46 protein-coding genes, 3 pseudogenes and 3 riboswitches (2 of these 52 running past the window's edge) are annotated in these 57,444 nt (G+C 69.9%); of the genes and pseudogenes, 31 read left to right on the top strand and 18 right to left on the bottom strand.

Annotated elements, in window-relative coordinates:
* The 3 genes from StrepF001_RS24495 to StrepF001_RS24485 all read right to left on the bottom strand — a co-directional run.
* Nucleotides 1-190, bottom strand: the 5' end (the start) of a protein-coding gene (locus StrepF001_RS24495; RefSeq protein ID WP_129800402.1) for an ABC transporter permease. 779 nt of this gene lie to the left of the window's left edge; the window shows 190 of its 969 coding nt (coding positions 1-190); it begins with the start codon at nt 188-190; the stop codon falls past the left edge of the window.
* Between the two features lie 26 nt (nt 191-216).
* A complete protein-coding gene (locus StrepF001_RS24490) occupies nt 217-1,806 on the bottom strand; it encodes an ABC transporter substrate-binding protein (RefSeq protein ID WP_129800359.1) in 1,590 nt (529 codons plus the stop codon).
* A 144-nt stretch (nt 1,807-1,950) separates the two neighbouring features.
* Nucleotides 1,951-2,523 (bottom strand): GNAT family N-acetyltransferase, encoded by a 573-nt coding sequence (locus tag StrepF001_RS24485; RefSeq protein WP_129800401.1) that lies wholly within the window; start codon nt 2,521-2,523, stop codon nt 1,951-1,953.
* 177 nt (nt 2,524-2,700) lie between these two features.
* On the opposite strand from StrepF001_RS24485, the pseudogene StrepF001_RS48230 reads away from it, so the two are divergent.
* The 12 genes and pseudogenes from StrepF001_RS48230 to StrepF001_RS24435 all read left to right on the top strand — a co-directional run.
* Nucleotides 2,701-2,853 (top strand): annotated as a pseudogene (locus tag StrepF001_RS48230) (GNAT family N-acetyltransferase); the annotation flags it as partial.
* A 345-nt stretch (nt 2,854-3,198) separates the two neighbouring features.
* On the top strand, nt 3,199-3,840 hold the full coding sequence (locus StrepF001_RS24475; protein WP_129800357.1) for a superoxide dismutase: 642 nt from the start codon (nt 3,199-3,201) through the stop codon (nt 3,838-3,840).
* Between the two features lie 190 nt (nt 3,841-4,030).
* Nucleotides 4,031-4,162 (top strand): hypothetical protein, encoded by a 132-nt coding sequence (locus StrepF001_RS49590; protein ID WP_276322838.1) that lies wholly within the window; start codon nt 4,031-4,033, stop codon nt 4,160-4,162.
* Between the two features lie 173 nt (nt 4,163-4,335).
* Nucleotides 4,336-4,527, top strand: a riboswitch (cobalamin riboswitch).
* Nucleotides 4,528-4,566: 39 nt separating this feature from the next.
* A complete protein-coding gene (locus StrepF001_RS24470; RefSeq protein ID WP_129800356.1) occupies nt 4,567-4,989 on the top strand; it encodes a (2Fe-2S) ferredoxin domain-containing protein in 423 nt (140 codons plus the stop codon).
* 93 nt (nt 4,990-5,082) lie between these two features.
* On the top strand, nt 5,083-6,075 hold the full coding sequence (locus StrepF001_RS24465; RefSeq protein ID WP_129800355.1) for an ABC transporter substrate-binding protein: 993 nt from the start codon (nt 5,083-5,085) through the stop codon (nt 6,073-6,075).
* Nucleotides 6,076-6,164: 89 nt separating this feature from the next.
* On the top strand, nt 6,165-7,178 hold the full coding sequence (locus StrepF001_RS24460; RefSeq protein ID WP_129800400.1) for an iron ABC transporter permease: 1,014 nt from the start codon (nt 6,165-6,167) through the stop codon (nt 7,176-7,178).
* Nucleotides 7,175-8,011, top strand: a complete 837-nt coding sequence (locus tag StrepF001_RS24455; protein ID WP_129800354.1) for an ABC transporter ATP-binding protein — start codon at nt 7,175-7,177, stop codon at nt 8,009-8,011. The genes StrepF001_RS24460 and StrepF001_RS24455 overlap by 4 nt, the downstream gene beginning before the upstream one ends.
* A gap of 185 nt (nt 8,012-8,196) precedes the next feature.
* Nucleotides 8,197-8,889 (top strand): (2Fe-2S)-binding protein, encoded by a 693-nt coding sequence (locus tag StrepF001_RS24450; protein WP_129800353.1) that lies wholly within the window; start codon nt 8,197-8,199, stop codon nt 8,887-8,889.
* 137 nt (nt 8,890-9,026) lie between these two features.
* Nucleotides 9,027-9,149: a hypothetical protein gene (locus StrepF001_RS49585; RefSeq protein WP_276322837.1), complete on the top strand. Its 123-nt coding sequence runs from the start codon at nt 9,027-9,029 to the stop codon at nt 9,147-9,149.
* 90 nt (nt 9,150-9,239) lie between these two features.
* Nucleotides 9,240-10,562, top strand: coding sequence for a YcaO-like family protein (locus tag StrepF001_RS24445; RefSeq protein ID WP_129800352.1), 1,323 nt, complete (start codon nt 9,240-9,242; stop codon nt 10,560-10,562).
* Nucleotides 10,563-10,614: 52 nt separating this feature from the next.
* Nucleotides 10,615-11,637: an LLM class F420-dependent oxidoreductase gene (locus StrepF001_RS24440; RefSeq protein ID WP_129800351.1), complete on the top strand. Its 1,023-nt coding sequence runs from the start codon at nt 10,615-10,617 to the stop codon at nt 11,635-11,637.
* Nucleotides 11,634-13,022, top strand: coding sequence for an MATE family efflux transporter (locus tag StrepF001_RS24435; RefSeq protein WP_165396353.1), 1,389 nt, complete (start codon nt 11,634-11,636; stop codon nt 13,020-13,022). The genes StrepF001_RS24440 and StrepF001_RS24435 overlap by 4 nt, the downstream gene beginning before the upstream one ends.
* A gap of 106 nt (nt 13,023-13,128) precedes the next feature.
* Here StrepF001_RS24435 and metE read toward each other — a convergent pair whose 3' ends face one another.
* The 4 genes from metE to aceA all read right to left on the bottom strand — a co-directional run bounded on the left by metE (nt 13,129) and on the right by aceA (nt 19,909).
* On the bottom strand, nt 13,129-15,447 hold the full coding sequence (metE, locus tag StrepF001_RS24430; RefSeq protein ID WP_129800349.1) for a 5-methyltetrahydropteroyltriglutamate--homocysteine S-methyltransferase: 2,319 nt from the start codon (nt 15,445-15,447) through the stop codon (nt 13,129-13,131).
* A gap of 174 nt (nt 15,448-15,621) precedes the next feature.
* Nucleotides 15,622-15,845: riboswitch (cobalamin riboswitch) on the bottom strand.
* A gap of 187 nt (nt 15,846-16,032) precedes the next feature.
* A complete protein-coding gene (locus tag StrepF001_RS24425; RefSeq protein ID WP_129800348.1) occupies nt 16,033-16,902 on the bottom strand; it encodes a 3-hydroxybutyryl-CoA dehydrogenase in 870 nt (289 codons plus the stop codon).
* Nucleotides 16,899-18,494, bottom strand: a complete 1,596-nt coding sequence (aceB, locus tag StrepF001_RS24420; RefSeq protein ID WP_129800347.1) for a malate synthase A — start codon at nt 18,492-18,494, stop codon at nt 16,899-16,901. Before aceB ends, StrepF001_RS24425 begins: the two co-directional genes overlap by 4 nt.
* A gap of 131 nt (nt 18,495-18,625) precedes the next feature.
* The gene (aceA, locus tag StrepF001_RS24415; RefSeq protein ID WP_129800346.1) at nt 18,626-19,909 is read right to left on the bottom strand and encodes an isocitrate lyase; all 1,284 of its coding nucleotides are present in this window, start codon (nt 19,907-19,909) and stop codon (nt 18,626-18,628) included.
* A 380-nt stretch (nt 19,910-20,289) separates the two neighbouring features.
* Here aceA and StrepF001_RS24410 point away from each other — a divergent pair, with 380 nt between their 5' ends.
* A complete protein-coding gene (locus tag StrepF001_RS24410; protein WP_129800345.1) occupies nt 20,290-21,690 on the top strand; it encodes a short-chain fatty acyl-CoA regulator family protein in 1,401 nt (466 codons plus the stop codon).
* Between the two features lie 12 nt (nt 21,691-21,702).
* On the opposite strand, the gene StrepF001_RS24405 is transcribed toward StrepF001_RS24410, so the two are convergent.
* From StrepF001_RS24405 to StrepF001_RS24395, 3 genes are read right to left on the bottom strand one after another with little or no spacing between them, the layout of a single operon-like run.
* Complete coding sequence (locus tag StrepF001_RS24405) at nt 21,703-22,521, bottom strand: ABC transporter ATP-binding protein (RefSeq protein ID WP_129800344.1); 819 nt, start codon at nt 22,519-22,521, stop codon at nt 21,703-21,705.
* On the bottom strand, nt 22,518-23,570 hold the full coding sequence (locus tag StrepF001_RS24400; RefSeq protein ID WP_129800343.1) for an iron chelate uptake ABC transporter family permease subunit: 1,053 nt from the start codon (nt 23,568-23,570) through the stop codon (nt 22,518-22,520). Before StrepF001_RS24400 ends, StrepF001_RS24405 begins: the two co-directional genes overlap by 4 nt.
* A complete protein-coding gene (locus StrepF001_RS24395) occupies nt 23,567-24,634 on the bottom strand; it encodes an ABC transporter substrate-binding protein (protein ID WP_129800342.1) in 1,068 nt (355 codons plus the stop codon). Before StrepF001_RS24395 ends, StrepF001_RS24400 begins: the two co-directional genes overlap by 4 nt.
* A 13-nt stretch (nt 24,635-24,647) precedes the next feature.
* Nucleotides 24,648-24,856, bottom strand: a riboswitch (cobalamin riboswitch).
* Nucleotides 24,857-25,383: 527 nt separating this feature from the next.
* Here StrepF001_RS24395 and StrepF001_RS24390 point away from each other — a divergent pair.
* The 4 genes from StrepF001_RS24390 to StrepF001_RS24375 all read left to right on the top strand — a co-directional run bounded on the left by StrepF001_RS24390 (nt 25,384) and on the right by StrepF001_RS24375 (nt 30,194).
* Complete coding sequence (locus tag StrepF001_RS24390) at nt 25,384-27,210, top strand: gamma-glutamyltransferase (RefSeq protein ID WP_129800399.1); 1,827 nt, start codon at nt 25,384-25,386, stop codon at nt 27,208-27,210.
* Between the two features lie 114 nt (nt 27,211-27,324).
* Nucleotides 27,325-28,170: an inositol monophosphatase family protein gene (locus StrepF001_RS24385; RefSeq protein ID WP_129800341.1), complete on the top strand. Its 846-nt coding sequence runs from the start codon at nt 27,325-27,327 to the stop codon at nt 28,168-28,170.
* A 108-nt stretch (nt 28,171-28,278) separates the two neighbouring features.
* Nucleotides 28,279-29,688: an NAD(P)/FAD-dependent oxidoreductase gene (locus tag StrepF001_RS24380; protein ID WP_129800340.1), complete on the top strand. Its 1,410-nt coding sequence runs from the start codon at nt 28,279-28,281 to the stop codon at nt 29,686-29,688.
* Nucleotides 29,685-30,194 carry an O-acetyl-ADP-ribose deacetylase gene (locus StrepF001_RS24375; RefSeq protein WP_129800339.1) on the top strand — a complete coding sequence of 170 codons (510 nt, stop codon included), beginning with the start codon at nt 29,685-29,687 and terminating at the stop codon, nt 30,192-30,194. Before StrepF001_RS24380 ends, StrepF001_RS24375 begins: the two co-directional genes overlap by 4 nt.
* A gap of 98 nt (nt 30,195-30,292) precedes the next feature.
* Here the strand turns inward: StrepF001_RS24375 and StrepF001_RS24370 are convergent, their stop codons facing one another.
* Together StrepF001_RS24370 and StrepF001_RS24365 are read right to left on the bottom strand one after the other, a co-directional pair.
* On the bottom strand, nt 30,293-31,795 hold the full coding sequence (locus StrepF001_RS24370) for a tetratricopeptide repeat protein (protein ID WP_129800338.1): 1,503 nt from the start codon (nt 31,793-31,795) through the stop codon (nt 30,293-30,295).
* 3 nt (nt 31,796-31,798) lie between these two features.
* Nucleotides 31,799-35,284 carry a CHAT domain-containing protein gene (locus StrepF001_RS24365; protein WP_165396352.1) on the bottom strand — a complete coding sequence of 1,162 codons (3,486 nt, stop codon included), beginning with the start codon at nt 35,282-35,284 and terminating at the stop codon, nt 31,799-31,801.
* A gap of 43 nt (nt 35,285-35,327) precedes the next feature.
* Between StrepF001_RS24365 and StrepF001_RS24360 the strand changes: the two genes are divergently transcribed.
* The 9 genes and pseudogenes from StrepF001_RS24360 to lpdA all read left to right on the top strand — a co-directional run bounded on the left by StrepF001_RS24360 (nt 35,328) and on the right by lpdA (nt 47,432).
* Nucleotides 35,328-35,798: a hypothetical protein gene (locus tag StrepF001_RS24360; protein WP_129800336.1), complete on the top strand. Its 471-nt coding sequence runs from the start codon at nt 35,328-35,330 to the stop codon at nt 35,796-35,798.
* Nucleotides 35,798-36,730, top strand: coding sequence for a hypothetical protein (locus tag StrepF001_RS24355; RefSeq protein ID WP_129800335.1), 933 nt, complete (start codon nt 35,798-35,800; stop codon nt 36,728-36,730). The genes StrepF001_RS24360 and StrepF001_RS24355 overlap by 1 nt, the downstream gene beginning before the upstream one ends.
* 76 nt (nt 36,731-36,806) lie before the next feature.
* Nucleotides 36,807-37,052: pseudogene (locus tag StrepF001_RS24350) on the top strand (macro domain-containing protein); the annotation flags it as partial.
* A 162-nt stretch (nt 37,053-37,214) separates the two neighbouring features.
* Nucleotides 37,215-38,738 (top strand): ABC transporter substrate-binding protein, encoded by a 1,524-nt coding sequence (locus StrepF001_RS24345; protein ID WP_129800334.1) that lies wholly within the window; start codon nt 37,215-37,217, stop codon nt 38,736-38,738.
* Nucleotides 38,739-38,743: 5 nt separating this feature from the next.
* Nucleotides 38,744-40,511: pseudogene (locus StrepF001_RS24340) on the top strand (ABC transporter permease subunit).
* Between the two features lie 237 nt (nt 40,512-40,748).
* Nucleotides 40,749-44,684: a glycoside hydrolase family 2 TIM barrel-domain containing protein gene (locus tag StrepF001_RS24335; protein WP_129800333.1), complete on the top strand. Its 3,936-nt coding sequence runs from the start codon at nt 40,749-40,751 to the stop codon at nt 44,682-44,684.
* A gap of 107 nt (nt 44,685-44,791) precedes the next feature.
* A complete protein-coding gene (locus tag StrepF001_RS24330) occupies nt 44,792-45,433 on the top strand; it encodes a phosphoribosyltransferase (protein ID WP_129800332.1) in 642 nt (213 codons plus the stop codon).
* Nucleotides 45,434-45,459: 26 nt separating this feature from the next.
* Nucleotides 45,460-45,885: a CBS domain-containing protein gene (locus tag StrepF001_RS24325; RefSeq protein WP_129800331.1), complete on the top strand. Its 426-nt coding sequence runs from the start codon at nt 45,460-45,462 to the stop codon at nt 45,883-45,885.
* A gap of 134 nt (nt 45,886-46,019) precedes the next feature.
* Complete coding sequence (gene lpdA, locus StrepF001_RS24320) at nt 46,020-47,432, top strand: dihydrolipoyl dehydrogenase (RefSeq protein WP_129800330.1); 1,413 nt, start codon at nt 46,020-46,022, stop codon at nt 47,430-47,432.
* 36 nt (nt 47,433-47,468) lie between these two features.
* On the opposite strand, the gene StrepF001_RS24315 is transcribed toward lpdA, so the two are convergent.
* Nucleotides 47,469-47,831, bottom strand: a complete 363-nt coding sequence (locus StrepF001_RS24315) for a metalloregulator ArsR/SmtB family transcription factor (protein WP_129800329.1) — start codon at nt 47,829-47,831, stop codon at nt 47,469-47,471.
* A gap of 68 nt (nt 47,832-47,899) precedes the next feature.
* Here StrepF001_RS24315 and StrepF001_RS24310 point away from each other — a divergent pair, with 68 nt between their 5' ends.
* From StrepF001_RS24310 to StrepF001_RS24300, 3 genes are read left to right on the top strand one after another with little or no spacing between them, the layout of a single operon-like run.
* Nucleotides 47,900-49,957, top strand: coding sequence for a heavy metal translocating P-type ATPase (locus StrepF001_RS24310; protein ID WP_129800328.1), 2,058 nt, complete (start codon nt 47,900-47,902; stop codon nt 49,955-49,957).
* A gap of 49 nt (nt 49,958-50,006) precedes the next feature.
* The gene (locus StrepF001_RS24305) at nt 50,007-51,482 is read left to right on the top strand and encodes an AlkA N-terminal domain-containing protein (protein WP_276322836.1); all 1,476 of its coding nucleotides are present in this window, start codon (nt 50,007-50,009) and stop codon (nt 51,480-51,482) included.
* A gap of 9 nt (nt 51,483-51,491) precedes the next feature.
* Nucleotides 51,492-51,974, top strand: coding sequence for a methylated-DNA--[protein]-cysteine S-methyltransferase (locus StrepF001_RS24300; RefSeq protein WP_129800327.1), 483 nt, complete (start codon nt 51,492-51,494; stop codon nt 51,972-51,974).
* A 60-nt stretch (nt 51,975-52,034) separates the two neighbouring features.
* Here the strand turns inward: StrepF001_RS24300 and StrepF001_RS24295 are convergent, their stop codons facing one another.
* Entirely contained in the window at nt 52,035-52,418 is a 384-nt protein-coding gene (locus tag StrepF001_RS24295) for a hypothetical protein (protein ID WP_129800326.1), read from the bottom strand.
* A 60-nt stretch (nt 52,419-52,478) separates the two neighbouring features.
* The gene (locus tag StrepF001_RS24290) at nt 52,479-53,162 is read right to left on the bottom strand and encodes an HAD family hydrolase (RefSeq protein WP_165396351.1); all 684 of its coding nucleotides are present in this window, start codon (nt 53,160-53,162) and stop codon (nt 52,479-52,481) included.
* A gap of 184 nt (nt 53,163-53,346) precedes the next feature.
* Between StrepF001_RS24290 and StrepF001_RS45715 the strand changes: the two genes are divergently transcribed.
* On the top strand, nt 53,347-54,174 hold the full coding sequence (locus StrepF001_RS45715) for a hypothetical protein (protein WP_165396350.1): 828 nt from the start codon (nt 53,347-53,349) through the stop codon (nt 54,172-54,174).
* Between the two features lie 40 nt (nt 54,175-54,214).
* Nucleotides 54,215-54,937 carry a (d)CMP kinase gene (locus StrepF001_RS24285; RefSeq protein ID WP_165396349.1) on the top strand — a complete coding sequence of 241 codons (723 nt, stop codon included), beginning with the start codon at nt 54,215-54,217 and terminating at the stop codon, nt 54,935-54,937.
* Here StrepF001_RS24285 and StrepF001_RS24280 read toward each other — a convergent pair.
* The 3 genes in view from StrepF001_RS24280 to StrepF001_RS24270 are tightly spaced (each overlapping or abutting the next) and all read right to left on the bottom strand, a layout consistent with a single transcriptional unit that may run on beyond the window.
* A complete protein-coding gene (locus StrepF001_RS24280; protein WP_129800323.1) occupies nt 54,859-55,626 on the bottom strand; it encodes a phosphocholine cytidylyltransferase family protein in 768 nt (255 codons plus the stop codon). The two genes, StrepF001_RS24285 and StrepF001_RS24280, sit on opposite strands and share 79 nt — an antisense overlap.
* Entirely contained in the window at nt 55,623-56,225 is a 603-nt protein-coding gene (locus tag StrepF001_RS24275; protein ID WP_129800322.1) for a gamma-glutamyl-gamma-aminobutyrate hydrolase family protein, read from the bottom strand. Before StrepF001_RS24275 ends, StrepF001_RS24280 begins: the two co-directional genes overlap by 4 nt.
* Nucleotides 56,222-57,444: the 3' portion of a PEP-utilizing enzyme gene (locus StrepF001_RS24270; RefSeq protein WP_129800321.1), read on the bottom strand. Its footprint extends 1,078 nt past the window's final position; the window shows 1,223 of its 2,301 coding nt (coding positions 1,079-2,301); the start codon falls outside the window, past its right edge; it ends in the stop codon at nt 56,222-56,224. Before StrepF001_RS24270 ends, StrepF001_RS24275 begins: the two co-directional genes overlap by 4 nt.

Here is a 57,444-nt window from a genome sequence, read left to right as displayed (position 1 = left end):
GGGGCTGGTCCACGCCGAGGTTGTCCCGCAGCCGGTCCAGGGTCTCCTGGTCGGCGCCGAGCGCGGCGGTGCCGGCGTACGCCTTGACGGGATCGAAGGGGGAGGCGGCTGCGATGGCGAAGACACCGAAGGTGACGACGAGGAGGACGGGGAGGGCGAACAGCATCCGCCGCCCCGCCAGGCGTGCCATCGCTCCCCAGGGCAGGGAGGTTCTGGTCACTTCTTGGGCTGCCAGTCCTCGATGTTCCACCACGGGCCGCTGGCGAATCCGTGCTCGTGCGGCTCGAGTTGCGTGCTCGGGCCCTCCCAGCGGTCCGCGAGCACGTAGAGGTGGTCGATGTGGGTCAGAAACGTGTAGCCGGGGTCCTTCACGAGTTCGCGCTGGAGCGCGGCGTAAGTGGCCTCGCGCTTTTGCGGGTCCTGGCTGCGGCGGCCGGTGTCCAGCGCCTCGTCCACGGCCGCGTTGTCGTACCGGCCCATGTTGTTGAAGCCGTCGCCGGCGAGCGAGGAGTGCAGCAGCGTGTAGAGACCGAAGTCGGGGTCGCCGGTGCTGCCGAAGCCTGCGAGGACCGCGTCGTTCTTCATCCGCGGCTCGATGACCTCCCAGGTGGCGCTCTCCACCGTCACGTCGATGCCGGCCTTCTTGGCGTCGGAAGCGTAGGCGAGGGCGTGGTCCTGGCGGACCTTGTCGCCGGAAGGATAGAAGAGGGTGAACGCGGCCCGTCGGCCGTCCTTGGCGCGGATGCCGTCCGTGCCGGGCTTCCAGCCCGCTTCGTCGAGGATCCGCTTGGCCTTGTCGAGATCCTGAGTGCGCTCGATGCCCTTGGCGAACCAGGGGTCGTCGACCGGCAGCGGCCCGTACGCCGGGCGGCCCGCACCGTCGAGGACCTTGTCGACCATGGCCTCGCGGTCCACGGCGGCATCGAGTGCCTGCCGGATGGCACGGTCGCCCGTGACCTTGTTCGCGGTGGGGAGGGTGACGGTGCGGAAGTCGTAGGACTTCGCGTCGTACGACTTCATGCCGTCGTCGTTCTTGAACGTGGCGACGAGGTTGGGCGGGAGGACCGCGCCGTCGAGGTCACCGGAGCGCAGCCGGGTGGCGCGCACGTTGTCGTCCGCGATGACCGCCATGGTGAACGTCTTCACCTTCGGCTCGCCGCCCCAGTAGTTCGGGTTGGCCTTGAAGGTGAGCTTCTCGCCCTTGCTCCAGTTCGCGAGGACGTACGGTCCGGTGCCGACCGGTTCGGTGTTGAAGGAGCCGGTGTTGGGGTCCTGCTTGCCGGCGACGTGCTCGGGGACGATGGGCAGCACCGTGCGCCCGGCGAACGGCGCGTACGGGTACTTGAGCGTGAAGACGACCTTGTCGTCACCGCTCGCCCGGACGTCCTTGATGGCGTCGAGCTCGCTCCGCGAGGTGTTGTTCGTCTTGGCGTCGAGGATCGTCTTGTACGTGAAGACGACGTCGGCCGGGGTCAGCGGCTCACCGTCGCTGAACTCCACGCCGTCGCGCAGGGTGTACGTGTAGGTGAGGCCGTCGCCAGTGACCTCGGGGAGCGCCTTCGCCAGGGCGGGTCTCAGCTCCAGATCGGCGTCCCGGGCGAGCAATCCCTCGAAGATCTTGGAGTTGCCGTCCTTGCCGTAGCCGAGCAGCGGACTGAGGGTGTCCGGTTCGGAGGCCACCCCGATCACGACAGAGTCGGCGGGCTTGCCGTCGCTCGCGCCGCTGCTCGGGGCGGAGCAGGCGGCGACCCCGGCCACCATCGCCGCCGCCGTGACGGCGGCACCTCGTATTCGACGGGTCGTCATGAGCCTCACACCCTTGTTGCTTGTAGAACGTTGTTGCATGTTAATTGCGATTGGAGGATTACCCAGGCACACCAGGCATCAGTCCGTCGCCGGTCGGCGGGCCCTGCGGTGCGGTCTTGCCACCACGCGGGCGGAGCTACGTGGTCATAACGGCAGGACGGCGCTCCTACGGGCCGGATGGTGCGGGCCGAGGAAGACGGCGATGCCTGACCCTTGTGGAGAGGGATGGGTGGCCTGGGTCCAGCCCTGGCCGCGGTAGAAGGCGACGGCCCGGGGCGCCCGGATCGAAGTGAGCAGCCACGCGCGGCCTTCCGGAGCGCCGGCGATGACGGCATCGAGGAGTGCGGCGGCGAGGCCGGTGCCCTGGGCGGCGGGGCGGACGGCGAGTTCGTCGATCTCGCGGGCGCCGCACAGCCACTGCACGGTGCGCTCGAGGCCGAGGCCGGCGGCGGCCTGCGGGTAGCAGCGGTCCGTGGGGAAGGGGGCGCGGGTGGTCCAGGCCGTGGCGAAGCCTGCCACGGCCGAGCCCGCCAGCGCGAGCGCGGCGGTGAAGCCCGGCCGGTGCACGGTCCCGGCGAGCCGGCCGACGAACTCGACCGCCTTCTCCTCGTCCTCGTTCCAGGGCGGGGCGCAGAAGGCGTCGACGTACACGGAGTGCAGCGCGGTGGCGTGCGTCAGCAGCTCCTCACCGGTGCAGAGGTGGATGTCCGTGGCCATCGGGCCGCCTGTGCGGCAGCCGTTGGCGCCGGGTGTGGAGCCGCGTGCTGCAGGGAAGCCGACGGGCCGGTCGGACCTCACGCGGTGCCCCTTCTGCAGGTAACCAGTTATTGCGAACAGTGTGCAATAACTCCCGAGTGTTGTGTACCCGGACTGCGTGCGGACTGTCGGGTGCTGCGACTGCTGGGCTTCTGCGCGCTCATCCTGGATCCGCCGGAGCTGGACCTGGCGTTCGTCGCGGACGATGCCCAAGGCGGGGGAATCGGGCGCCTCCTGATGGAGCACATGATCGGCCAGGCGCGGGACGCCGGACTGGCCTCGGTGCGCGTGTCGCCCATCCGCTGAAGCGGGCTCTCGGCCACGAGGCGTTGGTCTGGGGGGAGGGCTTGCCCGGCTGCCTGCTGTGTGCGCGGTGGGCCACTGTCCGCAGACGTCCCTGCGTGCAGCGCAGCCCGTGCCGCCGCAGCAGAACACGGGATTCGGGCGAGAGGGCCAACCCGTCGCGCGCCGCCTGCGGGGGCCCGCTCATCTTGCTGCCTCTGCCGGAGTGCCGGCTCCTGTGCCTTCCGCGACACGGCTCATGGTCCTAGGACCAACGCCTGATCGGCAAGGCGTTGCTCTTACTGTTAGCGTGCAGTTGCACATGAATTGCAATTAGGTCGGAGGATGTTGGACATGGCGGTTTACACGCTCCCGGAGCTCCCGTACGACTACGCGGCCCTCGCCCCGGTCATCAGCCCCGAGATCATCGAGCTGCACCACGACAAGCACCACGCGGCGTACGTGAAGGGCGCCAACGACACGCTGGAGCAGCTCGCGGAGGCGCGGGACAAGGAGGTGTGGGGGTCGATCAACGGCCTGGAGAAGAACCTGGCCTTTCACCTCTCCGGGCACATCCTGCACTCGATCTACTGGCACAACATGACCGGTGACGGCGGCGGCGAGCCACTGGAGAAGGACGGCGTGGGCGAACTGGCGGACGCGATCGCCGAGTCCTTCGGCTCGTTCGCCCACTTCAAGGCCCAGCTGTCCAAGGCGTCGGCCACCACCCAGGGCTCCGGCTGGGGCGTCCTCGCCTACGAGCCGCTCAGCGGGCGCCTGATCGTCGAGCAGGTCTACGACCACCAGGGCAACATCGGCCAGGGCTCGACCCCGATCCTCGTCTTCGACGCCTGGGAGCACGCCTTCTACCTGCAGTACCGCAACCAGAAGGTCGACTTCATCGAGGCCATGTGGCAGGTCGTCAACTGGCAGGACGTGGCCAAGCGCTATGCGGCGGCCAAGGAGCGCGGGGACAGCCTGCTGCTCGCGCCGTGACGCCGTAGCCGCGTCGACACAGATGTCCTGCTCGTGATCGTCTTCTCACCCTTCACTTGCAGGCGGCACAAGGAAGGGTTCCCTCGAGGACGTGACTTGAGGGAGCCCTTCTGTGGCTCATCCACCGGCGGACAGTACGAGGATCTCGGTGTCGACACGCCCCTGCGTGTCGTCGCGGACGACGGCCGCGATGCGCAAGCATGCCCGGCACCGTCTGAAGTTCGTGGAACGCAGCCTCAACCACCGGGCCATTCACGGCGACGGAGTGGAATACCTGGGGGAGTCTGCCGAGCGGCTGCGACCTGCGGAGGTGCGCAGCTGATGTCTCTGGAGCGCGCCGAGGTGTCCGTACCCGGCGGCCGACCGCTCGGCGTGCCCTCGGGCCGACCCCCTCCCTTGGGCTCACGCGCGACCGCGGTGGCGCGCAGCGCATTCGCCCGCGGGGTGTGTGCAACAGTTCACCTCGGCCCATCGCGTCGCGGGCGTATGAGATGACGTGTCCTTCTGACATGATGTCCGGCGACAAAGGCGACGGCGGAACGAGGAAGCCGGTGTGAATCCGGCGCGGTCCCGCCACTGTGATCGGCGAGCGGATCCCGAACAGACCACTGCCCGGACGCGGGTGGGAAGGCCGGGGCGAGCACTGACCCGAGAGCCAGGAGACTCACGCGGTCGCCTCCTCGATGTGACTGGGGCGGATCTCCCCGGAGAGGAGGGCTCGTCGGGATGCCCACGGAGGTGTCGCGGGGCGGTTCGGTGCCGTGCCGGGTCGTGGTGTGCCGTGACTGCTGCTGCGGCAGTGCGAAGGTGACCGGTGTGGACCACGGTGAGCAGACAGCGCGGCTTGCCGACAATGCCCCGGTCCGGATCACCGGCTGTCTCGATGTGTGCGAGCAGGCGAACGTGATCGTCGTTCAGCCCTCGTCCGCGGGACGTGCCGCCGGTGGCCGGCCGGTCTGGTTCGGTCTCGTCAACGATCCCGCCGCGACCGAGGACATCACCGCCTGGGTGCGGGCGGGCGGACCGGGCCTCGCAGAGCTGCCGGACATCCTGGACCTCTACGTCTTCACCCCGCCCCGGCGTGCCCGGGTCGGGCGCTCCGTGACGCCGGCTACCCCGGCGGCTCGGCAGCTGACCCGACGCGACTGACTCAGTTACTCCGGCCGGCTGCGGTACCCGGCCGTCCTCCGGACCACTGTCCGGACCGTTCCGGTTCCACCCTGCGGTGAGAGGACCCACCCCATGATGGGCAAACGCCCGATGTCCCTGCTGTCGGCGATGGCCGCGGCCGCCCTGCTGATATCCGGCTGTGGCGGGAGCGCCACCCAGGACGACGCCGCTCGGGCGGGCTCGGCCGCCGAGGGCTTCCCGGTCACGGTGTCCAACTGCGGTGTGAAGACCACCTATCAGCGTCCTCCGCAGCGTGCGGTGTCGCTGAACCAGCACGCGACCGAGGTCATGCTGGCGCTGGGCCTGGAGAAGTCGATGGTGGGCACGGCCTATCTCGACGACAAGATTCTCCCCGAGTACCAGGACGCGTACGACGGCATCAAGGTCATCGCGAAGGAGTACCCGTCGTTCGAGACGCTGCTGGCCGCCGAACCCGACTTCGCCTACGGCGGTTTCGCCAGCACCTTCGACGAGAAGGAGGGCCGCAGCCGCGACACCCTGTCCAAGGCGGGGATCAACTCGTATCTGAACATCGAGGAATGCCCGTCCGGACCCGTGACGATGGCCACGATGGACCAGGAGATCCGGAACGTGGCCAAGATCTTCGGTGTGGCGGACCGGGCCGAGCAGGAGCTGAAGCAGCTCCACGCCACCCTGGATACGGTCGAGGACAAGATCGCCGGAGTCACTCCGGTCGAGCTCTTCGTCTACGACAGCGGCGACAAGACCGCCTTCACCGCCGGCGGTGCGGGCATCGGCAACGAGATGATCAAGCAGGCCGGCGGGGTGAATCTCTTCGCCGACCTGGACAAGGCGTTCGGTGACGTGTCGTTCGAGCAGGTGGCCGAGCGCGCGCCTGAGGCCATCGTCATCTACGACTACGGCGACCAGCCGGTCGAGGACAAGAAGAAGTTCCTGCTGTCGAACCCGGCGCTGAAGGACGTTCCCGCCATCAAGAACAAGCGGTTCGCTGTGTTGCCCCTGTCGTCCACGGTGCTGGGCGTCCGGGTGCCGTCCGCAGTGGAGTCCCTGGCCCGGCAGCTCCACCCGGATCGCTTCAAGTGAGCGGCGCCATCGACGCCAAGGGCGTGAAGGAGACCGAGGGTGCGCCGCATGCGGCCGGGGCTGCGGACGGCCTCCGGCGACGCCCCGGGATCCCCTACCCGCTCGTGCTTCTGCTGCTGGCCGTTCTGGTGGTCGTCGCGGCCACCTTCGGGATCGCCGCCGGATCCATCAGCGTCTCGGCCGACCAGGTGTGGGGCATCCTGCTGCACCGGGTGCATCCGGCGCTGGCCGACCCGACGTGGACTCCGGTCCGCGAGACGATCGTCATCGACGTACGGCTGCCCCGGGTGCTGCTGGCCGGCGTCGTGGGCGCGGGCCTGGCGGTGTCCGGGATGGCCCTGCAGGCACTGGTGCGCAATCCCCTCGCGGATCCGATGCTGCTCGGCGTGTCGTCGGGCGCCTCGGTCGGCGCGGTGCTGGTCGTCGTGTTCAACCTCAGCCTGTTCGGGGTGTTCTCGCTGCCGGTGGCGGCGTTCCTCGGCGCTCTCGCCGCGCTCGTCGCCGTCTACTTCCTGGCCCGGTCGGGCGGGCGGATGACCACCGTGCGGCTGGTGCTGGCAGGTGTGGCGACGGCCGAGGTGCTGTCGGCACTCGCCAGCTTCCTGGTCGTCACCTCCGACGACCCGCACAAGACGCAGTCGGCGCTGCGCTGGATGCTGGGCGGACTGGGCGGCACCACCTGGACGGTGGTGTGGACCCCCGTCGCCGCCGTCCTGCTCGGCACGGCCGTCCTGCTCGGCGTCTGCCGGTCCCTCAACCTGCTGCTCGCGGGGGAGGAGGCCGCCGTGGCGCTCGGCCTGGACGTGCATCGCTTCCGCGCCGCGCTGTTCACCCTGGTCGCCGTCATGATCGGCACGATCGTCGCCGTCAGCGGCCAGATCGGCTTCGTCGGCCTGATCATGCCCCACGTGGTGCGGCTGCTCGTCGGTGCCGACCACCGCCGTGCGCTGCCCGCCGCGGCACTGCTCGGCGCGGCCTTCCTCATCGCCGCCGATCTCGCGGCGCGCACCGTCATGAGCCCGGAGGAGATTCCCGTGGGCATCCTCACCGCCCTGGTCGGCGGCCCCTTCTTCCTGTGGCTGATGCGACGGAGGACGGCATGACGGAGACAGCCACGACGGCGGGCACGGTCATGGCCGCGGCGGCGCCCGGCACGCTGGCCGCTCAGGACGTCTCGGTCGTCGTCGATGGCCGGGCACTGGTGGACCGGGCGTCGCTGCGGGTGGCTCCCGGCGAGGTGGTGGGGCTCGTAGGACCCAACGGCGCCGGAAAGTCCACCCTGTTGCGCACGGTCTACCGAGCCTTGCGCCCCACTTCGGGACGGGTGCTGCTCGACGGCCATGACGTCCGGCGGATGTCCGGGAAGAGCCTGGCACGCCAACTGGCTGCCGTCCTGCAGGAGTCCGCAGGGGACTTCGAGCTCTCGGTCTACGACGTGGTGGCCATGGGCCGCACCCCGCACAAGCGGCCCTTCGACGGGGACGACACCGACGACCGCGCCATCATCATGGCCGCACTGGCCGAACTCGACGCGGCCGGTCTCGCGCAGGCCCCCTTCAACCGGTTGTCCGGCGGGGAGAAGCAGCGGGTGCTCATCGCCCGGGCACTCGCCCAGCGCGCAGGCACGATGGTGCTCGACGAGCCGACCAACCACCTCGATCTGCGCCATCAGCTCGACACACTGCGACTCGTCCGCCGGCTCGGCGTGACGGCCCTCGTAGCCCTCCACGACCTCAACTTGGCCGCCGGGTTCTGCGACCGGATCTGCGTGATGAACGGCGGCCGCGTCGTGACCACCGGATCCCCCTCGGAGGTCCTCACCGCCGAACTGCTCGCCGACGTCTACCGCGTCGACGCCGAGGTGACCGAGCACCCCCGCACCGGCGTACCGCACATCACGTTGCTTTCCGGCGCCGATCACTTCGGAAAGGGGTGATTTCGAGGGCTGTCCGTATCCGCTGAGGAGTTCGTCGCAGCGACACGGCCTGTCGTTTTTCGAGGAAATGCGGGGAGGTTTCCCCGACGTGTGCCGGGCCTGAATTCCGTGCACTTTGTCGCGCAGTGATTCAAGTTCGTACGTTCCGAGACTGCTTCATCACGACATGACATGTGGGAGTCGACATGAATGCCCTGCGGCAAGCCCCTGTCGTCGCCGTCGCCGCAGCCCTGGAGGAGGTCGCGGCCTTCGGTGGCTTCTTCGCGATCGAGTTGGGCGGCCCGGACGACGGATGGCACCCGGTCGAGGACGCGTACGCGCGCGGAGTCGCCGACCTGATCACGGCGACGGCCGACCGCTACGACACCCGCGAACTGCGCATCGGCGCCTCCGTTGTGCAACTCGGACATGCGGCGCGCCTGTGGTCACCGGTACTGGCCTGCACTGTTGTCCACGGCGTCGTCCCCGACCTGGAGCGGCTGTACCGCGCCGACGACGGCCCCGCACTGCGTCTGCCCGCCGCCCCCACCGGTTGGTACGCGCCCGAGATCCCGCACCTCACGGACGTGCTGTACGAGATGGTCATGACCCGGCACCTGGACGCGTTGGCCGCCGGACTGCGCGTCAAGGTGGCCCCCGGGCTGCTCGCCGGGAACGCGGCCTCGGCGCTCGTCGAGGCGGCCCGCGCCATCCTGGCGGCCAGACCGGCTCTGCGCGAGCCCCTCGCCGACCTCGTCGACGGCATGCTGAACACCGGCCGGCTGGCCGGTACCGGAAAGGTCATCGGGCCCGATCTCAGTTTCCGCAGACGCAGTTGTTGTCTGTATTACCGGGTGCCCTCGGGAGTGAAGTGCGAGGACTGCTCGCTGGCCGGATGAATTCCGCAGTTCCTGACCGGAAAGAGGTATTGCGAATTCAATTGAGCCCCGCCTAGCCTGAGAGCCGCAATCAGCTCGCAACTGCACAGGATGTGCAAGTGAGTTGGCAGTCCTGTGCTGATCTGAGGAGGACGCACATGGCGCACCACGGCTGGGCCGAACCCGAGGAACCCCAGAAGGGTCTGAAGTCCCACACCCCGGCGGTCGACGCTCCGTTCGAGTGGCGTGAGGAAGCCGAGGACGAGCAGACCGACAGCTGAGCATCGACGGGCGGGGAGTGACGCACCGTCACTCCCCGCCCCCGCATCTGTTCCGCCGCACCGCCCGACCGGAGAGGAACGCGAAACGCTGTGCTGCCAGGTCTGATCGAACGGGTCACCCGCGACCGCCCCCGGGTCGAGCCCGTCCCGAGCTGCGTCTCCTACAGCGCCCATCTGTCGGCACGGCCCGAGTTCGCCCCCTACGTCGTCGACACTGTCACCGGCGGCGCCGCGCTCGGCGACCACGACAAGGCACGCGAAGCGGCCATGGGCGAGGCCGTCGAACGCTACTGCGGCAACGTTGTTCCGCCCGCACTGCCCATGGCGTCCCACGGACAACTGGCCCGAGCGGGCACGCCCGCGGCCGACCCTCGCGAGTTCGCCCTGTACTCGCCGTCGCAGTACGCCCATCGCGGCTTTCCCTTCGTGGCGATGACGCCCGACCTGGAGATCGCCTGGGTGCCGGGCACCGACCTCACCGACGGCGCAGAAGTACTCGTCCCCGCGTCATTGGCGTACGTCAACTACTTCCGCGGCCCGCACTCCGCCGAGCCGCCCACCAACTACCCCCTCCTGGCGGGCGCCGCGGCCGGACCCAGCTCCGAGCAGGCACAACGCGCCGCCCTGGAAGAAGTGCTGGAGCGTGACGCCGTCACCCTGTGGTGGCTGAGCGGCGCGCCGGCCACGGCACTCGTCCCGCAAACCGGTGGTCCCGTCGCCGCCGCGGCCGACGAGGCCCAGGCCGCCGGCCTTCTGGTGACCTTCCTGCGCATCCCCTCGACCTTCGCCGTCACGGTCGTCGGCGCGTTCATCGAGGACCCGACCCGGCAGCTCGTCGCGTTCGGCAGCGCCTGCCGCTCCAGTGCCGAGGCCGCGGCGGCCAAGGCACTCACCGAGGCCGTCGGCATGCACGAGACCGGGATGGAACTGCTCGACCACGACGGCGGCTTCTGGACCGGCGTCCGCGCGGGCCGGTACGGCCACCGCCCGTACCGGCCGTACCGGAGCGACCGGGCCTACCGGGACGACTTCCGGCCCGACCTGCGCGACATCAACGACGTACGCCTGCAGGTGCAGTTCCACCTCGACCCGCGCACGCAGGGCTCCCGGCTCGACCGGCTGCGCGCTCCCGGCACACCACGCCCCTTGCCGCGCACTTCTGCGGAGGGGTATCTGCGGCAGCTCACCGCCCAGGGCCTGCGGGCCGTCACCGTCGACCTGACGACACCGGAGGTGCGGGCGGCGGGCCTTCATGCCGCCCGCGTGCTCGTGCCCGGGCTCAGCTGCAACGCCCCGGCCGCCTTCCCGTTCCTCGGCGGGCGCCGGCTGTACGAGGAACCGGTCGCCCGCGGCTGGGTTCCCGGCCCGCTCACGGAAACCGGCCTGGTGCTCGATCCCCTGCCGTTCTCCTGACGGCTCCACGCCACCGACGACCCCCGACACGACGTACGGAAGGAGCCCTCGCATGCGCCTCGGGCTGGCCCTGGGCTACGGCGGAGAACCCATCGAACAGGTGCTGCCGATCGTCGAGCGCGCCGAGCAGATCGGTGTCGACTCGGTGTGGAGCGTGGAGGAGTACGGCCCCGACGCGGTCAGCGTCCTTGGCTATCTCGCCGCCAGAACCCGGCGGATCGCACTCGGCACCGCCATCATGCAGATCCCGGCGCGCACCCCGGCCGCCACCGCCATGACCGCGATGACCCTCGACATGCTGTCCGGCGGGCGTTTCCGGCTCGGACTCGGCCTGTCCGTCCCGTGGATCGTCGAGGGCTGGCACGGCAGGCCGTACAACCGACCGCTCCAGCGGACCCGCGAATACGTCGACATCGTCCGCAAGGTGATCACACGCACCGAACGCGTCTCGTACGACGGCGAGATCTACCAACTCCCGTACCGGGGACCGGGATCCAGCGGCCAGGCCCGCCCGGTGAAATCGGAGATGACACCGCTGCGCTCCGACATCCCGCTCTACCTGGGCGCGATCGGGCCCCGCAGCGTGGCACTGACCGGCGAAATCGCCGACGGCTGGCTGTCCGGTCTGTACGCGCCTGAGCACGAGGCGGCCCTGACCCGTCCCCTGGACGAAGGGCTCGCACGGGCCGGCCGCGCACCCGACGAAGTGCGGATCTGCCCGATCCTGTACGTGGCCCGCGCCGACACGGTCGAGGAGGGCCGCGACGAACTGCGACCACTGTTCGCCCACTTGATCGGAGCGGTCGGTCCCGGCATACGCAACACCTACTTCGACGTCGCCTGCCAGATGGGATACGAGGGACCGGCCCACGACCTGCGGACGCTGCTCGCCGACGGCCGCAAGAGCGAGGCCGTCGCGGCGGTCCCCGACACACTGATCGACCAGGTCGCCCTCGCCGGACCCCTGCCGGCCATCATCGACCGGATCATCGCCTGGAAGGACTCGCGCGTGGACACCCTGATCCTGCTCGACCGCGACATCGAACTTCTGGAAGCCGCCCAGGCCGCGCTGTGACCGACCGTTCCGCGACCGACCCGTCGGTGAACGACCCCGCCGGTGCGCAGCAGATCCCGCCGACCGTCCGGGGCGTCTGGAGGCTGGCGTACCCGCTGCTCATAGCCGGTCTCACCCAGATCGCCCTGAACATCGTCGACACGGTCATGCTCGCCCGCCTGTCCACCGACGCCCTGAGCGCGTTCGCGCTCGCCGCGCCGGTGTACCTGGTCGCACTCATCGTCGTACGGGGCTGGGCGACCGCCGTTCAGGTGCAGGTCGCCCAGCGCCACGGCGCGGGACGCCCCGACGAGGTCGCCCGCGTCGTCCGGGTCGGCCTGATCACCGCGCTCGCCGCCGGAGTCGTCGTCGGGGCGCTGCTGTACGCCCTGGCCACACCCATGCTGACCGTCCTCGGAGCCCCGCAGGACCTGATCGGCCCCGGCACCGCCTATCTGCGCGTGCTCGCCTGGGCCGTGCCCGTCGCCGCGGTGTCCTTCACCCTGCAAGGCGCCTGCGCCGGCATCGGTGCCACCCGGGTCTCCATGTACACCGCGCTGCTGGTCAACGCGGTCAACCTGCCCCTCGGCCTGCTGCTCATCTTCTGGTCCGGTCTCGGCGTCACCGGCGCCGCGATCGCCACCCTGGCCGCCACCGCCGCCGGCACCGGCTACCTGCTGCTGTACTGCCGGACCCGCCTGCTGCGCGCGACCGGCGACACGGCCGCCGACAGCAGCCGGGACATCACGCGCGGCTTGTGGCGGATCGGCTGGCCGGAGATGAGCACGCTGGGCATCGGCTACGTCAACGAGGCCTTGCTCGCGGGCTTCGCCGCCCGGATGGGCACCCACGAGCTGGCGGCCTACCGCATCGTGGACAACCTGCTTCTCGTGGTCTTCACCGTCCTGGCCTCCGGAGCCTCCGCGGTGATGGTCCTGGCGGGGCAGGACCTCGGCCGGGGCGACCGCGGCCGTGCCGTTGCCTGGCACCGGGCGGGCACGCGGCTGCTGCTGCTCATGCTCGCCCTGCCGTCGGCGGTGGCCTTCGCCCTCGGCAGGCCGCTGATCTCCGTGGTCACCGAGGACCCGGCGGTGGCCGAACTGGCCTGGGAGGCCACGCCCCTGGCACTGTTGAGCATGGCGCCGATGGTGCTCGCGATGTCCCGAGGCTCACTGCTGCGGGCCGTGGGGGACACCCGGTCCGTCATGACCGCGTCCGTCACCGCCGACTACACGATGCTCATCCCGCTCGGCTGGTTCCTCGGGGTCCACCTCGGCCTCGGCCTCCCCGGCCTGTATCTGGCCTGGACGGCGTTCGCCGTTCTGTACGCCCTGCTGATCCATCTGCGGTACAGGCTGCGGTTCCGGACCGGGGAGAGCGCTTCGGGCACAGCCGCCGTGACGTAACGACTGTCCCGTGGGGACGCCATCGCGGGCACTGGTGGCCGGCCTCCAACCCGCCCTGGGCTGGGAGTGGGGCGCGGACGCTCCACCCCCAGCCATCAGCCTGGTGTCAGGACGTGGAAATCTCCTGCCGTACCGTACGAGCGGCGGCGACCAGGTTCTCCAGGGACGCCCGGGTCTCGGGCCAGCCGCGGGTCTTCAGACCGCAGTCGGGGTTGACCCACAGGCGTTCGGCCGGGATCGCCTTCAGGCCGGTCCGCAGCAGCTCCGCCGCCTCTTCAGGGCTGGGGACGCGGGGTGAGTGGATGTCGTACACGCCCGGTCCGGCCTCGCGCGGATAGCCGTGCGCGGCGAGTTCGCGGGCGACCTGCATGTGGGAGCGGGTGGCTTCCAGGCTGATGACGTCGGCGTCGAGGTCGTCGATGGCCTGCACGATGTCACCGAACTCGGCGTAGCACATATGGGTGTGGATCTGGGTGTCCGGCCGCACTCCGGCGGTGGTGAGGCGGAAGGCTTCCGTGGCCCACGCGAGATAGCCGGAATGGTCGGCGGCCCGCAGCGGCAGCGTTTCCCGCAGGGCGGGCTCGTCGACCTGGATGACGGAACTCCCGGCCACTTCCAGGTCGGTCACCTCGTCGCGCAGGGCGAGCGCCACCTGCCTGGCCGTCTCGCCGAGGGGCTGGTCGTCGCGGACGAAGGACCAGGCGAGCATGGTGACCGGGCCGGTGAGCATGCCCTTGACCGGCTTTTCCGTGAGCGATTGGGCGTACGTCGTCCAGCGCACCGTCATCGGCTCGGGGCGGGAGATGTCACCGGCCAGGATCGGCGGGCGGACGTAGCGGGTGCCGTAGGACTGCACCCAGCCGTGCTGGGTGGCGAGGTAGCCGGTGAGCTGCTCGGCGAAGTACTGGACCATGTCGTTGCGCTCGGGCTCGCCGTGCACCAGGACGTCCAGGCCGGTCTTCTCCTGGAAGGAGATGACCTCTTGGATCTCGGCCTTGATGCGCTTTTCGTAGCCGGCGGTGTCGATCCGCCCGGCCCTCAGGTCGGCGCGTGCGGTGCGCAGTTCGCCTGTCTGCGGGAAGGAGCCGATCGTGGTCGTCGGCAGCAGGGGCAGGCCGAGGTGGGCGCGCTGGGCGGCGGCGCGCTCGGCGTACGGCTGGGAGCGGCGGGCGTCGGCCTCGGTGACGGCGGCGGTACGGGCGCGCACGGCCGGGTTCTGGGTGATGGGGGAGGTTGCCCGGGAAGCCAGGTCGGCGCGGTTGGCGGCGAGTTCGGCGGCGATGGTGTCGGTGCCCTGGGCGAGGCCGCGCGCGAGGGTGACGATTTCGGTGGTCTTCTGGCGGGCGAAGGCGAGCCAGCGCAGGATCTGCGGCTCGATGTCACGCTCGGTCGCCGCGTCGAGGGGCACGTGGAGGAGCGAGCAGGAGGCGGACACGTCGACCCGGTCGGCCAGGCCGAGCAGGGTGCCCAGGGTGGCCAGGGACTTCTCCAGGTCGTTGACCCAGATGTTGCGGCCGTTGACGACACCGGCGATCAGTCGCTTGCCCGGCAGTCCGCCGACGGCGGCGAGGGCGTCCAGGTTGGCGGCGGCGGCCTCGGTGAAGTCCAGGGCGAGCCCATCGACCGGGGCCTTCGCCAGCACCGGCAGGGCGTCGCCGAGGCGGTCGAAGTACGAGGCGACCAGCAGCTTCGGCCGGTCGGTGAGGGCGCCGAGGTCGCGGTAGGCGCGCTCGGCGGCGTTCAGTTCGGCCGGGGTGCGGTCCTGGACGAGGGCGGGCTCGTCCAACTGGACCCACCCGGCGCCGGCCGCGCGCAGGTCGGCGAGGACTTCGGCGTACGCCGGCAGCAGGCGGTCGAGGAGAGTCAGCGGCTCGAAGCCGGCGGCCACGCCGGGGGCGGGCTTGGCGAGCAGCAGATACGTGACCGGGCCGACGAGTACCGGCCGGGCCGTCAGACCCAGGGCGAGGGCCTCCTTCAGCTCCGCGACCTGCTTGGCCGAGTCGGCGGTGAACTCGGTGTCCGGGCCCAGCTCAGGGACAAGGTAGTGGTAGTTGGTGTCGAACCACTTGGTCATTTCCAGCGGCGCGATGTCCTGGGTGCCGCGGGCCATGGCGAAGTAGCCGTCCAGCGTGTCCGCTGCGACAGCGGCGCGGTGCCGCTCGGGGATCGCGCCGACCATGACGGTGGTGTCGAGCACGTGGTCGTAGTACGAGAAGTCGCCGGTCGGCACCTCGTGGATGCCGGCGTCGGCGAGCTGCCGCCAGTTGGCGGCACGCAGTTCGGCGGCGGTGGAGCGGAGGGCGTGTGCGGTGACTCGGCCCTTCCAATAGCCCTCGATCGCCTTCTTCAGTTCACGGTTCTGTCCCTGGCGGGGGTAGCCGTACACGGTGGCCCGTGCTGCCGCGGCTGCGGGCTTGGTGGTCACGGAGATCTCCTTCGCGAGATGAATCCCTGAGATCCCGGGGACGGGGACGAGAACGCGAAGGGGTGACGGACCGGACGGACACGACCTCGCACGGCAGTTGGCACTGCGCGGTCGATCCGCCTGGTATGTACGCCGACCCGCCCTCGAGGTCACCGGGCTGTCCGTGCACGAGCGGTTCGTGCGCGGGCAGTTGGCAGGTCTTCGGACTCACGGGCACGCCCTCCGGACGGAGGACACCTACTGGCCGTCGCTTCCCAGGCCCGGTACGTCGGGCCCAGTGCGTATGACGGCGGTCGTTCCCGCTCACCGCTGCGGGGCAGTCCCGGATTCCCACCGGGTTCCCTCTTACGACGCATCCCGCCTGGTTGACGGGGCGAACCAGCTGCACCGGCCAGCCTACGGGGCGCCGCGTCCGCGCGACGGGTCGCATCCAGCATTCGGATGGTGAGCTGGGACACCCGAGGCCATGAACGCCACGGGGCGGGAAGCGCCGCACTCGCGCTTCCCGCCCTTCCCCTGTGACGCCGCGCGGGACACTCACCCTCGCGGCGGTGCGGGCCCCTCAGCCCGCGTCGTACCAGGCCCTCAGCCCTGGTCGTAGGTGTGGAAGCCCCGGCCTGTCTTCCGGCCGAGCAGTCCCGCCTCCACCATCCGCTGGAGCAGCGGCGGCGGGGCGTACAGCGGCTCGCGGAACTCGTCGTAGAGCGACTCGGCGATCGAGGCGACGGTGTCCAGGCCGATCAGGTCGGCGAGCTTCAGCGGGCCCATGGGGTGGGCGCAGCCGAGCTCCATGCCGGTGTCGATGTCGGCGGCGGTGGCGAAGCCTGACTCCGCCATCCGGATCGCGGACAGCAGGTAGGGGACGAGCAGGGCGTTGACGACGAAGCCCGCCCGGTCCTGGGAGCGGATCACGGTCTTGCCGAGCACGCGGGTCGCGAAGTCCTCGACCGCGGCGGTTGCCGCGGCCGACGTGTGCAGGGAGGTCACGACCTCCACCAGCGGCAGCACTGGGACGGGGTTGAAGAAGTGGAGGCCCACGACCCGGTCCGCGCGGCCGGTCGCCATGCCGAGCCGCATGATCGGCAGGGAGGAGGTGTTGGTGGCCAGTACGGCCGCCGGATCCTCGACGATCTTGTCGAGGGCAGCGAGCACCTCGGTCTTGGCGTCCGGGTTCTCGACGACGGCTTCGACAACGAGTTGCCGGTCGGCGAGGTCGTCCAGGCTGCCGGTGAACACCGTGCGGGCGAGCGTGTCCCGCGCGGCGGTCTCCTCCAGCTTGCCGCGCCGTACCGCGCGGTCGAGCGATGCCGCCACGCGGTCCCGTGCGGCGCGGGCCGCGACCGCGTCCACCTCGCACACCACGGTGTCGAGCCCGGCCCGTGCGCACATCTCGGCGATGCCGGCTCCCATCTGCCCGCCGCCGACCACGCCGACACGCCGGATGGCCCCGCTCACGCCCCGGCCTCCGTCCGCCGCACGAGGTGGCGGGTGTAGGCGTCCGGGGTGAAGAACAGCGGCAACTCACCTGCCAGCGCGACCCGTTCGAACAGCGCCCGGACCTCGTCGACGGGCGCCCACGCGTACTCGGCACCGAGCGCGGCGAGTTCGTCGTCGAGCACCCGCACGACCGTCTCCCGGTCGATGACGCGGTGTCGCAGCCACTGCCAGATCTGCACCCGCGCGATCTCCGCTGTGGCCGCGTCCTCCATCAGGCCGTACAGCGCGACGGCCCCCTGCCCGCGCAGCCAGGCTGCGAAGTAGCGCACCACGACGGCGATGTTGGTGCGCACGCCCTCATCCGTGGGCGGGCCGCTGATCCGGCGCACCGACAACAGATCGGCGGCGGTCACCTCCACGTCGTCGCGCGTACGGTCGATCTGGTGCGGCCGGACACCGAGGACGGCGTCGAACACCTTCCGGCATACCGGCACGAGCCCGGGATGGGCGACCCAGGAGCCGTCGAAACCGTCCTCCGCCTCCCGCTCCTTGTCCAGCCGCACCTTGGCGAGCGCCGCCTCGTACGCGGCCGGGTCCTTGCCCGGCACCTGGGCGGCCATGCCGCCGATCGCGTGGGCGCCGCGCCGGTGGCAGGTGCGCACGAGCAGTTCGGTGTACGCCCGCATGAAGGGGGCGGTCATCGTGACCTTTGCCCGGTCGGGGAGGAGGAAGTCGGTGCGGTGGCCGAAGGTCTTGATCAGGCTGAACAGGTAGTCCCATCGGCCTGCGTTGAGGCCGGAGCTGTGCTCGTGCAGCTCGTAGAGGATCTCCTCCATCTCGAACGCGGCGGTGATCGTCTCGATGAGGACCGTGGCGCGGATGGTGCCGCGGGGTATGCCGAGCAGTTCCTGGGCGAGGACGAAGATGTCGTTCCACAGGCGGGCCTCGTAGCGGTTCTCCAGCTTCGGCAGGTAGAAGTACGGGCCGTGGCCCGCGTCGATCTGCCGCTGGGCGCAGTGGAAGAAGTACAGGCCGAAGTCCACCAGTGCAGCGGGCACGGGCCGGCCGTCGTATTCGAGGTGCTCCTCGTCGAGGTGCCAGCCGCGCGGGCGGACCACGATGGTGGCGAGCTGATCACCCAGCCGGTATTCCTTGCCCTCCGGCGTGGTGAAGTCGATCCGCCGTTCGATGGCGTCGAGCAGGGTGAGCTGCCCGTCGATGACGTTGTCCCAGAGGGGGGCGGTGGCGTCCTCGAAGTCGGCCATCCACACCTTGGCGCCGGAGTTGAGCGCGTTGACGGCCATACGACGGTCGGGTGGCCCGGTGATCTCCACGCGCCGGTCGGTCAGGCCGGGTGCGGGCGGTGCCACGCGCCAGGCCGGGTCGGCGCGGACGGCGGACGTCACCATGGGGAAGTCGAGCGGGGAGCCGGACGCGAGGCGCAGCGCCTGCCGGCGGCGCTCCTTGAGCAGCTCGAGCCTGCGGTCGCCGAACGCGGCGACGAGGCTGCCGACGAAGTCCAGGGCGGCGGGCGTGAGGATCTCGTCGTGACGGTCGCCGACGGGCGCGAGGACGCGGACACGACGGGTGGTCGGTGCACTGGTGGACATCGGGTACTCCTGAGGGGAGGAAGAGCAGAGGGGGAGGACGGGGACGGTCGCCCGCCCCCTCCGCTCGGGCAGGACACGGTCTGCGTCCTTCACGCGGCCGGCCGCCTTCACACGGCCGGCCGACGGAGCGCCTAGTGGAACTGCTCCTCCTCTGTGGAGCCGGTCAGCGCGGTGGTGGAGGAGGCGGGGTTGACGGCGGTGGAGACCAGGTCGAAGTAGCCGGTGCCGACCTCGCGCTGGTGCTTGACGGCGGTGAAGCCGTGGGCCTGGGCGGCGAACTCCTTCTCCTGGAGGTCGACGTAGGCGGTCATGCCGTGCTCGGCGTAGCCGCGGGCGAGGTCGAACATTCCGTGGTTGAGGGAGTGGAAGCCGGCCAGGGTGATGAACTGGAACTTGTAGCCCATGGCGCCCAGTTCGCGCTGGAACTTGGCGATCTGGTCGTCGTCCAGCGCGGCCTTCCAGTTGAAGGACGGCGAGCAGTTGTACGCCAGCATCTGGTCCGGGTACTGGGCGTGGATGGCCTCGGCGAACTCGCGGGCCTGCGCCAGGTCCGGGGTGCCGGTCTCGACCCAGATCAGGTCGGCGTACGGGGCGTAGGCGAGGCCGCGGGCGATCACCGGGGCCATGCCGTTGCGGACCCGGTAGAAGCCCTCCGCCGTGCGCTCGCCGGTCACGAACTCGGCGTCGCGCTCGTCGACGTCGCTGGTGAGGAGGTTGGCGGCGAGGGCGTCGGTCCGCGCGATGATCACGGTCGGCGTGTCGGCGATGTCGGCGGCCAGGCGGGCCGCGTTCAGGGTGCGGATGTGCTGCGAGGTCGGAACGAGGACCTTGCCGCCGAGGTGGCCGCACTTCTTCTCGGAGGCGAGCTGGTCCTCGTAGTGGATGCCGGCCGCGCCCGCCGCGATCATGCCCTTGGTCAGCTCGAACGCGTTCAGCGGGCCGCCGAAGCCGGCCTCGGCGTCGGCGACGATCGGCGCGAGCCAGTCCGTCGTGTCGCCCGCGTTCTCGGCGGTGGCGATCTGGTCGGCGCGCAGCAGCGCGTTGTTGATCCGGCGGACCACCTGCGGCACCGAGTTGGCCGGGTACAGGCTCTGGTCGGGGTAGGTGTGGCCGGCCTGGTTGGCGTCGGCGGCGACCTGCCAGCCGGACAGGTAGATGGCCTGCAGGCCCGCCTTGACCTGCTGCACCGCCTGGCCGCCGGTCAGCGCGCCCAGCGCGTGGACGTAGTCGAGCTCGTGCAGCTGGCGCCACAGCCGCTCGGCGCCACGCCGGGCCAGGGTGTGCTCCTCACGGACACTGCCGGACAGCCGAACCACGTCCTCGGCCGAATAGGTGCGCTCGATGCCCTGCCACCTCGGGCCGGTGGCCCAGCGCTGAGTCAGCTCCTCGGCCGCCTGAGTCCTCGCCTCTGCCATGACTGTCACCGTCTCCTCGGTCTGTACTGGCTGCCAATCTCTCTGTCCGGACGAACAGGAGTGGCACTGTGTGTCGCATAAGCTGGTGCGGCCCGCCGTGACGCCGTGGGGCGAAGCTGAGCAATGCTGCCGACACAGACCGCCACCGCTGCCGGGATCTCCGACGTCAGGGCATGGACCGTGCCCCGGCTCCGGGTGGTGCCTGCTGGCTCCGGCGGGCCGCACTGGAAACTCTGGCACTGGCACTGAGTGCCATCAACTGTGGAGCTCTGCCAACTTCTGCGAATCTTCGGATGCCCGTTTGCCAACTTTGCGAAGGGGGCGGAAGGTGCCCTCTGGCGTACGCTGCTCCCGTCCCGCACACGGAGGAGGAGCCCAGGGTGAGCAAGACCTACGCGGGCGCGCGGCTGCGGCGGCTGCGCGACGAACGCCGGATGAGCCAGGCGGACCTCGCCCGCGCTCTGGGAATCTCCCCGAGCTACCTGAATCAGATGGAGCACGACTCCCGTCCGCTGACCGTGCCCGTGCTGCTGCGGCTGACCGAGACCTTCGGCGTCGACCCGGGCTTCTTCTCCGAACGCGACACGACGCGACTGGTTGCCGACCTGCGCGAGGCGCTGGCCGGGGAACTCGCCGAGTCCCGGGTGTCCCCGTCCGACCTCGCCGAACTGGCCTCGCGGATGCCGGCGGTGGCGCACGTGCTGGTCCAGCTGGGCCGCCGCAACCAGGCGTTGTCCGAGCGACTCGCGGACGGCCGCGACACCGGCCACTCGGCGCCGCACTCACCCCACGAGGAGATCCGGGACTTCTTCTACCGCCACCAGAACTACCTGCACGACACCGACCAGGCCGCCGAGCGGCTGGCCGGGGAGATCGGCATCCGGCCCGGCGAGGTCCTCCAGGCGCTGACCTCGCGGCTCACCGACCGCCACGGTGTGCGCCTGGCCGCCGAGACGGGCGAGCACTTGCACCATTACGACGAATCCACCCGCACCCTGCACCTGTCCGCAAGACTCCGCCCCGGCCAGCGCGCCTTCCGCATGGCGACCCAACTGGCCCTGCTCGAACACGGCGGCGGACTCGACCACCAGGCCGCCGAGGACTTCGAGCCCGGCTCGCCGGCCCATGCCCTGGCCCGCATCGGCATCGCCAACTACTTCGCCGCCGCGCTGATCCTGCCGTACACCGCCTTCCACACGGCGGCCGAGGAGGTCCGCTACGACATCGAACGCCTCACCGACCGCTACGGCCTCGGATACGAGACCGTCTGCCACCGCCTGAGCACCCTCCAGCGGCCGCGCCTGCGAGGTGTGCCGTTCTCCTTCGTGCGTGTCGACCGTGCCGGGAACATGTCCAAGCGGCAGTCGGCGACCGGCTTCCATTTCTCCCGGGCGGGCGGCACCTGTCCGCTGTGGAACGTCTACGAGGCGTTCGCCGCCCCCGGCAGGATCCACGTCCAGGTCGCCGAAATGCCAGACGGGCAGCGGTACTTGTGGACGGCCCGAGCGGTCACCCGCCACCGCGGAGGCTGGGGCGAGCCCGGCAAGACGTATGCCATCGGACTGGGCTGCGAGATCCGCCACGCCCATCGCCTCGTCTACTCCGACGGCCTCGACCTCACCAACGGCTCCTCCGCCACCCCTATCGGCATGGGCTGCCGTGTCTGCGAGCGCCTGGACTGCCCCCAGCGCGCCGCACCACCGCTCGGCCGGTCGCTGCGCATCGACCAGAGCAGCAGCACGTTCGTGCCTTATCCGGTCGACAACGGTGGGCCAGGCTGACCGGACGGCCCGTCACTTCCCGGCGGCCGTCCCCAGAAAGCGGATGTGCGGCCGGTCGCCGGGCCCGGGGCGGGTAACTGTGGCGCGCACGCCGTAGACGTCGGCGATCAGGGACTCGGTGAGGGTGGCGGCCGGAGTGCCGGCGGCCGCCACCTGTCCCTTCCGGAGGACGACGACCTGGTCGCAGTACATGGCGGCCAGGTTCAGGTCGTGCAGGGCGACGAGGGTGGTGACGGGCAGCTCGGCGACGAGGCTCAGCAGGTCGAGCTGGTGCTGGATGTCCAGGTGGTTGGTCGGTTCGTCCAGCAGCAGTTCGCGTGGTTCCTGGGCGAGGGCGCGAGCGATCTGGACGCGCTGGCGTTCACCGCCGGAGAGCGTGCGCCAGGGCTGGTCCGAGCGGTCGGTGAGACCGGTGCGTTCCAGGGCGGTGCGTACGGCCTGCTCGTCCGCCGCTGTCGCAGGGGTCCAGGCGCGGCGGTGCGGGATGCGGCCGAGCCGTACGACGTCGAGGACGGTCAGCTCGACGAGGGTGTCGGCCTGTTGTTCGACGACGGCCATGCGTCGGGCGACGGCGCGGCGCCCCCAGTCGGGCAGGGGGCGTTCGTCGAGGGTGACGACGCCGGAGGCAGGGGCGAGGACGCCGGACAGCAGCCGCAGCAGCGTGGACTTCCCGGACCCGTTGGGGCCGAGCAGTCCGGTCACGGAGCCGGGCCGGGGGATGAGGCTGACGCCGTCGAGGATCAGCCGTCCGTCGGCGGTGCGGCTGACACGGTCGGCGGCGAGGGTGGACAACTCGGCCGGGGCCGCCTTCTGTTCGGCACCGGCGGTCATCGCGTCCTCCTCGTGCGGTACAGGACCAGGACGAACGCCGGGACGCCGACGAGTGAGGTCACCACGCCCACCGGCACTTCCTGGGGGTCGAGGACGGTACGGGCCAGGGTGTCGGCCCACACCAGGAACACCGCCCCGGCGAGCGCGGTGACCGGCAGCAGCCGACCGTGCCCCGGCCCGACGAGGGCACGCGCGGCGTGCGGCAGGACCAGGCCGACGAAGCCGATCGCGCCGGCCGCGCTGACCAGCGCAGCCGTCAGCAGTGCGGTCACGCACAGCAGCACCAGCCGGGTCCTGGCGACCGCGACCCCGAGGGTGGCCGCCGCGTCCTGGCCGAAGGCGAAGGCGTCCAGGGTGCGCGCGTACCCGAGACACACCACCAGGGCGAGTGCCAGGACGGCCAGGCAGAGCCACACCTCGGTCCAGCCGGCCCCGCTCAGCGACCCGAGCAGCCAGAACAGCACCCCCCGGGTGGTCTCCGCGTCGGCCGCCGTCATCACGACGAACGAAGTCAGAGCGGAGAACAACTGCATCGCGGCCACACCCGACAGCACCACCCGGTCCGTCGTCCCGCCGAGGGTGTGGCTGAGCAGCAGCACCAGCGCGAACGAGCCGAGCGCGCCTACGAACGCGCCCCCCGAAACGGACAGGACACCGCCCCCGGCACCGAGGACGACCACGACGACGGCGCCGGTCGACGCCCCGGAGGAGACCCCCAGAACGAACGGGTCGGCGAGCGGGTTGCGCAACAGCGACTGCATCACCGCCCCGCACACGGCGAGCCCGGCGCCGCACACCGTGGCGAGCAGGGTGCGCGGCAGCCGCAGGTTCCACACGATGCCGTCCCGGATCGGGGACAACTCCGTCGTGCCCCAGCCCAGATGGGAGGCGACCGCGGACCATACGTCACCGACCCCGATGTCCGCCGGGCCGATGGTGACGGCCACGGCTACGGACACGGCGAGCACGGCCAAGCCGATGGCGATACGCACCACACCGAAGGCCGCACGCAGCGGACGCGCTCCGGGCGGTCGCAGGACGGTCGTCATCCGGCGAGCCCGTACTCGCGCAGCGCCGCGGCGACCTTCTCCACGCCCTCGACGGTGCGGATCGTCGGGTTCATGGCCTGCCCGCTGAGCAGCACGTACCGCTTCTTCTTCACCGCGTCCATGTTCCGGGTCGCCGGGTTGGACTCCAGGAACGCGATCTTCTTCGCGGCGGTCTCCGCGGTCTGCGACTTGCGGGTGAGGTCTCCGATGGCCAGCACGTCGGGGTTGCGGTCGGCGACGGTCTCCCAGTTGATCTGGGGCCATTCCTGCGAGGTGTCGTCGAAGACGTTCTTCGCGCCCAGCGCGTTCGTGATGATGCCGGGGGCGCCGCAGCAGCCCGCCAGGTAGGGAGACTCCTGGTTGGCGAACCAGTACAGGATCGTGGTGTCCTCGGCGTCGATCCCGGAGGTGGCCTTCGCCACCCGGTCCTTCAGCTCCGTGACCAGCTTCTCGCCGCGCTCCTCCACCCGGAAGATCCGGGCCAGTTCACGCACCTCGCGATAGACGGTGTCCATCGCCAGCGGCTTCGTCCGTGAGCCGTCGCCGTCGCCGCTGTTGTCCTTGCCCTCGCAGTCGGCGGGCGAGAGATACGTCGGCACCCCGAGCTCCTCGAACTTCTCGCGGGGCGCCACCCCGCCCTTGCTCAGGGTGGAGGCGAAGGAGGAGGCGACGAAGTCCGGCTCGGCGCCCAGGACCTTCTCGAACGACGGGGCGTTGTCAGCGAGCCGGGGCACCTTCGCGTTGGCCTTCTCCAGCCCCTTCATGACCGGGTCGGTCCAGGTGGCGCTGCCCACCATCCGGTCGGCAAGGCCGAGGGAGAGCAGAATCTCGGTGGTGCCCTGGTTCAGGGACACGGCCCGCTTCGGCGGGGCCTTCACCATCACCTTCTGCCCGCAGTTGGCGAGCGTGACGGACCGGTCCCTGGCTTCGGCGGACTTCCCGGCCCCGTCGAACGACGAGCCCGAACCGCAGGCGGACAGCAGCAGCGCCCCGGTCAGGAGCAGGACGGAACAACGGGCGGAACGTGACAGCTGCACGGTGGCTTCCTCGGCGTCGGGGCCCATACGCGAGGCCCGTTACGGACGATCGGCTGCCAGCAGGTCTTCGGACTCGGGATCATCCCGGCGAGGCGCCTTCCCAGACCCGGCCGTGGCCGTCGTCCAGTGGCTGCCGCCCCGCCCGTCACCCTCACCGCTGCGCGTCAGTTCCGGACTCTCACCGGATTCCCTGACGCGTGCACACGGACGGCCGCGTGCACGCGTTCGACTGGCGTCCGGAAGTTACCATGACCTTACCTGTGCCACCGAAGTGCCTGCGGTGCTGTCGGTTGCCGCACATCGGACGCGAAGGCACGTTGTCCTGCTCACGCAGGGGCCGGGTTCCGTGCCGCCACCCCGGGCCCCCTCTCGCGGTGACCCTCGCCGACCAGACGGGCAACAATGTTGAGCTTCCGTGGGGCGGTCCTGAACCTGACAGGGAGCGGAAGAAGTTCGGTCCCTGTCAGTGGCAAGCGGCACCGAAGGACGGGTTCCATGTGCTGAGGCACACGTACGTGTCCCTCGTGCCGGAGGCAGGGGAGTCGGTCGTGACCCTCGCCAAGTGGCTGGGGCGCTCGTCGCCGACCATCACCCTCGACCACTACGCCCACTTCATGCCGGAGGCAGGGAAGAAGGGGCGCAGGGCGATCGATAGCCTGCTGGCGGAGCGGACGGAGGAGAGCTTTGGCCCAAACTCCCCGGATTCTCCCCAGGACCGATCCTCAGTGCCGATCGGTCCGGCCGATGTGCGCAAACAACGAGGTGAGAGGCCACCTATGTTCACGACCCGCCCCACCCTCCAGGGCACCTTCGGCATGGTGTCCTCCACCCACTGGCTGGCCTCGCAGTCGGCGATGGCGGTCCTGGAGGACGGCGGCAACGCCTACGACGCTGCCGTGGCGGGCGCCTTCGTGCTGCATGTCGTCGAGCCGCACCTGAACGGGCCCGCCGGTGAGGTGCCGATCCTGCTCGCTCCGGCGGGTGGCGAGGTGCGGGTGCTGTGCGGGCAGGGCGTGGCGCCGACCGGAGCGACGGTCGCGCACTACAGGGGACTCGGTTTGGATCTCGTACCCGGCACCGGGCCCCTTGCGGCGGCCGTCCCCGGTGCGTTCGACGCCTGGATGCTCCTGCTCCGCGACCACGGCACCAAGTCCCTCGCCGACGTCCTGAAGTACGCCATCGGATACGCGGAGCACGGGCACGCGCCCGTGGAGCGCGTCGGCGAGACCGTCGAGACCGTGCGCGAGCTGTTCGAGACCGAGTGGACCACGTCCGCGGAGGTCTATCTTCCGGGCGGCCGGGCGCCCCGGCCCGGCCGGCTGCTGCGCAATCCCGCGCTCGCCGCCACCTGGCAGCGGCTGCTCGACGAGGTCGCCGGGGCGGGGGACCGCGAGGGGCAGATCGAGGCGGCACGGCAGGTGTGGCGCACCGGTTTCATCGCCGAGGCGCTGGTACGGCAGGCACAGCGGCCCACCCTGGACACCAGCGGTAAGCACCACACCGGCACGCTCACGGCCGCCGACCTCGCCGGCTGGTCCGCGAGCTACGAGGCGCCGGTGACGTACGACTGGAACGGCTGGACCCTGTGCAAGGCCGGCCCCTGGAGCCAGGGCCCGGTCCTCCTGCAGCAGCTCGCACTGCTCCCGCCCGAACTGCCCCCGTACGGCTCCGCGGACTACGTCCACCTGCTGATCGAGGGCTGCAAACTCGCCATGGCCGACCGGGAGGCCTGGTACGGCGACGCGGCCGAGGTGCCGCTCGAGGAGCTGCTGTCGGGCGTCTACAACGCGGCACGGCGTGAGCTCGTCGGCGACAGGGCGTCGTACGAGCTGCGGCCGGGGAGCCCGGGAGGGCGCACCCCGCGGCTGTGCGCCCATGCGCGAGGGGCCGCCACCGGCGTCGCGGGCCTCGGCGCGCCGGGAGCCGGGGAGCCGACCGTCGTCAAGAGCCCGACGGCCCCCGTGCCGGGCGAACCCGACGTCGCCGCCGACGGCGGTACCCGCGGCGACACCTGCCATCTCGACATCGTCGACCGCTGGGGCAACATGGTCGCCGCCACGCCCAGCGGCGGCTGGTTGCAGTCCAACCCCGTCGTGCCCGAACTGGGCTTCCCGCTCGGCACCCGGTTGCAGATGACCTGGCTGGAGGAGGGCCTGCCGAACTCGCTCACGCCGGGGCGCAGGCCACGCACCACCCTGACGCCGTCCATCGCCCTGCGTGACGGGACGCCGGTCATGGCGTTCGGCACGCCCGGCGGCGACCAGCAGGACCAGTGGCAGCTCCACTTCTTCCTGGCGGTCGCCCTGCGCGCTCCGGTACGCGGCGGCCTCGATCTCCAGGGCGCGATCGACGCGCCGAACTGGCACAACGACAGCTTCCCCGGCTCCTTCTACCCGCGCGGGATGTACCCGGGCAGTGTCACCGTCGAGGCGCGGACGGACCCCGCTGTCGTGGCGGGGCTGCGGCGGCGCGGCCATGACGTCACGGTCGGTGACGACTGGTCCGAGGGTCGGCTGTGCGCGGTCGCCCGGGATCCGGAGAGCGGCATCCTGTCGGCGGCGGCCAATCCGCGGGGGATGCAGGGGTACGCGGTGGGCCGGTGATGTCCTGAATGTCCCTTGCCTGCCGTGGGGTGCGGCATCGGAAGTTCATGCCGATTCCACCCGTGGTGCACTGGCAGGGTGGGGATTGTCAGTGGCGCGTGCTCTCATGGAGGCATGATCGAAGACAACGAAACCATCGACGAGTTTCTCGCCCGCCACTCGGCCGACGTGGAGGAGGCGGTCCGTAAGGCCGCCGCGGCCGAGATCATGCCGCGTTTCCGTCAGCTGGCCGCCCACGAGGTCGACGAGAAGAGCGGCCCGCACGACCTGGTGACGGACGCCGACCGCCTGGCCGAGCAGTACCTCACCGTGGCGCTCGGCGCGCTCCTGCCCGGCTCCGTGGTCGTCGGCGAGGAGGCGGTGCACGCCAACCCCGCGTCGTACGAGGCGATACGGGGCGGCGCCCCGGTCTGGATCGTCGATCCCGTCGACGGCACCCGCCAGTTCGTACACGGCGACGACGGCTTCTGCACCCTGGTCGCGCTCGCGCAGAGCGGCGTCGTGCTCGCCTCGTGGACATACGCCCCCGCCCGCGACCAACTCGCCACGGCCGTACGGGGACAGGGCGCCTTCCTCGACGGCGAGCGGCTGTTCGCCGGCCCGCCCGCACCCGGACGGGACCTTAAGGTCGCCACGTCCCACCCGGACTACACGACGGACGAGCAGAAGCGCGCCCTGCTCGGCCTGTGGACGGACGGTGTCGCACCCCGCGACTGCGGTTCGGCAGGCCTGGAGTATCTCGCCGTCGCCCGCGGCGAGTTGGACGCCACGGCCTTCTCGTGGGAAGCGGCTTGGGATCACGCGGCAGGCCTGCTGCTGGTCGAGGAGGCGGGCGGCGCCCACCTGACCCGCACGGGTGAGCCGTTCCGCATCACGGGCGGCAACGCCCTGCCGTTCACCGCGGCCCGCGACGCGGCGACAGCACGCCGGGTGGCGGGGCTGCTGGCGTCGTCGGTCTGAGCCCGGAGCAGGCCCCGGGGCCACCCCGTCGCCGAGCACTGTCAGTACCCCGGCATATCCTGATCCTCAGTGGCCATCGGCTGACGAAGGGGTCCGAAGGTGCCGTCGATGCTCGATGCGGTCGTGGTGGGTGCGGGGCCGAACGGACTGACCGCTGCCGTGGAGCTGGCCCGCCGCGGCTTCTCCGTGGCCGTCTTCGAGGCCCGGGACACGATCGGCGGGGGAGCGCGCACCGCAGAGCTCACCCTGCCCGGCTTCCGCCACGACCCGTGCTCGGCGGCGCACCCGCTCGGCATCAACTCACCCGCGTTCCGCGCCCTGCCCCTGGACCGCTACGGCCTGGAATGGCTCCACCCCGAGCTACCCATGGCGCACCCCTTCACCGACGGCACCGCCGCGGTCCTGTCCCGGTCGGTCGGCGAGACGGCCGCCTCCTTCGGCCCGCGCGACGCGGGCGCGTACCGCAGGCTGGTGGCGCCCTTCCTGCCCCACTGGGACACCCTCGCCCGCGACTTCATGTCCCTGCCGCTCACCGCGCTGCCCCGCGACCCGGTGACCCTCGCCCGGTTCGGCCTGGTGGGGCTTCCTCCGTCCACCTGGCTGATGCGGCGCTTCCGCGACGAACGGGCCAAGACCCTCTTTGCCGGTCTCGTCGCCCATGTGATGGCCCCGCTCACCGGCCTCGCCACCGGCGCCATCGGCCTGGTCTTCGCGCTCGCCGCGCACGCCCGCGGCTGGCCCGTGGCCCGCGGCGGATCCCAGTCCATCTCGGACGCCCTCGCCGCATACCTGAAGGACCTCGGCGGCACGGTCCACACCGACTACGAGGTCAAGCGTCTCGACGACCTGCCGCCCGCCCGGGCGTACGTCTTCGACACCTCACCCACCGCCCTGGCCCGCATCGCGGGCTTCGGCCGCTACTACGAGGGCTACCGGTACGGCCCCGGCGTCTTCAAGGTCGACTACGCCCTGGACGGCCCGGTGCCGTGGACCGCCGAGGAGCCGCGCAGCGCCGGAACCGTGCAGATCGGCGCCGACACGGGGGAGATCGGCACCGCGCTGCGCGCCGCCTCGCGCGAGGGCCGCGCGCCCGACCGGCCGTTCCTCATCACCGTGCAGCCCAGCGTCGCCGACCCCACCCGCGCACCGGCGGGCCGGCACGTCTTCTGGGCGTACGGCCATGTCCCCAGCGGCTGGACCGGCGACCTCACCGACGCCATAGAACGCCAACTGGAGCGCTTCGCCCCGGGATTCCGCGACCGCGTCCTCGCCCGCGCCACCGCCGGCCCACCCGAACTCGCCGCCCACAACGCCAACTACGTCGGCGGCGACATCGCCTCCGGCGCGGTGTCCGGACTCCAGACGCTGCTGCGCCCCAGGCTGTCCCTGTTCCCGTACAGCACCCCGCATCCGGCCGTCTTCATCTGCTCCTCGGCCACCCCGCCGGGACCCGGCGTGCACGGCATGTCCGGGCACAACGCCGCGAAGGCCGTCTGGAAGAGACTGAGGCAGACATGACCACCATCAGGCTGGTCCAGGGCGACATCACCCGGGAGAGCGCCGACGCGATCGTCAACGCGGCCAACTCCTCGCTGCTCGGCGGCGGAGGAGTGGACGGCGCCATCCACCGGCGCGGCGGCCCGGCGATCCTCGAGGAGTGCCGCAGGCTCCGCGCCGCCGAATACGGCAAGGGCCTGCCCACCGGTCAGGCGGTCGCCACCACCGCGGGGGACCTGGACGCGCGCTGGGTGATCCACACGGTCGGTCCGGTCCACAGCACGAGCGAGGACCGCTCCGCCCTCCTCGCCTCCTGCTACCGCGAGTCCCTGCGCGTGGCCGACGAGTTGGGCGCCCGCACGGTCGCGTTCCCCGCCATCTCCACGGGCGTCTACCGCTGGCCGATGGAGGACGCGGCCCGCATCGCCGTCGAGACCGTCCGGGCCACCGGGACAGCGGTAGAGGAGGTCAGATTCGTCCTCTTCGACGACAGGGCCTACGAGGCGTTCGCCGCGCAGGCCGGCTGATCTCCGTACGCTGCTGAAGTGTGTGCTTGGCCTGAGTCCCCACCTGAGGCCGCTGTTGCATGTGACGCGGAAGGGGACAGCCGTGTCTGCCGTGTACGTCAAGAGGCGTCCGTCGGCTCGGCGCCAGGGCTTTCCGAGGGGCTGCGTGTCGGCCTGGCCCACTCGGCTCCGTAGAGGGCCAGGCCGGACCGGTGCCTCGCCAGTTCACGGACCACCGGATGGGCGAACCCCCAGCTCTCGATGATGTCCGCGAGCCATTCCTCGATCATCTGCTGCAGCTCGGCCACCCGATTCTGTTTCGCGAGCATGCTCAGGACGCAGGTGACCGTGAACAGAGTCTCCTGGTGTCTCCTGCCGAGCGACCGCTCACATTCCCGCAAGCCGCGTTCGGCGACCGCCAGCGCCAGATCGTCCTGTCCACGGAGGTCATGGACGAGGGCAAGCCGGTAGTGGGCCGAGACGACGATGGGATGGCCCGGTCCGATCTCCTTGCTTCCCAGGTCGATGGCCTTGCCGAACTCGAACTCCGCCTCGTCCAGACGTCCCTGGTTCCGGAGGAGGGTTGCCCGATGGACCAGTACCGCCAGATACCGCTGGGTGACTCGTCCGGGCTCCCCGGAGGCATGCTCGATCATGCGTTCCGCCTCCTCCAGGCTCATGCCGGAGGTGTCCAGTCCGGCCTGCTCCTCGAGTGCCGCGGTGAGCGACTGGCGGACGTCCACAGTGTCGGGATCCGTGACGCCGAGGAACATGTTGCACTCAGGGACACATGCCTCCCAGATCTCCACCGCTTCGGCGAGGCGCCCTGCCTTCTGCAGGACTACGGCGAGGTTGTGGCGTGCCATGAGGGCTTTCCGGTCCCTCGGCCCCGAGACCGCCGTGTGGTGCTCGATGAGCTGCCGGACGAGGGAGACCGCGCGGTCGAACTCCTGCAGACGCATGTACATGGCTCCCAGGTTCTGCCGGGTCGTCCACACCTGGGGGTGGTCCTCGCCGTACAGGGCGGAGACCCCGGCGATCACCTTCTCCGCCTGCCGGACGGCCCTGCGGACGTGACCGTTCTGGTTGAGGACGGAGGCCAGAATGCACCGGGTGCGCCATGTCCTCAGGTCCTCGGCACCCATGTGGATCTCGCAGGTGCGCACGACGCGCTCGGCCAGAGGCAGCGCCGGCTCGCTGATCTCCTGGTGGAGCAGCAGAACGACGACCCTGTTCATCAGCATGGCGCCGTCCACGACGTCGTCCTCAGGATGTGTCAGCCCTGCCCAGTGGACCAGGTGAGGAAGCAGGTTCAGACAGCGTGCCACTTCGCCGGGAGATCCCTCGTCACCGAGGTAACGGCTCATCGCCAGAACGGCTTCGTCCCTGCCCCCTTCTCCGAAGGCCGAGCGAACCGACTCCCCGGTCCGTGTCTCCATCACGAAACCGCCGCCCGGATGCGGTGACACGAGGCGGGCCCGGACGAGTTCAGCGACCACGCCGTCCGAGGCATCGGGAAGCAGGGCCAGGGTCAAGTCCTCCGGCACGTGCTCAGGAGCCAGCCAGGCGGCCCGGCCCAGCAGTTCGCGTGCGGGTACGGAGAGGCTGTCGAAACCGGTCATGCGTCAGGCCCCCAGGTGGACGAAGGAGGCCCACTTGGTGGGCGCAGCACTGTACTGGCGGCGGAGTGATGACACGGCGTCGTGCAGGGCCAGGGCGGCGAGATCCGTCTGCGGCGGATGGGCGGCCGAACCGGTGAGCCGGTCGTAGAACCTGTCGGAGACGGCTGTGGCGACGTCGTCACCCACAGGCCACATCGCACCGACGACATGCCGGAATCCTGCCTGCTGGAAAGCCGCCGTGACATGCAGGGCCTCGTCCGCCAGCGCGGGAGTGATCTGGAACGTGCTGCACGCCGACAGCACGGCGAGCTGGCGCTCGGCAAGGCGCATCCCGGCGAGGTCGGCCAGAGTCAGTGGCGACTCCTCGTGGTCCACGAGAAGGAGCCGGCTCCGCCCGGGTGAGTGGACGTCGCTCTCGGCATGGCAGGCCAGGTGGACGATCGAGTGGGACTGAAGGGCCTTGAGCACGTTGTCCTTCGTCGCGTCGGCCTTCTCCAGGAGCGTCGACCGCGGGACGAACCGGCGTACAGCCGCCACCTCGCGTTCGACTCCTCGCAACGGCTCGGCAGAGGGCACCTCGGGCTGTGCCACGATCAACGCCCGCTCGCCGTGGGCCGGATCCGGGACACTCCGCGCAAAGTGCAGGGAGCGCAGACTGGTGGTGTAGGAGGAGATCACCCGGTCGAGGACACCGTCCCCCTGGGCCGATTGGGCCGCGTGCCAGGGGAAGTGGCCCAGGAAGCCGACCGGGCACCACCACATGCGGGGCCAGGCGCCCCGGGGTGTGGAGGCGAATCCGAGGGCCTCGACGATGGGGCGGGCCGCCACTTGCCAGAGCCAGGCGAGAGTGTCACGTACCTCCCCCTGTGCCCGCAGGCGCACCCGGCTGGGAAACCTGTCCTCGGTGGCGTACTCGCGGGCGGTCAGAAAGGTGAGGACACGGTCGTGGGCCGTTCTGGCGCCGAGTTCAGGAAGCGGGAGGACTCGGACCGGTTCGGTGCGATCGCCGGTGAGCAGAAAGGCATACCCGCCTTCAGAGGTCGACACCACCTCGACGACCGGCCCCCCGGTTGCCAAGAGGGTCGGATCGGCGGAGTCTTCCCGGGGGAGGAGTCCCTTGAGGCGGTTCCATTCCTCCATCAGCTTCGCCCGCTCACGGAGGATCTCGCGGTTCAATTCTCGCCGTTCGTCCTGCCGGCCCGGTGCGGCGCGGTCCTTGGCGTCCAGGGCACGCAGCCGGTCCGACAACACTTCGATCTCTGCCTTGAAGCCGGCGTGTTCCGGACCGAGACGGAAGCTGGTGCCGAGGTCCTGGAACAGGAGGTTTCGGCTCCTCTCCAGCAACTCGAGGGTTCGTCCGGGCTGGTTGGCGCCGAGCCCGGTCAGCACGATCTCCTCGGTCAGTGCGGCGAACGTACGGACCACGTGGGCCCGGTCGTCCCACAGGACACCTGACGTCACGTTGAGATGGAGGAGATCGACTGCTTTGGCGATCTGGTCCAGCGACTTGCGGTCAGTGTGATCGGACATCTGCAATTGGGCGATGGCAGCCTGCATGCGTACCCATGGACGTATCTCGGTCGAGTCCACGACGCGGTCCAGGCCGGCGAAGGCCGCTCGGCGGTGTTCGACGCTGTTCTCCATCCGTGCCAGCGAGCCGAGAGCACGCGCGCGTTCCAACTCGGCGGTTTGAGCGATCCCTTTGACCACTACTTCCTCGTCGGCGGCGAGGATTTCATCTGCGAGGGCGACGACGGCGCGCAGTGCCTCGGGGTCGTTCGTCGCCACACCCAGGAGCCGCTTGGCGTGCATCAGCTCGTGGCGGGCGAATTGGCCCTCGCTTCCGACGCCGGGTTCGGCGAGAGAGAGCGCCTGCTCGGCCGCCGCTACGGCCTGGTGGAGATTTTCCAGCGTCTCCGGTTCTTCCAGGACGTGGAGATCGGTGAGCATGCCAGCAAGCCCGCAGAGCAAGGTGACTCTGAGCCTGCTGGGCAGGTCACGGACCTCGCTCGCCTCTTGCTGGAAGGCCAGAGCCTTGTGCAGACGCGACCTGTCAGCCATACGTGCCGCATAACGGTGCAGAATGCCGGCATGGTTGGCGAGCGCCGTCGCTCGCTGCACGTCGTCCGCGCCGTCCATGCTGTCCAGAGCGAGTTGCCCCTGATGGACGGCTTCCCGCTGTGTTTCGGAGTCCCCCGTCACCTCGTAGAGGACACCGTTGGCAGAGGCCAAGGCATGCCTGAAGATGAATGCCTGTGAGGGCTCCACACGTTCGGTGATGTCGAGACCGGTCTGAGCCAGAGCGATGGCTTCGCGAGCCTCGGTGGCGGAATGGGTCAGCTGGGCGTGCTGGTGAAGGGCGGTTGCCGCGGCGAGGGCCGCCTCTCGCCGGGAGTCGTCGTCCACGGCCACGGCGAGCAGTCTGCGCGCCAGAGCCACCATGGAGGCCAGGGCGCGTGGATCGTGCCTGTTCTGGTTCGCCACGCTCTTCAGTGACCACATCGCCTGCAGGACCGGGCCGTCGGCGAACGTCTCCTCGCCCGGTTCGGGGAGGGCCGACCGGCAGAACTCGGAAACCGTGCCCGTGTACCGGGGGTCCGCCAACAGCCGGTGCAGCAGGGCCTTGAGATTGTCGAAGGCCATCATGTGCAGTTCCGATGAGGAATGCGCGAGCTGCCAGAACGTACGGAGTGCCTCCCCGTACAGCTGCTCGTCCTCGGTGAGGCGCGCGCACTCGGCGAGTGCACTGCCCAGGTTCACCTGGTCGGGGCTGTCGGCGTCGGGGAGCCGGACGACTTCCCGGCAGCGTTCGACGGCCGTACGCGCCGCATCGGCGTCGTCCAGCTGGTCGGCCAGTACGATCGCCTCTCTGCCGTGGTTGCGCAGGAAGAGCGGGCGCTGAGGATCGTTCTCGGTCAGCAGGTCCAGAGCTGTGCCGCAGACCTCGAATGCCTCGGCCGCCACCTTCACGTCCTGCGTCGCCGATCGCAACAGGCATAACCGGGTGCCCAGCATGGGGATGAGATCGGAGTAAAGCGGGTGATCCGGTGTCGCCGACAGCCGGGTGAGGCGAAAAAGGTCGGCGACAAGGGTGAGGTGGGGGACCTCCATCGACTCCGGGTCACTGCGCAGGACCTCAAAGCCCAAGTCCCACCACACCAACGGGTCGGTGGTGAACCCGGTACCGCTGGAGAACAGGTCGTGCGGGTCCATACCCAGTTTGCGGTACATGTCGTTGAAAGGCGCTGGCAGTTCGTCCGGGCTCAATACATGCACCGCGGCGAACAACTGGCCTGCCGCGGCGGAATCCCGGACGCTGGTGCGGCTTCCCCGTCCCTGCCTCAGGGCGCGATGGAAGAAGAGCATGCCGCAGGCCTTCAGAGCGGGAAGGTCGATTCCGGGGGCGCGGTAGCGAGCCAGCAGTGCCGCCGCGTCCGCCAGTCCTTCACGGGACAGGACCGTCTCGGCGGCGGCTCCGGCCTCCGCCATCCTGACTCGCCTCTGGATGCGTGCGAGGAGGACTTGCCGCATCATGACCCCCGTTGTTTCCGTAGTGATGCCGCTCGAGGCTTCTGTCGGTAACCTCGGCTCGGTGACCGATCACGTATCGCCCCTCGAAGACGATCCGATGTCGGCGGAACTCGCCGAGCGTGTGGAACGATTGTGCCGGGAAAACGGCCGAAATGGCGATCTCGCGGACATGTTCGAAGAGGCCGGCGCCGGGGAACTGCTGGACACCTTCATCGCATTGATCACTCAGGAGAGTGCCGATCCGGCTGGGCTCTCTGCAACGCTGGACGCCATCGACAAGGCGCTCGCCTCGATCGGTCTCCATGGGCTCACCCGGCCGAACCGTTCGTGGAGTCCGCTGCCGGGAGTGCGTAACCCGGCCCCCGAAGTCTTCTGCTACGTCTGCCCCTTGAAGCGGTGTGACCGGGTGGAGTCCGAAGACGCGCGGTGCTCGCTCGCCGAACGGCCGCTGGAACGCGTGCGGTTGGCCTGATGAACACCTTCCTGCAGGAACTGTCCAAGAAGGCCGCGGAACGCTGGGCGGCAGTCCTCCTCGGGCCGGGCCTGCTGTTCGTGGCGTGTGTGCTCGTGGGGCGGCATCAGGGGTTCACCCGCGCGCTCGACCTCGCCCATCTCCGTGCCTACGTCAGGTCCGTGAGTACGGACAAGGCGTACCAGGAGCCCGCCGGACTCGTCATGGCCGCCTCGGTCGTGCTCCTCGGTGCGGCCGTCGCCGGCTTGGTGGCGTCTTCCGCGGGCGGCCTGGTCGAGCGACTCTGGCTTCCCGCCGGGCCCGACTGGTATGTGAACCTGCTCGTCCGGTGGCGGGAGTGGCGATGGAGCCGGAAGGAACAGGCGTACCGCACGGTCGAAGCGGAAGCGCGACAGGAATTGGTGCGCAACCGGCGCCGCGGCATCGACACCCACTCCCGGTCCACCGAACTCCGGCGCCTGCTGTCCAGAAGGAACGCCTATTCGGAACGTTTGCCGGATCAGCCCACCTGGATGGCGCAGCGCATGGCGGGCGCCACGGCCAGGGTGGAGAAGCGGTACCGGATGGACCTGGCCGAGATCTGGCCCCACATCTGGTCCGTCGCCGATGGCCAGGTGCGAGACGACATCCAGGGCGTCCGGGACACTCTCACCGGGGCCGGCCGGACGGCCGCGTGGGGTGGTGGACTACTGGGGGTCGCCGCCGTCACCTTCTGGTGGCCGGCGGCCGCGCTCGGAGTGGTCCTACTGGTGACCGGGCACCGGCGGGGCCGGGTGGCGATCGACACCCTGGTGCCGCTGATCGAAAGTGCGGTGGACCTGTATCTCCGAGAGGCTGCCAGGCGTATGGGCGTGCCGTGCCCTTACACGTTCTCGCCCGCCGTGGCCGACCGTGTCACCCGCGTCCTCCGGGTTCAGGCGTCCGACACCTGAGATCCGTTCCGACGGATCCCATGGCGGGCGGCAGTAGCACTGGCTGCATGACCTGATGGGTAAATGCTTCAGACCGGGTCCTGTGTTCTCCGAGCAGGAGGACCGCCCGGCCCTGCTCGTCTCCTGCTATCGCGAGTCCCTGCGCGTGGCCGACGAGTTGGGCGCCCGCACCGTCGCGTTCCCGGCCGTCTCTGCCGGCATCTACGGGTGGCCGATGGACGACGCCGCCCGTATCGCCGTACAGACCGTGCGGGAGACGGAGACGGCCGTCGAGGAAGTCACCTTCGTCCTCTTCGGCGAGCGGGCGTACGAGGCGTTCGCCCAGGCAGATCCGCTGATCGACAGCCCGGTCATGATCTCAGTGGTTGAGATTTCACCTACCCGCGTGAGGTTGGGTAAGGCTTGCCTTATATGCTGACGCGGCCCTCGGCGCCGCGCCTGTGCGCCGGGGCGTGACCGTCCTTCCCGCACGACAGGAACACCCATGCGCACGACCTTCCGTGGCCTCTTCGCGGCGCTTGCTCTCCCTCCGTTGCTGGCCGGCTGCTTCGTGTCGGGCGAGGGCGGAGCCGCTTCGGATGCCGGAGCGGGATCGGCCGGTCGGTTGAAGGTCGCCCTCGCGGTGCCGCCGGTGCAGGCCCTGTCCCCGTACAGCAACGACGCCACCGTGCTGAGCAAGCTCTCCGTGGCCGAAGGCCTCACGGCGCTGGACGAGGACGGAGCCGCCGCGCCCGCGCTCGCGAAGTCCTGGACGCAGGCCAACAGCACCACCTGGACGTTCGAGCTGCGCAAGGCCACCTTCCAGGACGGCACCGGCGTCACCGCCGAGTCCGTCGTCAACGCGCTGGACCACGCAGGCGCAGCCGAGACCAAGCCCCGCGTCCTCAGTGACGTGACGCTGACCGCCAGGGCCGAGGACGCCGACACCGTCACCATCAGCACCAAGGCTGCCGACCCCGTGCTCCCGCTGCGGCTAGCCAGCCCCGCGCTGGGCATCCTCTCCCCGAAGGCATACGCGAAGGACGGCACCGTCAGCCCGGTCGGCACCGGTACCGGCCCCTTCGAGATCACGAAGCTCACCGGAAAGACCAAGGCCACGCTCGACCGCTTCGACGGGTACTGGGGCGGCAAGGCCGAGGCATCCGGCATCGACGTGACCTGGATCGCCGACGGTACCGCCCGCGCCAACGCCCTACGGAGCGGCGATGTCGACATCGCCGAGTGGATACCCACCGCCCAGGCGGAGCTGCTGGACGAGGACACCCGCCACGAAGTGCCCTCCGTACGGACCGACAGTCTCGTGCTCAACACCGGCAGCGGCATCTTCACCGACGGGACGCTGCGCGCGGCCGCCCGCGAGGCCGTGGACGGGTCGGCCCTCGTCGACTCCGTCTTCGGCGGGTACGCCGACCCCGCGCAGGGCCTGTTCGGGCCCGCCGTCTCCTGGGCGGCCGACAACCGCGTCGAGGTGACCGGCCGCACCGAGGCCGCGACCACCGCCCAGGTCAAGGCGAAGACCAAGGGCAAGACCCTGCGCCTCGCCACCTACACCAACCGTGCGGAACTGCCCGAGGCCGCGACCGTCCTCCAACAGCAGCTGGAGAAGGCCGGGTTCACCGTGAAACAGGACGTACGCGAGTACACGCAGATGGAGGCCGACCTCCTCGCCGGGAAGTACGACGCGCTCGTCTTCTCCCGGGTGACACTGCTCGACACCGGTGACGCGGTCGCGTACCTCGCGAGCGACTACACCTCCGACGGCGTCTACAACATCGCGGGCCTGAAGGACGCGCCGGTCGACCAGGCCATCGAGGCCGCCGCCGAGGAGGACGACACGGCGCAGCGGCAGCAGAAGATCATGAAGGCCGAGGCGGAGATCCTGCGCACCGATGCCGTTGTGCCGCTGGTCCACGAGAAGGTCGTGCAGGGCATCGGCAGCGATGTCGAGGGCGTGCTCCTCGACCCCCGCGAGCGCTCGCTGGTCGACATCGACACCCGCGTGAAGTAGCAGCGATGAGTGCTGTGTCGGTCGGTGCCGACTCCCGCCCGACCCGCTGGCGCGCGGGAGTCGGCCGTGTCGTCGCCGGGGCCGCCCTGCTGACGGCTGTCTCCCTGCTGCCCTGGCTGTCCGGGACCGACCCCGCGCTGACGGTCCTGCGGGCCCGCTCCGCCGACCAGGATCCGACCCCCGGGCAGCTGGCCGCCGTACGGGAACAACTGGGCCTGGACGAGGGGCCGTTCGCGCACCTCGCGCACTGGCTGGGCGGACTGCCGCGCGGCGACGCGGGTACCTCCTGGGTGTCGGGCGAGGCGGTCCTGCCCCAGGTGACGGCCGCCTTCGCGGTCTCCGTCACGCTGATGCTCGGGGCGCTCGTGGTCACCGTCGCGGTGGCCGCGCTGCTCAGCGCCCGCACCCTCCGTCTCGGATCCCGCCGACGGCTGCGCCGGGGCGGCGGGCACCGGGGCCGCCGTCCTCGCCGCGCTGCCCAAGTTCCTGCTCGCCTCGCTGCTCGCCACCGTGTTCGGGGTGTGGCTGGACTGGTTCCCGTCCAGCGGTTGGGAGGGACCGCAGGCGATGGTGCTGCCGGCGCTCGCCCTCGGTGTGCCGTCCGGGGCGATGATCGGCGGTCTGCTCGGCCAGTCGCTGCCCGCCGCCTTCCACGAGCCGTGGGCAAGGACCTGGCACGCTTTCGGGTACGCGCCGGGCCGCATCGCGCGGCACGCGCTGCGCCGCACACTGTCCGGTGTGCTCCCGCAGCTCCTGCCGACCGTCGTGGCCCTGGTCGGCGGCGCGGTCGCCGTGGAGAAGATCTTCAACATTCCGGGGCTCGGCCGGCTTGCCCTGGACTCCGCCGTGGCCCAGGATCTCCCGCCGTTGCAGACCGCAACCCTGATCCTCGTCCTGCTGGGTGTCGCCGCCGGCCTGCTCGTCCAGGCCCTGCGGCGCGCTCTCCTCGGCCCCGCCCTGCGCGACGGCGCCCTGCCCGCCCTGCATCCGCCCGCCCTTCCGCGGCGCCGCTCCCAGTGGTGGGTCGCCGGATTCTGCGCCGTCGCCCTGCTCACCCTCGTCGTGGCGGGTCTGTTGCGTGATCCCCTGCACGTGGACACGGCGGCCCGACTGCTGCCGCCCTCGGCCGCGCACCCCTTGGGTACGGATTCACTCGGCCGTGATCTGCTGGCCCGGCTGGGCCACGGCGCGCTGCGCACGGCGGGCGTGGCCCTGACGGTGACGGCGATCTGCACCCTCACCGGACTGCTGCTCGGTATGGCGGCGCAGGCGGGCGCGGGCCTGACGGAGGTGGTGTCGACGCTGCCGGCCGTTCTCGCCGGACTGCTGACGACGGCTGTGACCGGACCGTCGGTGTGGGGCGCGGCGCTCGCGGTGTGCCTGGTCGGCTGGAGCCCCTACGCCGCCCAGACCGCGGCGCTGCTCGAACAGGAACGGGCGAGCGGGCACATGCTGGCGTCGCTGTCGTTCGGCGCCGGACCGACGTATGTGCTGCGCCACCACTACCTGCCCGCGGTGCTGCCCGCCGTCCTGCGCAACGCCCTGCTGCGGCTGCCCACCACGGTCCTCGTTCTGGCCTCCCTCGGCTTCCTCGGCCTGGGCGAGCAGCCGCCCACGCCGGAGTGGGGCCGCCTGCTGTCGGAGAACCAGCCGTACGTGGAACTGGCCCCCTGGACCGTACTCGGCCCGGCCGGTGCGCTCGTCCTGCTCTCCGTACTCGCCGTGTCGGGCACGGCGCTGGGACGGGGCGGGAAGCGGCGCGTGCGCCCATAACAGCCGAAGGCACCCCCACCAGTCGATCACCCCATCAGGAACACACAGACTCCGACGGGGTAATTGCTTCGGTTGTGTTCGAAGTTCTAGGGTGAGCCGGGTGCAGCAGCCGACTCCGTCATCACGAGCCGCGATCCGTAACGCCGGCAACTGCTGTTTCAGCACCGTGAGTTCACCGTGAGTTGAGCCGCTCTCCGTTCGTGCAGCGCACTGTTCGTTCCGAGGAAGGACACGGTCATGCCGCACCCGCACGTGTTTCCCGCCGATCAGCCGGCCCGCCCCGAGCAGCGGGCCTTCGTCAGTCGCCGTCGACTCCTGGAGTCCGGTGCCGCCGTCCTCGGCGCGCTCGCCCTGTCCTCGCCCGCCCGGGACGCCGCCGCGCACCCCGCCGGCCGGAGCGCGGCGGCGGACGGATCCCCCGAGTGGAACGGGAACATCGCAGTCTTCCGGCTGGGCACCGAACCGCCGCACACCACCCTCATGCCGTACGCCGACGTCGCACAGGCCCTGGCCGCCGACCGCACCCGCTCGCCGTACCGGCAAAGCCTGGACGGACAGTGGAAGTTCGCCTACGCCGACCGTCCCGACGACCGGGACACCGACTTCCACCGCACCGACCTCGACGACAGCGACTGGGACAGCATCCCCGTCCCCTCCGTCTGGCAGATGCACGGCTACGACCGCCCGATCTTCGTCAACATCACCTACCCGTGGTGGGGACCCAACGGGCTCGGCGAGGAGGCGCAGCCCCCGGCGGCGCCGACGCGGTACAACCCGGTGGGGCAGTACAGACGCACCTTCACCGTGCCGCGCGGCTGGGCGGGCCGGCGGACCTTCCTGCACTTCGAAGGGGTCAAGTCCGCGCACTACGTGTGGATCAACGGGCAGTTGGTGGGGTACGCCGAGGACTCGTTCACCCCCGCCGAGTACGACATCACTCCGTACCTCAAGCCCGGCACCAATCAGATCGCCGTGGAGGTGTACCGCTTCTCCGACGGTGACTGGCTGGAGGACCAGGACATGATCCGGCTGAGCGGGATCTTCCGCTCGGTCTACCTCTACTCCACGCCGGACGTCCACCTGCGCGACTTCAAGCTGGACACCCCGCTGAGTGACGACTACAAGGCCGCCGAGCTGAAGGTCACCGCGAGCGTGCGCGACTACGGGGGTGGCGACAGTGGGCGGTACACCGTCGACACCATGCTGTACGACGCCGACGGTCACCCCGTGTGGCCCCGGCCCCTGCAGCAGTCCGCCGACGTCCCGGCCGGTGAGGAGGTCACCGTCGAGGCCGCCAGGGCCGTGCCCGCCCCGAAGCTCTGGTCGGCCGAGCACCCGAACCTCTACACCGCCGTGCTCCGGCTGCGCGATCCGGCCGGCAAGGTGATCGAGACCCTCTCGCACCGCGTCGGCCTCCGCGAGTTCGCACTCAAGGACGGGCTGATGCGGATCAACGGCAAGCCCGTGTCCTTCCGGGGAACGAACCGGCACGAGATGCACCCCGACAGCGGCATGGCGCTCACTCGTGCGCACATGGTCGAGGACATCGAGATCATCAAGCGGATGAACATGAACAGCGTCCGCACCTCGCACTACCCCGACAACCCCCTGTGGTACGAACTCGCGGACGAGTACGGCCTCTACCTCGTGGACGAGACCAACCTCGAGACCCACGGCATCCGCGACGAGTACCCGGGCAACCACGCCGACTGGACCAAGGCGTGCGTCGCCCGGGCCCAGAGCATGGTCCACCGCGACAAGAACCACGCCTCGGTGGTCATCTGGTCGCTCGGCAACGAGGCCGGGGGCGGCAGCACGTTCGTCGCCATGCGCGACTGGATCAAGTCGTACGACACCACCCGCGTCGTCCAGTACGAGGGCGACGACCGGCCGACGATCAGCGACATCCGGTCGGAGATGTACGACAGCCCCTCCCGCGTCGAGCAGCGCGCGAAGGACACGAACGACACCCGGCCGTACGTCATGATCGAGTACGCCCACGCGATGGGGAACTCGAACGGCAACCTCAAGAAGTACTGGGACATCGTCCGCCGCTACGACGTCCTCCAGGGCGGCTGGATCTGGGACTTCGTCGACCAGTCACTGAGCTGGCCCGTGCCCACCCGGAAGATCCTCACCGAGTCCGGGCCCGGCAAGCTGCGCGGTGAGATCCTCACCGCGAGCGGCACCTTCGACCGTGCCAAGGGCGTCGTGGGCGCCACCGTCTTCCCTCGCGACGAGCGCCTCGACCTCACGGGCTCGCTCACCCTGGAGGCCTGGGTCACCCCGCACTACACCGGCTACCACCAGCCCATCCTCGCCAAGGGCGACACCCAGTACGCCCTCAAGCAGACCAACAAGACCCTGGAGTTCTTCATCTACGGCGGCGGCCAGTGGATCAGCGCGAGCTGGGCCCTCCCGGACGGCTGGACCGGCAGTGAGCACCACATCGCCGGTGTCTTCGACGCGGACGCCGGCACGCTGACCCTCTACGTCGACGGCGCGGTGAAGGCCACCCGGACCACCACGCGGAAGCCCAGCAGCAACACCGCGCCCCTCTCGCTCGCCGCCGACGTGGACAACCCGACCCGGGAGTTCAGCGGTACGATCCGCCGGGCGCGCGTGTACGCCCGTGCGCTGAGCGCGGGCGAGCTCGGCTCCGACGGCCGCGGTCCCGGTGACGAGGGTGTGCGGTTCTGGTTCGACGCGGCCACCGTCGGACTCGCCGAGAAGCGGCCTCGCGAAAAGACCTTCTTCCCGTACGGCGGTGACTGGGGCGACAACCCCAACGACGGCACCTCCAACGCGGACGGCATCGTCACCGCCGACCGCCGGCACACCGGCAAAGCGGCCGAGATCAAGCAGATCTACCAGGCCGTGGGCGCGGCGCCGGCCTCCGGCGACTCACTGGCTCCCGGAGCCGCGGTCACCCTCACCAATGAGTACCTGTTCACCAACCTCCGTGAGTTCGACGGCCGTTGGGCCCTCGTCGCGGACGGAGAGGTCGTGCAGCGCGGAAAGCTGAGCCGCGCCCAGCTGGACGTCCCTCCGCTCAGCAGCAAGGACATCACGGTGCCGGTGAAGCTGCCGGAGGACCCGGGCCCGGGCGCCGAGTACTTCCTCCAGCTCTCCTTCACCCTCAAGGAATCCACCCCGTGGGCGAAGGCCGGCTTCGAGGTGGCCAAGCAGCAGCTTCCCGTCGACGCCGACAGCCCGGCCGTGACGCCCGTACCGCTGGAGAGCGTGCCGGCGCTGCGGTACGAGGAAGGGGACAACGACGTCACGGTGCAGGGCAAGGGCTTCTCCGTCACCGTCGACAAGAGCAGCGGCGTCATCACGTCGTACGAGGCCGGGGGTACCCGGCTCATCACCTCCGGGCCCGCGCCGAACTTCTGGCGGGCGCCCACCGAGAACGACCGCGGCAACGGCCAGCACACCCGCAACCAGACCTGGCGCGACGCGGGCGCCCGGCGCACGGTGACGGACGTGAGCGTGCGCGCCCTGCGCGACAGGGCCGTCGAGATCAAGGTCAGCGGTACGCTGCCCACCACCGTCGAGTCCGCGTACACCACCACGTACACGGTCTTCGGCAACGGCGAGATCAAGGTCGACAACACCCTCCACCCGGGCGCCGCGTCCCTGCCGTACATCCCGGAGGTCGGCACGCTGCTGTTCCTGCCGGGGCGTTTCGAGTATCTGCGCTACTACGGCCGCGGGCCCGAGGAGAACCACTGGGACCGCAACGACGGCACCGACGTGGGCGTGTACTCCGGGACCGTCTCCGGGCAGTGGACGCCGTACATCCGCCCGCAGGAGAACGGCAACAAGACGGACGTCCGCTGGGTCGCGCTCACCGACCGGGGCGGCTCCGGTCTGCTCGTCTCCGGTGAGCCGCTGCTGGAGGTCAACGCCTCGCACTTCACCCCGGAGGACCTGTCGTCCGGGGTGCGCCACGACTACCAGCTCACTCCGCGGGACGAGGTCGTCCTGCGCGTCAACCACCGCCAGATGGGCGTGGGCGGCGACAACAGCTGGGGCGCGCACACCCACGACGAGTACAAGCTGTTCGCCGACCGTGACTACTCCTTCACCTACCGGCTGCGTCCCCTCACCGACGTACGCCGGGCGACGTCGGCGGCACGCCGGCCCACGGCCGGGGACTTCTCCGGGTAGCCGCCGGGCCCCCCGGGCGACACCCGTGATCGTCGGTGTGTCGCCCGGCGCCCTGGGGAAACCCGTACCGACACAGGGCGAGACCAGCAGCAGGCAGGTGGTGGGACATGAGTTTCCGAGACCGCGCGCACGCCGGCCGGGAGCTGGCCGAGCATCTGCGCATCCTGCAGGAGAAGGGCACCCTCCCGGACCCCGTCGTGCTCGCCCTGCCTCGCGGTGGCGTCACGGTCGCCCGGGAGGTCGCACGGGCGCTCGGCGCCCCGCTCGACGTGCTTGTCGTCCGCAAGATCGGCGCGCCTGCCCACGAGGAGTTCGGCGTCGGAGCGATCGCGGGCGACGACCCCCCGTTGTTCGACGCCCGGGCCCTGAACCAGCTGGGCCTGACCGAGGAGGAGCTCGCCCCGGTGGTGACCCGGGAACGGGCCGAACTGCACCGGCGCGAGCAGCGCTACCGGCAGGGCCGCCCCGCCGCCGAACTGAAGGGACGTACCGCGATCCTCGTCGACGACGGGCTGGCCACCGGATCGACCGCCCGCGCCGCCGTGCAGGCCGTGCGCCGGCGCGAGCCCGAACGGGTGGTCGTCGCCGCGCCGGTCTGCTCGCACGAGGCGACCGACCTGCTGCGCGGCGACGCCGACGACGTGGTGTGCCTGATGCGGCCGAGCCCGTTCCACGCGGTCGGGCTCTGGTACGAGGACTTCGAGCAGCTGACGGACGACGACGTGCTGGACGCGCTGCACGGCAGCTGAGCCGGCCGTACCCCCAGGAGGCGTTCATGACCAGGCAGATACGCGACGTGATGTCGCCCGGCACGGCCTCGGTCGAGCCGATGACCACCGTGGCGCGGGCGGCGCGGCTGATGCGCGAGCAGGACATCGGCGATGTCCTGGTGGCCTACGACTGTGATCTGTTCGGCGTCCTCACCGACCGCGACATCGCGGTCCGGGCCGTCGCCGAGGGGCTCGACCCGAACACCACCACCGTCGGCTCGCTGTGCACCCGGCCGCCCGTGGTGACCCTTGCGCCCGACGACACGACCGACCACGCCATCGAACTGATGCGCCGGCACGCGGTGCGCAGGATCCCCGTCGTCGAGCACGGCGGCTGCCCCATCGGCATGATCAGCCTCGGTGATCTCGCCACCTCCGAGGATCCGCACTCCGCCCTGGCGGACATCAGCCGGGCCGCCCCCAACCACTGAAACCGGCCCACGCCGCGGCTGAGACGCGCGTCATGTCACAGGGATCAGTGTGGCGAGGAGCAAGGCGGGGCGAAAGAATCTCTTACGCACCACACCCGGCCAACGCTCTTCACCACACCGAAAGGGACCTCCGCATGGACGAGCAGGACGAGCGCTTCGACGTCGTCGTTCTCGGAGCGGGCCCCGGCGGGTACGTCGCCGCCATCCGCGCCGCCCAGCTGGGCAAACGTGTCGCCGTCGTCGAGGAGAAGTACTGGGGCGGTGTCTGCCTGAACGTCGGCTGCATCCCCACCAAGGCCCTGCTGCGCAACGCCGAGCTCGCGCACATCGTCACCCGTGAGGCGAAGACCTTCGGCATCAAGGCCGACGGACAGATCACCTTCGACTACGGCGAGGCGTTCCGGCGCAGCCGCAAGGTCGCCGACGGCCGGGTCAAGGGCGTCCACTACCTGATGAAGAAGAACAAGATCACGGAGTACGACGGCCGCGGCACGTTCGTCGACCCGCACACCCTCCAGATCACCGGCTACGACGGCGAGTCCCGCACCATCGGCTTCGACCACTGCATCATCGCCACCGGCGCCACCCCGAAGCTGCTGCCCGGCACCCGCCGCACCTCACGCGTGGTGACGTTCGAGGAGCAGATCCTCGCCGAGGAACTGCCGCAGTCGATCATCATCGCGGGCGCCGGCGCGATCGGTGTCGAGTTCGCGTACATCCTGAACAACTACGGCGTGAAGGTCACCGTCGTCGAGTTCCTGGACCGCGCCGCCCCCCTCGAGGACGCCGAGGTCTCCACCGAACTCGCCCGCCAGTACCGCAAGCTGGGCATCGACGTGCTCACCTCGACCCGCGTCGACGCCATCGACGAGTCCGGCCCGCAGGTCCGCGTCACGGTCACCACCAAGGACGGCTCCCAGCAGATCCTCGAGGCCGACAAGGTCCTCCAGGCCATCGGCTTCCAGCCGAACGTCGAGGGCTACGGGCTGGAGAAGACGGGTGTGAAGGTCACCGACCGCGGCGCGATCGACGTCGACGGCCGCTGCCGCACCTCCGTCCCGCACATCTACGCCATCGGTGACGTCACCGCGAAGCTGATGCTCGCGCACGCCGCCGAGGCCATGGGCGTGGTCGCCGCCGAGACCATCGCGGACGCCGAGACGATGGAGCTCGACTACGTGATGATCCCGCGTGCCACGTACTGCCAGCCGCAGATCGCCAGCTTCGGCTACACCGAGGCGCAGGCCCGTGAGCTGGGCTACGACGTCAAGGTCGCCAAGTTCCCGTTCACCGCCAACGGCAAGGCGCACGGCCTCGGCGACACCACCGGCTTCGTGAAGCTGATCAGCGACGCGAAGTACGGCGAACTGATCGGCGGCCACCTCATCGGCCCCGACGTCACCGAGCTGCTGCCCGAGCTGACCCTGGCCCAGAAGTGGGACCTCACCGTCCACGAGGTGGCCCGCAACGTCCACGGCCACCCGACCCTCGGCGAGGCGCTCCAGGAGGCCGTGCACGGCCTGGCCGGCCACATGATCAACATGTAGGGACGTCCGGGGCGTTCGTGACGCCGCCGATAGGTGCTACTCGGCGGCGTCGCTGATGCCGAGCCGCAGATGCTCCACGTGGTACACGGCCTGGTCGAGGAGCTGGGCGACATGGTCGTCGTGCAGCGCGTACACCACCGACCGGCCGCGACGCTCGCCCACCACCAGGCCGAGGTTGCGCAGCAGCCGCAGCTGGTGCGAGCACGCGGACTGCTCCATGCCCACCTCGGCGGCCAACTCGGTCGCGGGCAGCGGTCCTTCGCGCAGCCGCGCGAGGATCAGCAGGCGGGACGGGGTGGACAGGGCCTGGAGCGTGGTGGCCACCTTGGCGACGTTGTCCGCGTCGAGACGTACGCGTTCCGTGGTGTCCTGCGCGGCGGTGACGGCTCCATGACCCATGACGGCTATCCTACCCACCCCGCATGAACGAATGAACGAGTCTTCATGTGTTCCTGTATGGTGGCCCTGTGTCAGCGACTCTTGCGCCCCATCCGACCCCCACCCGCACCCCGACGGCATCCCGCCGCCGCACCCGGATCCTCGCCCTGCCCGAGGCCCGCTGGGCCCTCGCCGCCCTCGTGACGTTCCTGGCGGCACTCGCCCTCGACCTGGGCGGCGCCCCCACCTGGGCGTTCGCCCCGCTGTACGCCGTCGCCTACGTCACCGGCGGCTGGGAACCGGCCCTCGAAGGACTGCGGGCCCTGCGCGACAAGACCCTCGACGTCGATCTGCTGATGATCGTCGCGGCGCTGGGCGCGGCCGCCATCGGCCAGGTCCTCGACGGCGCCCTGCTGATCGTCATCTTCGCCACCTCCGGCGCCCTGGAGGCGCTGGCCACCGCCCGCACCGCCGACTCCGTGCGCGGCCTGCTCGACCTCGCGCCCACCACCGCGACCCGCCTCACGGACGAGGGCACCGAGGAGACCGTGCCGACCGGCGACCTCACCGTCGGCGATGTGCTGCTGATCCGGCCGGGCGAGCGCATCGGCGCCGACGGCCAGGTCCTGGACGGCACCAGCGAGGCCGACCAGGCGACCATCACCGGCGAACCCCTCCCGGTCGTCAAGCGCCCCGGCGACGAGGTGTTCGCCGGCACCCTCAACGGCACCGGCTCCCTGCGCGTCCGGGTCGAACGGGACCCCGCCGACTCGGTCATCGCCCGCATCGTGACCCTCGTGGAGGAGGCCTCCCGCACCAAGGCGCCGACCCAGCTGTTCATCGAGAAGGTCGAACAGCGGTACGCCGTCGGCGTGGTCGTCGCCACGCTCGCCGTCTTCGCCGTACCGCTCGCCTTCGGCGCGAACCTCACCGAAGCGCTCCTGCGCGCCATGACCTTCATGATCGTCGCCTCCCCGTGCGCGGTCGTCCTGGCCACCATGCCGCCCTTGCTGTCCGCCATCGCCAACGCCGGCCGGCACGGCGTGCTGGTCAAGTCGGCCGTCGCGATGGAACGCCTCGGCGAGATCGACACCGCCGCCCTCGACAAGACCGGCACGCTCACCGAGGGCGCCCCCGAGGTGACGGACGTACGACCGCTGCCGGACTCCGGCCTCGACGAGAACCGGCTTCTCGCCCTCGCCGCCGCGGCCGAGCACCCCAGCGAGCACCCGTTGGCCCGCGCGATCGTGGCCGCGGCCCGCGCCCGGGACCTGCCGATCGTGCCCACCGAGGAGTTCACGGCCGTCCCGGGCCGCGGGGTCACCGCCGTCGTCGACGGGCACAAGGTGAGCGTCGGCCGCGCGGAGTCCCTGGCCGATCCCGAGGATTGTGCGACGGTCCGAGCGGAGTCCCTGGCCGATCCCGAAGACGGCGCGACGGTCGGCGCGGAGGCTCTGGCCGGTCGCGAGGACGGTGCGACGGTCGGCGCGGAGGCTCTGGCCGGTCGCGAGGACGGCGCGACGGTCGTCCTGGTCGTCCGCGACGGCAATCCCGTCGGCACGCTCGCCCTCACCGACCGCCTCCGCCCCGAGGCCGCCGCGACCACGGCCGCCCTCACCGCCCTCACCGGCACCGCCCCCGTCCTGCTCACCGGCGACAACGCGCACACCGCCGCCCGTGTCGCCGAGGCCACCGGTCTGACGGACGTCCGCGCGGACCTGCTGCCCGAGGACAAGGTGAACGCCGTACGCGACCTCCAGGACAGCGGCCGCAAGGTGCTCTTCGTCGGAGACGGCGTCAACGACGCGCCCGCCCTCGCCGCCGCGCACTCCGGCGTGGCGATGGGCCGCGCCGGTTCCGACCTGGCGCTGGAGACCGCGGACGCCGTCGTCGTACGCGACGAACTCGCCACCGTCCCCGCGACCGTACGACTCTCCCGGGCCGCCCGCCGACTGGTCCAGCAGAACCTGGTCATCGCGGGCACGTTCATCACCGTGCTCGTGGTGTGGGACCTGGTCGGCCATCTGCCGCTGCCGCTCGGCGTCGCCGGACACGAGGGCTCGACCATCCTGGTAGCGCTGAACGGGCTCCGGCTGCTGCGCGAATCCGCGTGGCGATCCGGGCCGGTCCAGGACAGCCGAGGTTGATGTCGAATTCCCGCCAGCCCCAACCCGGCCGCTGGTCGATGCTGGACGCATGCAGAACGGGATGCACACCGACACCGAACGCTGTCTGCGCGCCGTCCAGTCCAAGGACGCCCGCTTCGACGGCTGGTTCTTCACAGCGGTCCTGACCACAGGGATCTACTGCCGCCCCAGCTGCCCCGTCGTGCCGCCCAAGCCGCAGAACATGGTGTTCCACCCGAGCGCGGCCGCCTGCCAGCAGGCCGGTTTCCGGGCGTGCAAACGCTGCCGTCCGGACACCAGCCCCGGCTCCCCGGAATGGAACCAGCGCGCAGATGCGGTCGCCCGTGCCATGCGGCTGATCGCCGACGGAGTCGTCGACCGCGAGGGCGTCCCCGGCCTCGCGGCCCGGCTCGGCTACAGCACCCGGCAGATCGAACGCCAGCTGCTCGCCGAGCTGGGCGCGGGCCCGCTCGCCCTGGCCCGCGCCCAGCGCGCCCAGACCGCCCGGCTGCTCATCGAGACGACCGGACTGCCGATGGCGCAGATCGCCTTCGCCGCCGGTTTCGCCTCGATCCGCACCTTCAACGACACGGTCCGCGAGGTGTACGCCCTGACTCCCAGCGAGCTGCGCACCCGAGCACCTCGCCCTCAGGGCACCCCCGGCGCCCTGTCCCTGCGCCTCCCGTTCCGCGCCCCCCTCAACCCCGACAACCTCTTCGGTCACCTCGCGGCCACCGCCGTACCGGGCGTGGAGGAGTGGCGCGACGGCGCATACCGACGCACACTCCGCCTCCCGTACGGCCACGGCATCGTCGCGCTGACCCCGAACCCCGACCACATCGCCTGCCGCCTCATTCTCAGCGACCTGCGCGATCTGCCCGTCGCCATCAGCCGCTGCCGCCGCATGCTCGACCTGGACGCCGACCCGGCCGCCGTCGACGACCAGCTGCGTACCGACCCGGTGCTGGCGCCGCTGGTGGACAAGGCGCCGGGGCGGCGGGTGCCGCGCACCGTCGACGAGGCCGAGTTCGCCGTACGGGCGGTACTGGGCCAGCAGGTCTCCACGGCCGCCGCCCGCACCCATGCCGCCCGCCTGGTCCTCGCACACGGCGAACCCGTCGACGACCCCGAGGGCGGTCTCACCCACCTGTTCCCGTCCGTCGAGTCGCTGGCGTCCGTCAACCCGGAGTCACTGGCGATGCCCCGCACCCGCCGGACGACCTTCACGACACTCATCGATCAACTCGCCGACGGCTCACTCCACTTGGGCGTGGAGAGCGACTGGCCCGAGACCCGCGCCCGACTCCTCTCCCTCCCCGGGTTCGGCCCCTGGACGGCCGACGTCATCGCCATGCGCGCCCTCGGCGACCCCGACGCCTTCCTCCCCACCGACCTCGGCATCCGCCGCGCGGCAGGAGAGCTGGGCCTGCCGTCCACACCCGCCGCGCTCACCGCGCGCGCGGCGTCCTGGCGGCCGTGGCGGGCCTACGCGGTCCAGTACCTGTGGGCGACGGACAGCCACCCGATCAACTTCCTGCCTGTGTAAGGACGTTCAGTGAAACAGCACACCGTGATCGACAGCCCGTACGGCCCGCTGACGCTCGTCGCCGAGGACGGCGTCCTGTGCGGCCTCTACATGACCGACCAACGCCACCGCCCACCGGAGGAGACCTTCGGCGAGCCCGACGACACGCCCTTCGCGGAGGCCGAGAAGCAACTGCAGGCCTATTTCGCGGGCGAGTTGAAGGAGTTCACCCTCGAACTACGCCTGAACGGCACGCCGTTCCAGCGCACCGTCTGGCAACAGCTGCGGCAGATCCCCCACGGCGAGACCCGCACGTACGGAGAACTCGCCGACGCCCTGGGCAACCCCAAGGCGTCCCGCGCGGTCGGCCTCGCCAACGGCAGAAACCCCATCGGCATCATCGTCCCCTGCCACCGCGTGGTCGGCGCCGACGGCAGCCTCACCGGCTACGGCGGTGGCCTCCCCCGCAAACAACGTCTCCTGGACTTCGAACGTGGGACGGCGTTGTTCTAGGCAGTGGGGGGCCGGCGCGGCCCCCACAGTGCGGGCAAGGTCGCATGGGGACCGGGCCTGTCATGGACCGGCGTCCAGAGGGGAGCCTTCGATTTCCCCGCCTCGCGTTGCCTGCTGAGCCGTATCGGCGCCGCGACTGATGACGGGCGAGTTCCTGATACGGCCCCGCCGGGTGGCCAACTGCTCGGCGACGGCGCCATTGCGAACAGTGATGCCGGAGCCGGTGATGGAGCCACCGTGGTGAGCTCGCACGCGGACCTGGCCGGAGCCCTGCGTGCCCCCAGTGCCCCGGAGGGCGATGGCCACGGCAACCACCACCAGTACGGCCAGGGTTGCGGCCAGGGACCAGCTCCAGCGACTGGTGATCAGGTTGGTGACGATCCCGGTGGCGACACCGAGGACCACCCCGGCGGCCGTGATGATCTTGGAAGTTCGTGAGGGCACCGCTGACTCCTGTGGTTGATGCGACGAACGCCCAGGGACTGGCCGTCGGTGTTCCGCGCGTCAGGCCAGCCCGTGGGCGGCAAGCGCGGACAGCAGCGCTCCGCAGCGGTTGCCGGGCCGCAGCGGGGGGACGATGCTCACCGCGATCCCCAGGGCGGCTGCGCCTCCGTCGGAACGCTCGTCGTCCCCGACCATCAGCGCGTCCTGAGGGGGAATGCCCATGTTTTCGCAGGCGCTGAGGAACATCTGCGGATCGGGCTTCATGGCTCCCTCCCTATACGACATGAGGACGCCGGAGACGAGATGGGTCATCGAATGGAGATCGAAAACAGGGCGGATGTCCCAGGCGATGTTGCTGACCACGGTGACCGGGACGCTCAACTCGTCCAGTTTGCGTAAGGCCAGGAGCGCGTCCTGGTACGGCTTCCAGTACGACGGGTCGATCAGACGTTCATACAGTGCCTGCCGTACGGCAGGCTCATCGACTCCCGCGGCATGCAGCAGCGAGAGGTACGCGGTCCTGTGGAGGTCGGGGTGCAGGTCGCGCCTCTCCCATGCCGCTCGAGCTTCCGCCGGTAAGCCTTTACTCAATCGGTCAGGGGTGGCGAAACGGTGCTGAAATGCCTTCTTCTCAGCCGCGTCCCAGTTTCCCTTCGGTTCTGGCAGGTCTTCCAGCCACTCTGATTCGCGATCATGATGAAACAGGGTTCCGGCGAAATCGAAAATCACACCCTTTGTCGTCACTCGCGGCAGGATACAGGAAGGGGACTTCCTGACGCACTGCCCGGATCGGGGCCAAGAAAGATCAATCGCTTGTGCGCCAGAGCGAGCGAGTGGGCTGTAGGATAATTTGCCCCGAGGCGCTCGAAGTGACAAATGATGCACGTGTTGCTGGTGAGCGGAATCGCAGCTCGAGAACTAGCGATCGGTGATCAGAATGTCCGGTGAACGGGTCACACTGCGCAGCACCAGAAACTCGCTGATTGCGAACAATCGGATCGTCATCGGTGACACATTCATTGTGCTTCCGCCCGCTCTGCAGGTGCACGGCGGTACGAGTGAGATCCTGTCGCACGGCACCGTCGAACCGAGCGTCGAACGCCGTCTGATCTCGGACGTCAACGAGCGGGCCGTGGTCAACGTCGACTTCCTCGAACGGCTCCTCGCCGCAGGACGGAGGAGCGGGGAACGGCCCGTCGTCCGGTTGGCCGGCCTGTTCACCTCATTCTCCTCAAGTCGTGACACCTCGGGCACCGGTGATTACGACGCACTGATGCTTCGTGAACGTGAGCTCGTCTCCGAGTTGATCAGACATCGGTACGAAGTGCGCATTCTGGCCTCCTTGGACATTCCGGTGGTGCTCTCTTCGTGGGGATATGACGAGAACCGTTTGCGGCACCGCCTGCTCGATCTTGTGGAGCAACTGCAGCGTTTCGGCGACCGCTACCCAAATCTGCAGTTCGCCGTCGACACCCACAATCGACTCGCCGGACAGTTCATCATAGGGAACTCGCTGCTGATCCACTCACTTGTCACGACAACCGGTATCGGTTATTCCATGACTTCTTACGAGACGAATTTCCTGGACATACAGAACGCTATACGGACCTTTGACGACGCATTCAATGCGTCCCTCGGTCTCGCTCACGGAATACGCCGGACCATGGGGTTGGAGTCAGTCGCACAATACGCGTCCACCCTTGTGCGTTCGAGGTTGGACCAGGCGGAGGTGGATTTGGACATCGCTCATCTGTGATCGCCCCGACCTTGCGAGGAAAGTCGTGTCCCCTGCATGTGTGGAAGACGTCGTATCGATAGACGGACCCATAGGTTCCGGTAAAAGCTCGGTGGCCTTCGAATTGTCCCGGCTTCTCGGGTGGACGTGTATCAGTACAGGGCTGATGTACCGCGCCGTAGCGCTGAAGGTGCGCGACGTCGAGCGCCGTGAGCGTGCCGCGGCCGCCTGCGAGGCCGCCCGTACCTCACGTTTCACGTTCTCGTCCGCGCACGGCTCTCTGCGCCTCCACGTCGACGATGTCGACGTCACCGACGACATCTCCGATCCGGTCGTCCTGCCGCTGACTTCCGAGGTGGCGCAGGATCCCGACTTGCGTGCCCTACTGCTCCGACGTCAGCGAGAACTCGCGCGGAGCCGACCGTCGGTTGTCGAGGGGCGCGACGCGAACACCCTGATCGTCCCCGATGCGAGGTGGAAGTTCTTTCTGGACGCACCGCCTGAAGTCCGGTATCGGCGGCTTCATGATGTCCACTTGCTGTCCACCGACTCCGCTTTGGGATATGCAGACTTCGTCCGGGGGATGAGGCTGGTGGACGAGCGGGATCGCAGTCGGCTCGACGAATCGAGGCGCCTGGCGGACGTCATCCATCATGAGAACTTCGCCGGTCTCTCCGCCTCCCAGGATGCGATGATCCTGTACTACTACATCTGCCGCCCAGCGGAAATCCGGCGTAACTCGTCGATCCTGCGCACGATGGCCGTTCCCACCGACACATCGTGAGGGTGGTCGAACTCGCACCACGGACCAGGAGCCGGGACCGCGACGACCGGTACACGCCCTGCCTGGATCACACGATTCAGCAGGGCCGTCATGTCCAGGGTCGCGGCCACTTCAACGGGTGCTTCACTTCTCACCCTTTCCAACTCGGCCCAGCCGTGCGGAGTGAATTTCAGCAAGCCCATGTACTGTCCGGTCGCATCCGCCGGCCCGTTGGCCCGCCCCCCGATCTCGGCAACCGAGCCATCGGCGTTCAGCAGGAACCGCTCCGCGTCGTCGAACGGGTCGGTGAAACGTCGCTCCCACAGGCTCAGCCAGTGCGGATCGTAGGCAATGGCGAGAGCCCCTTCCGCTTTTGCCAGTCGGCGGGCGGCATCCAAGGTGTAAGCAATGTCCCCGTAACTGACCAGCACCTCGGTGGAGGACAACCACTGCGCTGCGCAGCGCAGTGATTCCACCATCGTCGACTGCGCCCACCGCGTGTTGTGGAAGACTGTGAGGCCTCTGCCTTCGAGACTTTTCCCTTGCCAGCCGGAGACAATGGCCAACTCACTGGCACCGGCGGCACGAAGGGCAGCGATCTGCCTGGAAAGCAGCGTGCCGCCGGCCACTTCGACCAGACACTTGGGCCGGTCCGCCGTGTACGGCCCCAACCGATGACCTCGACCGGCTGCCAGGACGACGGCCTTCATCGCTCATCCAAGAGGATCTCCCGGAAGAGGGCGATGTCCCGCGGGTTCGGGACCCTTTCCCTCTCCGGATGCCACATCATGCCGACCACCGGCGCTTTCCGGTGCCGGATCGCCTCGATCACCGGACCGTGCCGTGCGACGACGTCCAGTGGCTCCTCGATGCTGGTGGCGGCCCAACGGTGATAGCTGTTCACGGTTCTCTCCCACCCCTCGCCCACAACCCTGTGACGGACTCCCGCGTGGCCGTCCACCGGGGAGAGCGCGACTTCGAAGGCATGGAGGATCACCTGCATGCCGCGGCAGACTCCGATCACCGGCACATTCCGTGAGAGAGCCCAATGCAAGAGAGTGATCTCTGTCAGGTCGCGCTGCGGGCATTTTCCACCGTAGGCCGCCAAGTCGTCACCGCCTGTGAGGACGATTCCCGCTGGAGCCAGGCCGACGACGGTTTCGAGCGCGATGTCGGACACGTTCGGCAGGGGGACTCCGGCCAGATCGCATGCGGCGAGGAACGCCGGCCATCTGATGTCCAGCGCATCCCGGACTTCGCCGAATTCGGTGGGTGGCAGCGCCCTCTGCGTGACGCCGACGAACCTCACGCTACAACTCGCACGGACATGTTGACGGAGTCGATCTCCAGGCTCGAGGCACCCGACCAAAGGTGAAACCTCGTCTCGCCTGCCCCGATGACTGCAGGTACGTTCAATTCCTGGGCACGGACCGCCATATGAGAATTGACGCCTCCGTAGCACGTGACCAGGCCGGCGATCCCCCGGGTGAAGAGCCAGTCGTAGCCGGGGTCGGCGCTCACCAGGAAGGCTATGCACCCTTCGACGGGCTCACCGTCGGTCACCCTCGCCACTGGCGCCAACACCCTGCGCTGAGTGACGAAGTTTGGTTGAGTGGGCGGCATCTCGAAACTCCAGACATCCTGCCGCGAAGCGATCACTGGAGGCAGCGAGAGGGACTCGGTGGTCCGGTGTGCGGCCCTGCCCTCTTCGGCCGCCCGGCGGAGCAGAGCCGCGTTCAGGGCGGAGTCATCCGTCAGCTGCGTGATGGTGGAGTAGTCCACGTAGGACAGGTCATCCGTATCGACGTCTGCCTGTTCACCCAGGAGTCTGAGGGCAAGCAGTGCATCACTGAGGTTGTGGGTGAACTCAAACTTGGCAAGTTCGCGAGCTGTGATGGCTCTGGCCAGAAAGGAGAAGAACTGCTCCGGGGTGACCGGGAAGTCCGCTTCCTTGAGCTTGGTCGTCAACTGATCAGTCTGCAGGGCTGACGGACGGAATTCGGAACGCTGCGAAGCCGGTGTTTCGCCTTGCTGCCAACTGAAGTAGGTATGGGGCGCCTCGTCGTACCGCGGTGAGAGAATGTCGTACGTGCCCGGCCGCAGATGCCCGTAGAGCAGCAGGAAGTCTTCCTTGGCCATCCGGTGGAAGTCCCGTGACATCTTTGCGGCGACGGTCTGCAGCCCTCCTGCGAACGCCTGCCGCTCCGCGGGGGTGATGACAGCCGTACGCACCAGACTGGTCAGCAGTTCCGTCGCGACGAAGGCGGACCGTGCGAGCCCCGCGAACGAGACCGTGCCGTAGCGCATGCAGTCGTGCAACAGTCGCTTCATACGAGATGCGGAGGAGGGCGACCCATCAGCGGTGTCGCGGCGTCGGCGCGCGAGTTCGCGAATGCTCCACTGATCCTCCTGCCAAGGTCCGGGACCCGTCAGGAGTTTACGGGTGAGGCTGCGCAGGCTGTGTGAAAGGGCGCGGCAGTCATCGGTGTCGAACCCCGCCGAGCGTAATCTCCTCAGTCGTGTGTCGA

It is taken from the genome of Streptomyces sp. F001, from assembly GCF_004187715.1.
In the GTDB taxonomy this organism is placed as follows: domain Bacteria; phylum Actinomycetota; class Actinomycetes; order Streptomycetales; family Streptomycetaceae; genus Streptomyces; species Streptomyces flavusporus.
This window is presented reverse-complemented; position numbering and strand designations above follow the sequence as displayed.

Excerpts from the sequence above, each read along its gene's own strand:
- StrepF001_RS24375 (WP_129800339.1), top strand. The coding sequence starts at position 29,685 with ATGACCACCATCAGGCTGGTCCAGGGCGACATCACCCGGGAGAGCGCC.
- StrepF001_RS24470 (WP_129800356.1), top strand. The coding sequence starts at position 4,567 with ATGCCCACGGAGGTGTCGCGGGGCGGTTCGGTGCCGTGCCGGGTCGTG.
- StrepF001_RS24440 (WP_129800351.1), top strand. The coding sequence starts at position 10,615 with ATGCGCCTCGGGCTGGCCCTGGGCTACGGCGGAGAACCCATCGAACAG.
- StrepF001_RS24280 (WP_129800323.1), bottom strand. The coding sequence starts at position 55,626 with ATGAAGGCCGTCGTCCTGGCAGCCGGTCGAGGTCATCGGTTGGGGCCG.
- StrepF001_RS24360 (WP_129800336.1), top strand. The coding sequence starts at position 35,328 with ATGACCCCCGTTGTTTCCGTAGTGATGCCGCTCGAGGCTTCTGTCGGT.
- aceA (WP_129800346.1), bottom strand. The coding sequence starts at position 19,909 with ATGGCAGAGGCGAGGACTCAGGCGGCCGAGGAGCTGACTCAGCGCTGG.
- StrepF001_RS24485 (WP_129800401.1), bottom strand. The coding sequence starts at position 2,523 with ATGGCCACGGACATCCACCTCTGCACCGGTGAGGAGCTGCTGACGCAC.
- StrepF001_RS24370 (WP_129800338.1), bottom strand. The coding sequence starts at position 31,795 with ATGACCGGTTTCGACAGCCTCTCCGTACCCGCACGCGAACTGCTGGGC.
- StrepF001_RS24450 (WP_129800353.1), top strand. The coding sequence starts at position 8,197 with ATGAATGCCCTGCGGCAAGCCCCTGTCGTCGCCGTCGCCGCAGCCCTG.
- StrepF001_RS24405 (WP_129800344.1), bottom strand. The coding sequence starts at position 22,521 with ATGACCGCCGGTGCCGAACAGAAGGCGGCCCCGGCCGAGTTGTCCACC.
- StrepF001_RS24400 (WP_129800343.1), bottom strand. The coding sequence starts at position 23,570 with ATGACGACCGTCCTGCGACCGCCCGGAGCGCGTCCGCTGCGTGCGGCC.
- aceB (WP_129800347.1), bottom strand. The coding sequence starts at position 18,494 with ATGTCCACCAGTGCACCGACCACCCGTCGTGTCCGCGTCCTCGCGCCC.
- StrepF001_RS24365 (WP_165396352.1), bottom strand. The coding sequence starts at position 35,284 with ATGGCGGAGGCCGGAGCCGCCGCCGAGACGGTCCTGTCCCGTGAAGGA.
- StrepF001_RS24330 (WP_129800332.1), top strand. The coding sequence starts at position 44,792 with ATGAGTTTCCGAGACCGCGCGCACGCCGGCCGGGAGCTGGCCGAGCAT.
- StrepF001_RS24455 (WP_129800354.1), top strand. The coding sequence starts at position 7,175 with ATGACGGAGACAGCCACGACGGCGGGCACGGTCATGGCCGCGGCGGCG.
- StrepF001_RS24380 (WP_129800340.1), top strand. The coding sequence starts at position 28,279 with ATGCTCGATGCGGTCGTGGTGGGTGCGGGGCCGAACGGACTGACCGCT.
- StrepF001_RS24335 (WP_129800333.1), top strand. The coding sequence starts at position 40,749 with ATGCCGCACCCGCACGTGTTTCCCGCCGATCAGCCGGCCCGCCCCGAG.
- StrepF001_RS49590 (WP_276322838.1), top strand. The coding sequence starts at position 4,031 with ATGCGCAAGCATGCCCGGCACCGTCTGAAGTTCGTGGAACGCAGCCTC.
- StrepF001_RS24355 (WP_129800335.1), top strand. The coding sequence starts at position 35,798 with ATGAACACCTTCCTGCAGGAACTGTCCAAGAAGGCCGCGGAACGCTGG.
- StrepF001_RS24390 (WP_129800399.1), top strand. The coding sequence starts at position 25,384 with ATGTTCACGACCCGCCCCACCCTCCAGGGCACCTTCGGCATGGTGTCC.
- StrepF001_RS49585 (WP_276322837.1), top strand. The coding sequence starts at position 9,027 with ATGGCGCACCACGGCTGGGCCGAACCCGAGGAACCCCAGAAGGGTCTG.
- StrepF001_RS24385 (WP_129800341.1), top strand. The coding sequence starts at position 27,325 with ATGATCGAAGACAACGAAACCATCGACGAGTTTCTCGCCCGCCACTCG.
- lpdA (WP_129800330.1), top strand. The coding sequence starts at position 46,020 with ATGGACGAGCAGGACGAGCGCTTCGACGTCGTCGTTCTCGGAGCGGGC.
- StrepF001_RS24345 (WP_129800334.1), top strand. The coding sequence starts at position 37,215 with ATGCGCACGACCTTCCGTGGCCTCTTCGCGGCGCTTGCTCTCCCTCCG.
- StrepF001_RS24325 (WP_129800331.1), top strand. The coding sequence starts at position 45,460 with ATGACCAGGCAGATACGCGACGTGATGTCGCCCGGCACGGCCTCGGTC.
- StrepF001_RS24490 (WP_129800359.1), bottom strand. The coding sequence starts at position 1,806 with ATGACGACCCGTCGAATACGAGGTGCCGCCGTCACGGCGGCGGCGATG.
- StrepF001_RS24475 (WP_129800357.1), top strand. The coding sequence starts at position 3,199 with ATGGCGGTTTACACGCTCCCGGAGCTCCCGTACGACTACGCGGCCCTC.
- StrepF001_RS24315 (WP_129800329.1), bottom strand. The coding sequence starts at position 47,831 with ATGGGTCATGGAGCCGTCACCGCCGCGCAGGACACCACGGAACGCGTA.
- StrepF001_RS24305 (WP_276322836.1), top strand. The coding sequence starts at position 50,007 with ATGCAGAACGGGATGCACACCGACACCGAACGCTGTCTGCGCGCCGTC.
- StrepF001_RS24465 (WP_129800355.1), top strand. The coding sequence starts at position 5,083 with ATGATGGGCAAACGCCCGATGTCCCTGCTGTCGGCGATGGCCGCGGCC.
- StrepF001_RS24395 (WP_129800342.1), bottom strand. The coding sequence starts at position 24,634 with ATGGGCCCCGACGCCGAGGAAGCCACCGTGCAGCTGTCACGTTCCGCC.